47 protein-coding genes and 1 riboswitch (1 of these 48 only partly in view) are annotated in these 56,349 nt (G+C 69.0%); of the genes, 17 read left to right on the plus strand and 30 right to left on the minus strand.

Annotated features, from left to right (window positions below):
• The 15 genes from PHN62_RS11520 to PHN62_RS11590 form a co-directional block, all read right to left on the minus strand.
• Window positions 1-173 (minus strand): FGGY family carbohydrate kinase (locus PHN62_RS11520; RefSeq protein WP_300150885.1); only part of this gene is annotated, 173 nt, incomplete at its 3' end.
• A 100-nt stretch (window positions 174-273) separates the two neighbouring features.
• Entirely contained in the window at window positions 274-1,029 is a 756-nt protein-coding gene (locus tag PHN62_RS11525; RefSeq protein WP_300150660.1) for an HAD family hydrolase, read from the minus strand.
• Window positions 1,026-2,111, minus strand: a complete 1,086-nt coding sequence (locus tag PHN62_RS11530; RefSeq protein ID WP_300150663.1) for an aminotransferase class V-fold PLP-dependent enzyme — start codon at window positions 2,109-2,111, stop codon at window positions 1,026-1,028. Before PHN62_RS11530 ends, PHN62_RS11525 begins: the two co-directional genes overlap by 4 nt.
• Window positions 2,108-2,896: an ABC transporter ATP-binding protein gene (locus PHN62_RS11535; RefSeq protein WP_300150667.1), complete on the minus strand. Its 789-nt coding sequence runs from the start codon at window positions 2,894-2,896 to the stop codon at window positions 2,108-2,110. Before PHN62_RS11535 ends, PHN62_RS11530 begins: the two co-directional genes overlap by 4 nt.
• Complete coding sequence (locus tag PHN62_RS11540) at window positions 2,893-3,672, minus strand: ABC transporter ATP-binding protein (protein ID WP_300150670.1); 780 nt, start codon at window positions 3,670-3,672, stop codon at window positions 2,893-2,895. Before PHN62_RS11540 ends, PHN62_RS11535 begins: the two co-directional genes overlap by 4 nt.
• Window positions 3,669-4,490 carry an ABC transporter permease gene (locus PHN62_RS11545; protein WP_300150673.1) on the minus strand — a complete coding sequence of 274 codons (822 nt, stop codon included), beginning with the start codon at window positions 4,488-4,490 and terminating at the stop codon, window positions 3,669-3,671. The genes PHN62_RS11540 and PHN62_RS11545 overlap by 4 nt, the downstream gene beginning before the upstream one ends.
• Window positions 4,480-5,472, minus strand: coding sequence for an ABC transporter permease (locus PHN62_RS11550; RefSeq protein WP_300150675.1), 993 nt, complete (start codon window positions 5,470-5,472; stop codon window positions 4,480-4,482). Before PHN62_RS11550 ends, PHN62_RS11545 begins: the two co-directional genes overlap by 11 nt.
• Window positions 5,469-7,061 carry an ABC transporter substrate-binding protein gene (locus PHN62_RS11555; protein WP_300150677.1) on the minus strand — a complete coding sequence of 531 codons (1,593 nt, stop codon included), beginning with the start codon at window positions 7,059-7,061 and terminating at the stop codon, window positions 5,469-5,471. The genes PHN62_RS11550 and PHN62_RS11555 overlap by 4 nt, the downstream gene beginning before the upstream one ends.
• 211 nt (window positions 7,062-7,272) lie before the next feature.
• Window positions 7,273-8,451 (minus strand): ParB/RepB/Spo0J family partition protein, encoded by a 1,179-nt coding sequence (locus tag PHN62_RS11560; RefSeq protein WP_300150680.1) that lies wholly within the window; start codon window positions 8,449-8,451, stop codon window positions 7,273-7,275.
• Window positions 8,448-9,746 carry an AAA family ATPase gene (locus PHN62_RS11565; protein ID WP_300150682.1) on the minus strand — a complete coding sequence of 433 codons (1,299 nt, stop codon included), beginning with the start codon at window positions 9,744-9,746 and terminating at the stop codon, window positions 8,448-8,450. The genes PHN62_RS11560 and PHN62_RS11565 overlap by 4 nt, the downstream gene beginning before the upstream one ends.
• Window positions 9,747-9,870: 124 nt before the next feature.
• Window positions 9,871-11,505, minus strand: coding sequence for a CopD family protein (locus PHN62_RS11570; protein ID WP_300150684.1), 1,635 nt, complete (start codon window positions 11,503-11,505; stop codon window positions 9,871-9,873).
• Between the two features lie 118 nt (window positions 11,506-11,623).
• The gene (locus PHN62_RS11575) at window positions 11,624-11,863 is read right to left on the minus strand and encodes a hypothetical protein (protein ID WP_300150687.1); all 240 of its coding nucleotides are present in this window, start codon (window positions 11,861-11,863) and stop codon (window positions 11,624-11,626) included.
• Between the two features lie 223 nt (window positions 11,864-12,086).
• Window positions 12,087-15,227 (minus strand): efflux RND transporter permease subunit, encoded by a 3,141-nt coding sequence (locus PHN62_RS11580; RefSeq protein ID WP_300150689.1) that lies wholly within the window; start codon window positions 15,225-15,227, stop codon window positions 12,087-12,089.
• A complete protein-coding gene (locus tag PHN62_RS11585; RefSeq protein WP_300150692.1) occupies window positions 15,224-16,315 on the minus strand; it encodes an efflux RND transporter periplasmic adaptor subunit in 1,092 nt (363 codons plus the stop codon). Before PHN62_RS11585 ends, PHN62_RS11580 begins: the two co-directional genes overlap by 4 nt.
• Window positions 16,312-17,400: an efflux RND transporter periplasmic adaptor subunit gene (locus tag PHN62_RS11590; RefSeq protein ID WP_300150695.1), complete on the minus strand. Its 1,089-nt coding sequence runs from the start codon at window positions 17,398-17,400 to the stop codon at window positions 16,312-16,314. Before PHN62_RS11590 ends, PHN62_RS11585 begins: the two co-directional genes overlap by 4 nt.
• Window positions 17,401-17,527: 127 nt before the next feature.
• On the opposite strand from PHN62_RS11590, the gene PHN62_RS11595 reads away from it, so the two are divergent.
• Window positions 17,528-18,136: a TetR/AcrR family transcriptional regulator gene (locus tag PHN62_RS11595; protein WP_300150698.1), complete on the plus strand. Its 609-nt coding sequence runs from the start codon at window positions 17,528-17,530 to the stop codon at window positions 18,134-18,136.
• A 7-nt stretch (window positions 18,137-18,143) separates the two neighbouring features.
• Here the strand turns inward: PHN62_RS11595 and PHN62_RS17440 are convergent, their stop codons facing one another.
• Window positions 18,144-18,710 (minus strand): methylated-DNA--[protein]-cysteine S-methyltransferase, encoded by a 567-nt coding sequence (locus tag PHN62_RS17440; RefSeq protein WP_367187029.1) that lies wholly within the window; start codon window positions 18,708-18,710, stop codon window positions 18,144-18,146.
• Window positions 18,711-18,857: 147 nt separating this feature from the next.
• Between PHN62_RS17440 and PHN62_RS11605 the strand changes: the two genes are divergently transcribed.
• The 6 genes from PHN62_RS11605 (at window position 18,858) to PHN62_RS11630 (ending at window position 23,067) form a co-directional block, all read left to right on the plus strand.
• Window positions 18,858-19,850: a cation diffusion facilitator family transporter gene (locus tag PHN62_RS11605; protein WP_300150701.1), complete on the plus strand. Its 993-nt coding sequence runs from the start codon at window positions 18,858-18,860 to the stop codon at window positions 19,848-19,850.
• Complete coding sequence (locus PHN62_RS11610; protein ID WP_300150704.1) at window positions 19,847-20,209, plus strand: metalloregulator ArsR/SmtB family transcription factor; 363 nt, start codon at window positions 19,847-19,849, stop codon at window positions 20,207-20,209. The genes PHN62_RS11605 and PHN62_RS11610 overlap by 4 nt, the downstream gene beginning before the upstream one ends.
• A 176-nt stretch (window positions 20,210-20,385) precedes the next feature.
• Window positions 20,386-20,694 (plus strand): hypothetical protein, encoded by a 309-nt coding sequence (locus PHN62_RS11615; protein ID WP_300150707.1) that lies wholly within the window; start codon window positions 20,386-20,388, stop codon window positions 20,692-20,694.
• A gap of 11 nt (window positions 20,695-20,705) precedes the next feature.
• The gene (locus tag PHN62_RS11620; protein WP_300150710.1) at window positions 20,706-21,107 is read left to right on the plus strand and encodes a hypothetical protein; all 402 of its coding nucleotides are present in this window, start codon (window positions 20,706-20,708) and stop codon (window positions 21,105-21,107) included.
• Window positions 21,108-21,143: 36 nt separating this feature from the next.
• Window positions 21,144-22,430 (plus strand): sulfite dehydrogenase, encoded by a 1,287-nt coding sequence (gene soxC, locus PHN62_RS11625; protein WP_300150712.1) that lies wholly within the window; start codon window positions 21,144-21,146, stop codon window positions 22,428-22,430.
• Entirely contained in the window at window positions 22,420-23,067 is a 648-nt protein-coding gene (locus PHN62_RS11630) for a cytochrome c (protein ID WP_300150715.1), read from the plus strand. The genes soxC and PHN62_RS11630 overlap by 11 nt, the downstream gene beginning before the upstream one ends.
• 93 nt (window positions 23,068-23,160) lie before the next feature.
• Here the strand turns inward: PHN62_RS11630 and cysN are convergent, their stop codons facing one another.
• The 7 genes from cysN to gcvT all read right to left on the minus strand — a co-directional run bounded on the left by cysN (window position 23,161) and on the right by gcvT (window position 33,219).
• Entirely contained in the window at window positions 23,161-24,948 is a 1,788-nt protein-coding gene (gene cysN, locus PHN62_RS11635; protein ID WP_300150718.1) for a sulfate adenylyltransferase subunit CysN, read from the minus strand.
• Entirely contained in the window at window positions 24,948-25,850 is a 903-nt protein-coding gene (gene cysD, locus PHN62_RS11640; RefSeq protein WP_300150721.1) for a sulfate adenylyltransferase subunit CysD, read from the minus strand. The genes cysN and cysD overlap by 1 nt, the downstream gene beginning before the upstream one ends.
• Window positions 25,851-25,857: 7 nt before the next feature.
• Complete coding sequence (cysQ, locus tag PHN62_RS11645; RefSeq protein ID WP_300150724.1) at window positions 25,858-26,673, minus strand: 3'(2'),5'-bisphosphate nucleotidase CysQ; 816 nt, start codon at window positions 26,671-26,673, stop codon at window positions 25,858-25,860.
• Between the two features lie 938 nt (window positions 26,674-27,611).
• Entirely contained in the window at window positions 27,612-28,709 is a 1,098-nt protein-coding gene (locus PHN62_RS11650) for a replication initiator protein A (protein WP_300150727.1), read from the minus strand.
• 167 nt (window positions 28,710-28,876) lie between these two features.
• Complete coding sequence (gene gcvP / locus PHN62_RS11655; RefSeq protein ID WP_300150730.1) at window positions 28,877-31,705, minus strand: aminomethyl-transferring glycine dehydrogenase; 2,829 nt, start codon at window positions 31,703-31,705, stop codon at window positions 28,877-28,879.
• A gap of 4 nt (window positions 31,706-31,709) precedes the next feature.
• The gene (gcvH, locus tag PHN62_RS11660; RefSeq protein ID WP_300150733.1) at window positions 31,710-32,072 is read right to left on the minus strand and encodes a glycine cleavage system protein GcvH; all 363 of its coding nucleotides are present in this window, start codon (window positions 32,070-32,072) and stop codon (window positions 31,710-31,712) included.
• Between the two features lie 31 nt (window positions 32,073-32,103).
• The gene (gene gcvT / locus PHN62_RS11665; RefSeq protein WP_300150735.1) at window positions 32,104-33,219 is read right to left on the minus strand and encodes a glycine cleavage system aminomethyltransferase GcvT; all 1,116 of its coding nucleotides are present in this window, start codon (window positions 33,217-33,219) and stop codon (window positions 32,104-32,106) included.
• 162 nt (window positions 33,220-33,381) lie between these two features.
• Window positions 33,382-33,476: riboswitch (glycine riboswitch) on the minus strand.
• A gap of 423 nt (window positions 33,477-33,899) precedes the next feature.
• On the opposite strand from gcvT, the gene PHN62_RS11670 reads away from it, so the two are divergent.
• Entirely contained in the window at window positions 33,900-36,689 is a 2,790-nt protein-coding gene (locus PHN62_RS11670) for a bifunctional aconitate hydratase 2/2-methylisocitrate dehydratase (RefSeq protein ID WP_300150737.1), read from the plus strand.
• A gap of 43 nt (window positions 36,690-36,732) precedes the next feature.
• On the opposite strand, the gene PHN62_RS11675 is transcribed toward PHN62_RS11670, so the two are convergent.
• Window positions 36,733-37,440, minus strand: a complete 708-nt coding sequence (locus PHN62_RS11675) for a response regulator transcription factor (protein WP_300150740.1) — start codon at window positions 37,438-37,440, stop codon at window positions 36,733-36,735.
• Window positions 37,437-38,885: a HAMP domain-containing sensor histidine kinase gene (locus tag PHN62_RS11680; protein ID WP_300150743.1), complete on the minus strand. Its 1,449-nt coding sequence runs from the start codon at window positions 38,883-38,885 to the stop codon at window positions 37,437-37,439. Before PHN62_RS11680 ends, PHN62_RS11675 begins: the two co-directional genes overlap by 4 nt.
• Window positions 38,886-39,045: 160 nt before the next feature.
• On the opposite strand from PHN62_RS11680, the gene PHN62_RS11685 reads away from it, so the two are divergent.
• The 6 genes from PHN62_RS11685 (at window position 39,046) to PHN62_RS11710 (ending at window position 45,661) form a co-directional block, all read left to right on the plus strand.
• On the plus strand, window positions 39,046-40,230 hold the full coding sequence (locus PHN62_RS11685) for a DUF3047 domain-containing protein (protein WP_300150746.1): 1,185 nt from the start codon (window positions 39,046-39,048) through the stop codon (window positions 40,228-40,230).
• A 332-nt stretch (window positions 40,231-40,562) separates the two neighbouring features.
• Window positions 40,563-41,543 carry an iron ABC transporter substrate-binding protein gene (locus tag PHN62_RS11690; protein ID WP_300150749.1) on the plus strand — a complete coding sequence of 327 codons (981 nt, stop codon included), beginning with the start codon at window positions 40,563-40,565 and terminating at the stop codon, window positions 41,541-41,543.
• A gap of 92 nt (window positions 41,544-41,635) precedes the next feature.
• Window positions 41,636-43,159, plus strand: coding sequence for an iron ABC transporter permease (locus PHN62_RS11695; RefSeq protein ID WP_300150752.1), 1,524 nt, complete (start codon window positions 41,636-41,638; stop codon window positions 43,157-43,159).
• On the plus strand, window positions 43,156-44,175 hold the full coding sequence (locus PHN62_RS11700) for an ABC transporter ATP-binding protein (RefSeq protein ID WP_300150754.1): 1,020 nt from the start codon (window positions 43,156-43,158) through the stop codon (window positions 44,173-44,175). The genes PHN62_RS11695 and PHN62_RS11700 overlap by 4 nt, the downstream gene beginning before the upstream one ends.
• A gap of 143 nt (window positions 44,176-44,318) precedes the next feature.
• A complete protein-coding gene (locus PHN62_RS11705; RefSeq protein WP_300150757.1) occupies window positions 44,319-45,017 on the plus strand; it encodes a CoA transferase subunit A in 699 nt (232 codons plus the stop codon).
• Window positions 45,018-45,031: 14 nt separating this feature from the next.
• Complete coding sequence (locus PHN62_RS11710) at window positions 45,032-45,661, plus strand: CoA transferase subunit B (RefSeq protein ID WP_300150760.1); 630 nt, start codon at window positions 45,032-45,034, stop codon at window positions 45,659-45,661.
• A gap of 120 nt (window positions 45,662-45,781) precedes the next feature.
• On the opposite strand, the gene metH is transcribed toward PHN62_RS11710, so the two are convergent.
• Window positions 45,782-49,564: a methionine synthase gene (gene metH / locus PHN62_RS11715; RefSeq protein ID WP_300150762.1), complete on the minus strand. Its 3,783-nt coding sequence runs from the start codon at window positions 49,562-49,564 to the stop codon at window positions 45,782-45,784.
• 227 nt (window positions 49,565-49,791) lie between these two features.
• Between metH and PHN62_RS11720 the strand changes: the two genes are divergently transcribed.
• The 3 genes from PHN62_RS11720 to PHN62_RS11730 all read left to right on the plus strand — a co-directional run bounded on the left by PHN62_RS11720 (window position 49,792) and on the right by PHN62_RS11730 (window position 52,471).
• Window positions 49,792-50,928, plus strand: a complete 1,137-nt coding sequence (locus tag PHN62_RS11720) for an AGE family epimerase/isomerase (RefSeq protein WP_300150765.1) — start codon at window positions 49,792-49,794, stop codon at window positions 50,926-50,928.
• Window positions 50,929-51,113: 185 nt separating this feature from the next.
• Window positions 51,114-51,989 carry an oxygen-dependent coproporphyrinogen oxidase gene (gene hemF, locus PHN62_RS11725; RefSeq protein WP_300150888.1) on the plus strand — a complete coding sequence of 292 codons (876 nt, stop codon included), beginning with the start codon at window positions 51,114-51,116 and terminating at the stop codon, window positions 51,987-51,989.
• A complete protein-coding gene (locus PHN62_RS11730) occupies window positions 51,986-52,471 on the plus strand; it encodes a DNA polymerase III subunit chi (RefSeq protein WP_300150768.1) in 486 nt (161 codons plus the stop codon). Before hemF ends, PHN62_RS11730 begins: the two co-directional genes overlap by 4 nt.
• A 3-nt stretch (window positions 52,472-52,474) precedes the next feature.
• On the opposite strand, the gene PHN62_RS11735 is transcribed toward PHN62_RS11730, so the two are convergent.
• The 4 genes in view from PHN62_RS11735 to cysT are tightly spaced (at most 3 nt apart) and all read right to left on the minus strand, a layout consistent with a single transcriptional unit that may run on beyond the window.
• On the minus strand, window positions 52,475-53,416 hold the full coding sequence (locus tag PHN62_RS11735) for a LysR substrate-binding domain-containing protein (protein WP_300150771.1): 942 nt from the start codon (window positions 53,414-53,416) through the stop codon (window positions 52,475-52,477).
• Complete coding sequence (locus PHN62_RS11740) at window positions 53,413-54,486, minus strand: sulfate ABC transporter ATP-binding protein (RefSeq protein ID WP_300150774.1); 1,074 nt, start codon at window positions 54,484-54,486, stop codon at window positions 53,413-53,415. Before PHN62_RS11740 ends, PHN62_RS11735 begins: the two co-directional genes overlap by 4 nt.
• Before the next feature lie 2 nt (window positions 54,487-54,488).
• Window positions 54,489-55,367 carry a sulfate ABC transporter permease subunit CysW gene (cysW, locus tag PHN62_RS11745; RefSeq protein WP_300150777.1) on the minus strand — a complete coding sequence of 293 codons (879 nt, stop codon included), beginning with the start codon at window positions 55,365-55,367 and terminating at the stop codon, window positions 54,489-54,491.
• A gap of 3 nt (window positions 55,368-55,370) precedes the next feature.
• Window positions 55,371-56,349 carry the 3' portion of a sulfate ABC transporter permease subunit CysT gene (gene cysT / locus PHN62_RS11750; RefSeq protein ID WP_300150779.1) on the minus strand. Its footprint extends 32 nt past the window's final position, so 979 of the gene's 1,011 nt are visible here — the last part of the coding sequence; its start codon lies off the right edge, out of view; the stop codon is at window positions 55,371-55,373.

The raw sequence follows: 56,349 nt of genomic DNA on the forward strand, positions 1-56,349 counted from the left end.
TCGAGGACGGCCTCCGTCGCGGAGATCCAGTCGGCGGGATCCTGCTCGGACCAGCCCGGATGAAGCCGCGAGACCGTCAGCGGCGCATGGGCGGAGCCGAGGATCCTCTGATCTTCTCCGATCTGCAGCGCCTTCACGCCCGAAGTGCCCAGATCCAACCCCAGATAGGCCATGCGTCTCGTCTCCCCTGTCGCGGTCTCCGCCGCCCTCTGCGCGTCGGCGCGCCATGTTGCGGCGGCCCGGCGCGGCTGTCCACAGGCTTTCGGGCGGCGCTCAGAGCGGCGGAAGCAGCGCCGGAATCTCCCCGAGCGCCGAAACCCGCGCCGCCGCGCCGGAGGGAGTCGGCGCCTCGGGGGCCTCGCAATAGAAGATGGCCGTCAGCCCGAGCCGCGCAGGGGCGGCCACGTCCCAGACCGGATCGTCGCCGATCATCCAGGCGGCTTCCGGCGGGGCGTCGAGCAGCGCCAGAAGCGAGAGATAGGCGGCGGGCTCGGGTTTGCCGAAGCCCGCCTCCTCCTCGATGCGGATCGCCTCGAAGCGGCGCGCCAGATCGAAGCGCGCGAGCTTGCCGCGTTGCCGCGCGCCGGAGCCGTTGGTCAGCAGCCCGAGCCGGATTCCCCGCGCCGCCAGTCCGTCGAGCAGGGCCAGAGCCCCCGGCTTGAGGGCGATGGTCTCCTCAAGATAGGTCTCGAAGCGGTCGGCGATGCGGTCGGCGTCCACGCCATGCAGGGGCTCGGAGCCCCCGGGCCGCGCCAGATTCAGCCGGTGGAAGGCCGAACGCACCACCTTGCGCCGCGTGACGTCGCCTTCCAGCCGCCAGAGCTTGCGGCCTTCCTCATGGGCGAGGAAATCCAGCACGCGCGCCAGCACCTCGGCCGTGACCCATCGGCCGTCATGCTCGCCCAGAGCTTCGGCGTGTTCGGAGATGATCGCCGACCAGGTGCGCTCCGGATGGCGATAGGCGGTCAGCAAGGTGTCGTCGAGGTCGAAGAGGATGGCCTCGGGACACGGCGGACGGCCCCCGCTCACGACGAGGCCTCCCGGGCCGCCGCCAGGGCCGCGCCCGCATCCGCCGGAAGCCCGAGCGCCCGCAACCCATGGGCCAGGGCCGCGAGATCCTCCAGAACCGTCTCCAGCCGCGCGCGCGGCCCGGTGTGGTTCAGCCGGATCAGACGCTCGGCGCCGGGCCCGACTCCCGCCGTCAGGGCGTGCTCCGGAGGCGCGACGGCCAGAAGCGCGGCGACGGAGATCCCCTCCGGAAGCGCCGCCGCCGTCACGAGGTTGGAGGCCTGCGCAGGCGGAACCCAGGCCCGCCCGGTCAGCGCGAGGACTCCGGCGCGGGCGGCGGAGGCCGCGCGGCGATGGCGGTCGCGCAGGGCCGCCAGCCCCTCCGCCTCGACCCGCGCGAGGCTCCCGGCGAGGGCGTGGAACTCCAGCGCCGAGGGCGTTCCGGGCAGGGCTCCCCTGCCCTGCTCCAGCCAGAGCGCGCGCTGATCGGCCAGAGAGAGGATCGACGGCGCCTCTCCGGAAGGGGCGATCTTCGCCCAGGCGGCGGGCGAGACCGCGAGCGCCGAGACTCCCGCCTGTCCGCCGAGCGCCTTCTGCGGCCCGACCGCCACGAGATCCGCGCCGAGCGCGGTCAGATCCAGCTCATGCCCGCCGACCGAGGCCACGGCGTCCACCACGAGGAGGGCCCCATGCGCCTTCGCCAGAGCCGCGACCGCCTCCAGAGGATTCAGGATCCCGGAGGCGCTTTCGGCGTGGACCACCACGAGGATGTCGAAGCGCCCGCGTTTCAGCGCCTCCTCGACCAGCTCCGCCGCGAGGGGCTTTCCCGGCTCGGCGAGGAGATCGACCACCTCGACGCCCGCGCGCCTCAGCCAGGCGCCGAACCAGCGCCCGTAAAGCGAGGTCACGAGATTCAGCGCCCGCCGCCCCGGCGCTCCCAGCGAGGCTGCGGCGGCCTCCAGCGCCACCATGGCCTCGCCCTGGATCAGCAGGAGGTCGTTCGTCGTGTTCAGGATCCGGGCGAAGGATTCCGCCAGATCCGCATATCCCGAGGCCGGGAAAGGCGGCGGATCCGGCGGAGTCGACCAGACGACAGGTCTCATGGCGTATCCTCCCAGGGACGCAGCCGGGGCGAAGCCGCGATCAGGCGACGCAGGAGCGCGCCTTTCGGCGCCTTGGCGATGTCTTCGGCGGGGCCGGTCTCGACGATCCGTCCCGCCTCCATGACCGCGATCCGGTGCGAGATCGCCCGCACCACCGCCAGATCATGGCCGATGAAGAGATAACTCAGTCCCATCTCCCGTTGAAGACGCGCCAGAAGCTCCAGCACCTTCCCCCGCACCGAAGCGTCGAGGGCGGAGACGGCTTCGTCCAGCACGATCAGCCGGGGCTTCGGCGCGATGGCCCGGGCGATGGCCACGCGCTGGCGCTGCCCTCCGGAGAGCGCCGCCAGAGGCCGCGCCGCGAGATCCGGATCCAGCCCGACCTGAGCCAGCCGGACGGCGATCTGTTCGGGCCAGGCGCGGCGCGGGGCGATCTCGTGGAGGCGCAGGGCCTCGGCCAGAGCGCCGGAGACCGTCGCGCGCGGATGAAAGGCCGTCGAGGGGTCTTGAAACACCATCTGCATCGCGCCGCGCGCGCGCCGGAGTCCGCCGCCCTTCAGCGCCAGCCAGTCGCGCCCCTCGAAACGGATCGCGCCCGCCTCAGGCTCGGTCAGCCGCAGCAGAACCCGCGCCAGAGTGGATTTCCCGCAGCCCGAAGGCCCCACCAAGCCGAGAGTCTCCCCCGCCGCGATGGAGAGCGAAACCCCGTCCAGAGCCTTCGCGCCGCCCCGAGCGTCAGAATGCGCGTAACGCTTGGTCAGCCCCTCGACCTCCAGCAGGCTCATGGGGCCTCCCCGACGAGACGCGGGCTGTCGAGATCCAGATGGGCCGCCAGCAGACGGCGCGTATGGGGATCCTGCGGATCCTCGATCACCCGCCGCGCCGGACCGATCTCCACGAGGCGCCCCTCGTGCAGCACCGCGATGCGGTCGGCCAGACCGGCGGCCAGGCCCATGTCGTGAGTCACGAAGAGCAACCCGAGCCCCTCCCCTTCGCCGAGCCCCCGCAGCAAGGCGACGATCTCCGCCTGAACCAGCGCGTCCAGCGCCGACGTCGCCTCATCCGCCACGAGCAGGCGCGGCCCCGGCGCCATGGCCAGAGCTATGGCGATGCGCTGGCGTTGTCCGCCCGAAAAGCGATGGGGCCAGGAGCGCAGGGCGGCTTCGGGATCGGGGATCCGGACCTTCGCCAGAAGTCCGGCGGCGCGAGCGAGCGCCTCCCGTCTGCTCAGAGGCAGGTGGCTGCGCAGGGTCTCGATGAAATGCCCGCCGATGGAGAGCAGCGGGTCGAGGCTGCCGCCCGGATCCTGAAAGACATAGCCCACGTCGCGCCCGAGCCGCATCTCCCCGCCCGGCCGCAGGATCTCGCCTTCGACCCGCAGGCCTTCAGGCGGCAGGCCCGCCAGGATCCGCGCCAGAGTGGATTTCCCCGAGCCCGATTCCCCGATCAGCGCCAGACGCTCGCCCGGCGCCATCTCCAGCGCGACGCCCTTCAGAGCCGGACGCGCGGCGTTCGGGTAGGTCGCGGTCAGCCCCCGGCAGAGGAAGAGCGGCGCGGTCATGCGCGCCTCTTCCTGGCGAGCACCTCCGTCACGGCCTCGCCGAGCAGATAGACCGCCACCACCGTCAGAGCCAGCGCCGCCCCCGGAATCATCGAGAGATAGGCCGCCGAACGCAGCTGATTGCGGCCTTCGGCGATCATGCGGCCCCAGGTGACGGCGTTGGGATCTCCGAGCCCGAGGAAGGAGAGGGCCGCCTCGGTCAGCACCGCCCCCGCGACGATGGTCGCCGAAATGGCCAGCACCGGCGGCAGGGCCAGAGGCATGACCAGCCGCAAGGCGATCTCTCCCGACCGCATGCCCATCACCCGCGCCGCCGCGACGAAATCCGCCTCGCGCAGACTGAGCACCCGGGAGCGGACCAGACGCGCCGGACCCGTCCAGGCCCCGAGCGCGATGGCGAGGACCACCGTCCAGAGCGAAGGCCCCAGCGCCGAGACGAAGGCCAGAGCGAGCAGGAATCCCGGCACGATCTGAAAGGCCTCCACCACGCGCATCATGGCCTCGTCGATCCAGCCTCCGGCGAATCCCGCCGCCGAGCCGACCGTCGCGCCCAGCAGCATCGCGACCGCCGCCGCCGCCAGCCCCACCGCCGCCGAGGCCCGCGCGCCATGGATCAGCCCGGCGAGCAGGTCGCGCCCGAGCCGGTCGGTGCCCAGAGGGAAGTCGGCGTTCGCGAAGGGCCGGATCAGAGGCCGCCCGACGATGGCCAGCGGATCGCCCGGCGCGAGCAGCGGCGCGCAGGCCGCCACGAGGAGCAGGATCAGCAGGAGCCCCCCGCCGATCCAGGCTTCCGGACGACGCAGGATCTCACGCAGCATCGCGCCCCCCCGATCCGACGCGAGGGTCCAGCGCCCCGTAGGCGAGATCCGTCAGGATGTTGGCGAGCGTCACCATGAGCGCCGAAACCAGCACCACCGCCAGCAGCAAGGGGGCGTCGCGCCCGGCGACGGCCTCCTGCGCCAGACGCCCGAAGCCCGGAATCCCGAAGACGCTTTCGATCACCACCGATCCCCCGAGCATCGCCCCCGCCTGAAGTCCGAGCATGGTGACCAGCGGAACCAGCGCGTTGCGGGCGGCGTGGTTCAGCGCGACGCGCCTGTCCGGCACGCCTCTGGCGCGGGCGGCGAGCGCGTAATCCTGTCCCCAGGCCTCGACCATGCCCGAGCGCATGACCCGCAGGAAGAGCGCCAGATAGATCATCCCCAGAGCCGCGACGGGCAGGACCAGATGCCAGGCGACGTCGGCGGCGCGGTCGAGCCCCGTCTTGCCCGAGGCGATGGTCTCGATTCCCGAAACCGGGAACCAGCGCAGCCGCACCGCGAAGATCACCGACAGCGCCAGCCCCAGCCAGAAGCTCGGGACGGAGTAGAGCAGCAGCGAACCGCCCGAGAGCAGCCGGTCCGTCCAGGAGCCCGGCCTCCGCCCGGCGATCAGCCCCAGCGCCGAGCCGATCAGGAAGGAGATCCCCGTCGCCGCGCCCATGAGCTGGAGCGTGTTCGGCAGACGCTCCATGATCGCCGGGCCGATGGGCCGGTTCAACGCGAAGGACCAGCCGAAATCTCCCTGGACCAGCCGCCCGAGCATGAAGGTCAGCCGCGAGAAGACGGATTGATCCAGCCCGTATTCCGCCCGCAGAGCGGCGGCCATGCGGGCGTCTCCGCCGCCGATGGAGACGAGCCAGGCGTCCACCGCGTCGCCGCCCGCGCGGTCGAGCAGCAGGAACACGCCCACGGCGACGATCAGCAGCGCCGGAACGCCGCCGATCAGCCGCCGCAGCAGGAAGCCCGCCAGAGGCCTCACGCCTCCTGCTCGAGATCGGCCCAGTTGGAGACCGCCCAGCGCGGATTGCTCGCCAGACCGCGCAGCCGGTCGGAGGCGACCGAGGTGAAGGACCAGTCCGCCACATTGATCAACGGCAGATCCTCGGTCACAAGCTTCTGGAAACGCTTGTAAAGATCCACGCGCTTCCCGGAATCGAGCGTGATCAGGGCCTCGTCGATCAGGGCGTCCAGCTCCGGATTCTCGTAGCCGCCCTGATTGGAGAAGGGCGTCCCGGCCGGAACCCCCGAGCGCACGAGAATGGTGGTCGAGATCGCCGGATCGGCCCGGAAGACGGTCGGCGCCACGGCGAGATCGAATTCGTGATCCGTATAGACCGCCTTCTGATGCCCCGCGCTGTCGTTCGCGACGATGACCGCGTCGATCCCCACCGCCGCCAGAGCCTGACGCAGATAATCGCCGAATTGCCGCGTCTCGTTGAAATAGGGCGCAGGCAGAAGCCGCAGCTTGAAGCGCGTCCCGTCGGCGCCCGCCGGATAACCCGCCTCGTCGAGCAGGGCCCTGGCCTTCTCGACGTCATGGGGATAGAGCTCGACCTCCGGCGTGTAGAAGGTCGGGTCGTTGGCGGGCACCGGCCCGGTGGCCTCGGCGGCGTAGCCGAGGAAGATGGCGTCGAGGACGAACTTCCTGTCGATGGCGTGGGCGATCGCCTGCCGGACCTTCAGATGCTTCAGATGCGCGTTGCGATGGTTGATCTCGACGGTCAGCTGATAGGTCAGGGCCTCATAGCCCTTGGTCACGACCTCCAGCCCCGGAACCTCCGAAACGCGCTCCAGATCGGTCAGCGGCACCGCCGAGAAGGCCGCGAGCTGGATCTCTCCGGCTTCAAGGGAATTGGCCGCCGCCGCCCGGTCGGGCAGCACGCGATAGACCAGTTCGTCGATCTTCGGCTGATCGGGCGCCCAGTAGGCGGCGTTGCGCCTGAGGAGGTAATATTCGCCCGGCTTGTGCTCGCCCCAGACGAAAGGCCCCGTGCCGATCAGGGCGGCGTTGGCCGGATTGGCGGCGATCTCCGTCCCCTCGTAGACATGCTTGGGCAGCACCGCCGAGACCACCGGCAGGGCGTTGGCGACGAGCTGCAGGGGCGTCGGCTTGGAGAAGCGGAAGACGGCCGTCTGGTCGTCCGGCGTCTCGACGTCCTCGAGATTGGCGAAGAGGCTGCGTCCGATGTTCTGGAGCGGCTTCCAGACCTCCAGCGCCGAGAAGGCCACATCCGCCGAGGTGAAGGGCTTCCCGTCATGCCAGAGCACGCCCTCGCGGAGCCTGAAGGTCACGGCGAGGCCGTCCTCCGAGCCCTCCCAGGAGGTCGCGAGCAGCGGCCTGAGCCCGCCCGCCTCGAAGGAGGCCTCCGCCAGAGGTTCGACGATCTTGGAGGCGATGAAGAAGACGCCGTTGGAGGCCACGATGGCCGGATTCAGCTGACGCGGCTCGCTGTCCGCGGCCACGACGAGCCGTCCGCCCGCCGCCAGAGCCAGACGCGGAAGGGCGGTCGAGGCGAGCAGCCCCGCCGCGACGCCGATCAGGCCGCGACGAGAGATCAGGAACGACATGGGAAAGCCTCCATCTGCGCTTCGGCCCTGGCGCGGCGAAGTCCGTCTCCGCGAGGCGCCGGGCCCGCTCCTGCGGAATATCCGCCAAAGACCCGGCGGAGGGAACGGCTTTCTTGCGGCGGACCGGCGTCCGGACCCGGATTTTTCGACATGAGGATTTCCGCTTTCCGGATCCGGCTTCGCTCCGGAGACCCTCTGAGGAAGCGCCGGATCATCCTTCGGCGTCGAGGATCTTGAAGAAGGCGCGCGCAGCGCGCTCCAGCTTCTCGGGCGAGAGGGCGGTGAAATCGCGATCCGTCCGCAGCTCCAGCCTGCCCCGCGCGGCGGCGCACCGCACCCCCCTGCCCTTCCAGAGGAAGTTCACCTCGCGCTTGTCGAGCGCCGCCGCCGGAGTCCGCCCGGCCTCCGCCTCGACCGCCAGCCCCAGAGCCGCCGCGCCGCCCTCGGCGAAGAGCCGCAGAAGCCCCATCTCCTCCTCTTCGCCGCGATCCGCCGGAGCGGCGCGCAGAGTCCTCAGCAGCGCCTTCGCGCCGCCTTCCTCGGCCTCCAGCCGCTTGAGCGTGGCGAGCCCGAGCGCGCGCGGCATGGCTTCGGGATGACGCAGCCCCTCCCCCACCCTCTCCAGCAGATGCGCGAAATTGCGGATGTAGACCCGCTTCTGACGCCCCGCCGAGCCGAAGAGCGTGGCGATGGCCTCGTCGAGGCTGCGGGCGTTGGTCTGGGGGTCCTCATGATAGGCCCGCGCCAGAGCCGCCATCTCGGCGAAGGAGATGTCCCGCCGCACGAGGTTCTCGTCCACCATCCGCCGATAGAGCCCCTCCAGGGTCTCGCCCTGCGGGGTCAGGGCGGCGGGGATGCGGCCATAGGCCTCGACGTCTCCGGTCTCCGCCAGCAGCTCGCGGAAGGCGGTGAGGCGCCGCAGGCCCTGCACGAGCTCATGGCCTTCCCCCGAGGCCTCCACGCGGATGGGGTTGGAGAGGCCCAGCGCGCGGATGCTGTCCTTGAGCTCGTCGATCTCGGGATCCCGCTTCGGGGCGCGGTCGCGGGTGAGCTTGCCCGTCTTCACCTGGTCCAGAGGAACGAGCTCGATCACCAGCCCCAGCCGGCGCAGCCCGACGAATTCATGCGCCAGACGGTCGTTTTCGGCGCGGATCTGGGCCTCGGCGCTCTGGCGCTGACGCAGGGCCTCGGAATTCTCCTGGATGGCGGCGGCCATGGGCCCGCGCCGCCCGTCGCGCGCGCCCGCGCCGAGCCTGGCGGCGGGCGGGACAGGCGCCTTCGCGGAGGCCTTCGGCGGCCTTGTCCCCGCGGGGACAGGAGCGGACGCCTCCGGCGCGGCTTCCGGCTGCGCCTCGGGGAAATCGATGTCGAAGACGCGGCGGCGGCTCATGGCGTTTCCTCCATCTTCTCCCATGCGGCGAGCGCGTAGCCGCGGAACTCCTCGTAGGCCCGGTCGAAGGAGGCGCGCGCGCGCCGCCAGGTCTCGCGCGTCATGCTGCGGTAGTCGATTTCATAGATCGAGGAGAGGAACCGCCCCGATTGCTCGACGGCGCGGGTCATCTCGATCTGGTGCTCGGCCACGCGCTCGCCGAAGACCTTGCGGAAGGCGGCGTCCATGGCGCGGTGCAGGTCGTTGTTCGCCTCGAAGCGGGTCAGCAGGAAGCGGACGTCGAGGAACTCCTTCACGGGCGGCGTCCCCGCGGGGACGACGGGCGCGGCGGCCAGATCGCCCAGCGCCTCCGCGAGCTGCCCGATGAAGGAGGTGGTCGAATCATATTCCCAGTAGCCCGGCCCCGAGGGGATGTAGAGCATGTCGGCGGCGAAGACCGCGTTCATCGACTGATAGCCGATGGCGGGCGGGCAATCGAAGATCACGAGGTCGTAGGCGTCCGGCGCGAGGCTGTCGAGATAGCGCGAGACGGCGGCGTAGAAGGACCATTCCGGATTCAGATGCCGGTATTGCGCCGAAGCGAACTCCACGAAGGCGGAGTTGGCGCAGGAAGGGATCATGTCGATGGTCGGCCAGCAGGTCGGGCGGATGAAGTCCTGAGTCCGCAATTCGCCGAGGCCCAGATCCATCAGGGAGGCGGGCAGACGGCGGCGGGGCAGGGCGGCGCCGCTCTCGGCGCCCGTGGGGACGGCGTTGAGCCGCTCCGTCTCGCGGATGAGGTCGCGCGCCATGACGCCCCAGACCGTATGCTCTTCGGAGACCTCGGTGAGGCCCATGGCGTGGGAGAGCGTCGCCTGAGGATCGAAATCCACCGCCAGAACCCGATAGCCGTCGAGCGCGGCGGCGTGGGCGAAATGCAGCGCCACCGTGGATTTCCCGGCGCCGCCCTTGAAGTTCGCCACCGCCGCCCGCAGGGCGCGTTTGCCGGCGGGCCGGGGGGGCATCAGCGTTTTGCGGCCGATCTTCAGGCGGCGGCGCAGTTCGTTGATCTCTTCGAGGCTGTACCAGCGCTGGCGGCCGTCCTCCTCGACCAGCCCGGCGGGCAGGCTCGGATCGGCCATCATGCGTCCCCGCAGGGTCGAGGGATTCGCCTTGAGGATCAACTCCCCGAGCTCCCAGCTCGAGAAGCGGCGCAGGGTCTTGACCATCTGCGGAGAGAAGGTCTGCTGACGGATCCAGCCCTGAAGCTTGAGCGATTGAGTCTGAAGTCGGCTCAGATCTTCATGGGTGAACATCGGGGGAGGGCCTCAGGCTATGGGAACGCAAATCGCTGATTCGCGATTATTTGCGTTTCGAGCAAAAAGGCAACGCTCTTTTCCGGGGCGCGGCCTGTCCCCGCGGGGACAGGCTGACGCAGCCTCAGGGGGCGATCTCGATCTCGCCTTCGAGGCGGGCGATCTCGAAGCGCGAGAGCCGCGCCTCCGCCTCGACGCGCCAGAGGCCCGAAAGCGGCAGCAAGGCCCGCTCGACGCGCCAGAGCCCGTCCGGCTCGCGCTTCGCCACATAGAAGAAGGGTTCGATTCCGCTCTGAGGCCGCGAAAACCCGATCCGCAGCGCCTGAGCCTCCAGAGGCCCGGACTCCGGCGAGGCCAGGCGCAGGTCGATCCGCAGAGGCCCCGCATGGCCCGGCTCGGCGCGGATCTCGGCCCGGGCCTCGGGGCCTTCGAGCCGTCCCAGAACGCCCTCCGCGGCGGGGGCGGCGGCGGGCGCGTTCAGGGCCGGGAGCGTCCCGGCCTGCTGCGTCAGGACGCGCGGCGGAGCGGCGGCGCGCAAGCCCGCCGTGAGGCCCAGCATCCCGAGGGTCAGCGCCGCCGCCAGCCCGACGGCGTCCCGCAGACGGCGCCGCGCCGGAGCGGAGCCCTCCAGAGCGGGCTCCATCAGGCGCCGACGGCTCCAGAGCGCCAAAGCCAGAAGCAGGAGCAGCAGGAGAATCTTGCAGAGCAGAAGGAGTCCGTAAGCCGTCAGCCAGCCGGGCCCCGGCCTCCCCAGCCGGACCGCCGCCAGCGCGATCCCCGAAACCACGACGGGAGCCAGCGCCCAGGGCAGCCATCGGGAGAAGCGCCCCAGCGCGGCGGAGGCCTGCGGCGTGGAGCGCGCCAGCAGAAAGCCGAGCGGCGCCAGGGCGCCGATCCAGACCACCAGCCCCGCCGCATGCAGGAAGACCGCCGGACGCGTCAGCCATTGCGGCGCGGCGGCGGCGGCCTGGCCGCCCAGCGCGAGCGCCGAGGCCCCTGCGGCCAGTCCCGCCAGAGCCAGAGGCGGACGCCATTTCGGCAGGGCCAGAGCCAGAAGCCCCAGCGCCAGAGCCGCCGCCGCCATCAGCGCCATGGAGCCGGAGGAGGTCGCGAGTCCAGCCCGCCAGACTTCGGGATGGATCGCGTCGTTCAGCGGGCGGCCGAGGGCGTCGAGGCCCTGGAGGCTCACCGAGAGGGGCAGGGCGATCAGCCCCGCCACCCCGAGATCCTGCGCGATCTGCCGGGCGCGGGCGGGCAGGGGAGGCACCAGAGCCCCGAAGACCGCTCCGCCGAGGCCGAAGAACAATCCGGCGTAGGTCAGGGCGCGGGTCAGCCAGACGAGCGGCTTCAGACGGGAATCGGCCTGGCTCGGCGCGAGCGCAGGCGGCGCGGCCTCGCCTCCGGAGGCGGCGATGGAATAGGCCACGGAGCCGTCGAGGGGATGGCCGTCCGCGGAGGCCACGCGCCAGGCGAAGACCTGCGGACCTTCCGCCGCCCCGGCGGGCAGGGGCGCGCGGATCTCCCGTCCGCCGGTCGTCGCGGCCGTCAGGTCGAGGGCGACGCCGTCCGGGCCGGTCCGAGAGGCGGCGGCGAACCGCAGGATCGCGGCCTCGGGCGCCTGATCCAGAACCGCGTCGGGCTCGGGGAAGGAGGAGAGGAAGGCCGCATGGGCGCGCGCCTCCTGCGAGGCCAGGACCAGGGCCAGGCTCAACAGAAGAAAGGCCAGCGCCGCGCGCAGGAAGGAGGAGGGACGGAACATGACGACGGCTCCCGAAGCAAGAAGATGGAGGCACGCAGGCGCCTGCCGATGCGGGTCCGGAGAAGGATCCGGCCGCCTGCGGAAGGCCGCCTCCGGGAAGGAGGGGGCCTGCGCCGCTTCAGGTCTCCGGCGTGACGGGCGCGCCTTCGCGGGCGTCGCCGCAGGCCCGCAGCGACGGCGGAGGATCCGGGCCGCCGGGAGGCCGGTCCGGCGCAAGGCCCCGCAACGCCGGAAGCTTCAGCGCTCCGGCGAGTCGGGTCGGGGCGTCGGAGGCTCCCGCTTCTCGTGTGGCCGCCTTCTCGCGACGCGCAGCCGAAGCGGCTGCGCCGGAGAAGGCTCCAGGCTTGCGCCGAGGCATTTCATACCGTTCGAAGAAAAATCCTGCGGATTCTGTCTATCACGCGCCTGTTTTTGTTCCAAAATAAAACATTCCTGAAAATTCATGCTGAATTCAGGCCGGATTCAACGCCGGATTCCCCGCAGGGACCGCCTCCCGGAGACGACGAAAAACCCCCGACCTGTGGAAGGTCGGGGGTCTGGCCGCATCTTCGCTCCGGAGCCTTCTCCGATCCGCCGTCGCCTCAGGAGAGGGCGAAGAGGGGCTGCTCTCCCGAAGGCGGCGGCGCAGCAGGAGGCGGAGGAGGAGGCTCTTCGGAGGGCGGCTCCGCAGGCGCGGGCGCAGCCGGCCTGATCCGGAACCAGGTCACGTAGAGCGCGGGCAGGAACAGCAGCGTCAGGATGGTGCCCGCCATGATGCCCCCCATCATCGAATAGGCCATGGGACCCCAGAAGCCCTGATGCGCGATCGGGTAGAGCGCCAGAGTCGCCGCCACGGCGGTCAGCATGATCGGGCGCATGCGGTGCTCGGTGGCCTCGATCACCGCCGTCCATGGATCGTCGCCATGAGAACGCAGCTCCTCGATCTGCATGATCAGGATCACCGAATTGCGGATGAGGATGCCCGCCAGCGCCAGAATGCCCAGAATCGCCACGAAGCCCATCGGCGAATTGGTGATCAGCAGCGCAGGCGCCACCCCGATCACCGCCAGAGGCGCCACCGAAAACACCAGGAACAGACGGCTGAAGCTCTGGAGCTGGATCATCAGCACCGTGGCCATGGTCAGCAGCATCAGCGGCACCACCGCCGCGATGGGGCCTTGCGCCTTGGCGCTCTCCTCGACGGGGCCCGCCACCGAAAGCCGGTAGCCGGTCGGCAGCGTGGCGGCGAAGGCCTCGATCTGCGGCGCGAGATCCTGGACGATGGTGGTCGGCTGGGTCGAATCGAGCACCCCGCCCTGAACCGTGATCGTCGGGACGCGGGCCCGCCGCCAGACCACGGGCTGCTCCAGGCCGTAGGAGAAGCTCGCCACCGCCGAGAGCGGAATCGAGCCGCCGTCGCCCGTGGCGATCTGGAGGTTCCGGAGCGTCTCCAGAGACCCGCGCTCCTCGGCCTCGGCCCGGGAGATCACGTCGATCAGATAGACGTCGTCGCGCAATTGCGTCACGGGGACGCCCCCGACCACGCCCTGCAGGATCCCCGCCACCGTCTGGGAGGAGATCCCCAGCTGACGGGCCCTCTCCTGATCCACCTGGACGGTCAGGCGGAGGGCCGCCTCCATCCAGTCGAAGCCGACGTCGTAGACGCGCGGATGGCTCTCGACGACGTTGGCCAGATCCCGCGCCAGACCGCGCAGGGTCTGGATGTCGGGGCCGCTCAGGCGATATTGCACCGGGCGTCCGGCGGGCGGGCCGAGGGGCAGCAGCTTGACCTGCATGTCCACCCCGACGAACTCCTTGCGCGCCAGAGCCTGCAGCCGCGCCCGCAGGCGGTCGCGCGACTCCATGTCCTTCGCGATGATCACCGATTGCCCGAAGGCGGGCGTGGCGGGCAGGACGTCGAAGGAGAGCACGAAGCGCATGGCCGTCTGGCCGACGTAGCTGCTCCAGGAGGCCACGTCCGGATCCTCCTTCAGATGGGCCTCCAGCTGGTCCATCCGCGCCCGGGTCGCCGCGAAGGAGGAGCCGTGCGGCAAGGCCATGTCCACGATCAGCTCCGGCCGGTCGGAGGCCGGGAAGAAGGCCTGCTCCACGAAGCGCATCAGGAAGATCGCGCCGCAGAAGGCCAGGATCGTCGCCAGGATGGTCAGCCAGCGGAAGCGCATCGCCAGACGCAGCAGGCCGCCGAAAACGCGCGCGACGAGGCCCTTGCGTTCGGCGTGCTTCTTCATCCTGTCCGGCAGGATGGTCACGCCGAGCAGCGGCACGAAGAGCACCGCCACCACCCAGGAGACGACCAGCGCCACCGCGATCACCACGAAGAGCGAATGGGTGTATTCGCCCGACATGCTGTCGTTGAGGCCGATGGGCATGAAGCCCGCCACCGTCGCCAGAGTGCCGGTCAGCATGGGGAAGGCGGTGTGGGCGTAGACATGGGTCGCCGCGACGGGCAGGGGATCGCCCGCCTCCAGCCGGGCCACCATCATCTCGACGGCGATCATGGCGTCGTCCACCAGAAGCCCCAGCGCGATGATCAGCGCGCCCAGGGAAATGCGCTGCAACGAGATGTCGAGATATTGCATCGTCAGGAAGGTGACGCCCAGCACCAGCGGAATCGAGATCGCCACCACCAGGCCCGCCCTCAGCCCGAGGCTGACCAGACTGACCAGCAGCACGAAGGCCACCGCCTCGAAGAGCGCCTTGAGGAAGCCGCCCACCGCCTCCTCGACCACCACCGGCTGATCGGCCACCAGATGGACCTCCACCCCGAGGGGCAGGCTCTGGCCGATGCGCGCCATCTCGGCGTGGAGGGCGTCGCCGAACTCCAGCAGGTTGGCGCCCGCCTTCATGCCCACGCCCAGCCCGATGGCCGGTTCGCCGTTGAAGCGGAAGATCGAGGAAGGCGGATCCACGGGCCCGCGCGTGACGGTCGCCACGTCGCCGAGCCGCAGGAAGCGACCCCCGACCCGCAGATTCACCTCGCGCAAGGAGTCCTCGGAGGCGAAGCCCCCCGAGACGCGGATGCTCACGCGCTGCGGCCCCGCCTCGACCACGCCCGAGGGCGTCACGGCGTTCTGGGCCTGGAGGCTCTGGATGATCTGGTTCTGATCGAGCCCCAGCGCCGCCATGCGCCGGGTGGAGAACTCGAGATAGACCGCTTCGTTCTGGGCGCCGATCAGCTCGATCTTGCCGACGTCGGGCACCCCGAGCAGATGGACGCGCACGTCGTCCACATGGTCGCGCAGCTGGCGCCAGTCGAGCCCGTCGGCGGTGAAGGCGTAGATGTTGCCGTAGACGTCGCCGAAGTCGTCGTTGAAGAAGGGGCCGACCACGCCGTCCGGCAATTGCCCGCGGATGTCGCCGATGGAGTTGCGGATCTTCGCGAAGGCCTGGGGAACCTGAGGGCCCTTCACGGAATCGTTCAGATTGACGAAGATCACCGTCTGACCGGGGGTGGTCATGCTGCGGCTGAAATCCAGCTCGGGCAGGGCTTCGAGGCGGCGCTCGATGCGTTCGGTCACCTGTTCGAGGGTCTGCTCGACCGTGGCGCCGGGCCAGTTGGCCTGGATCAGCATGGTCTTGATGGTGAAGCTCGGGTCCTCTTCGCGCCCGAGGCTCATGTAGGACAGGACCCCCGCGAGGCTCGCCACGATCATGAAGTACCAGACCAGCGCGCGATGATGCAGCGCCCAGTCCGAGAGGTTGAATTTCCCTTGCGCGCTCATCGCGGCGCTCCCTCTTCGACGCGGACCTTGCGGCCCGGCTCCAGACTATGGACGCCGGAGACCACCACCCGCTCGCCCGCCGTCAACCCCTCCAGCACCCGCAGGCGCTTGTCGTCCAGCGGCGCGACCCGCACCGTCCGGGGCGAGACGGTGGACTCCGCCGGATCCACCACCCAGACCCGAGCCCCGGAGCCCTCGCCCTGAACCGCCGAGACCGGCAGGACGAAGCCCTGAGGCCCCGCTCCGGCGGCCTCCTTCGGGAAGGCGTCGATCAGGACCCCCGACCAGAAGGCCCCCTTGGGCGCGTTCTCCAGAGCCAGACGCGCGCGGCGGGTCCGGCTGGCGGCCTCGGCCAGAGGCGCGATCTCGCGGATTCTGGCCTGCGCCGTCGCCGAGGGATCGGCGCGCAACCGGATCTCGAAGGCCGCCCCCACCGCCAGACGCCGCGCGGCCTCCTCGGGCAGATCCACCACCGCCTCCAGGCGGCTGAGGTCCGAGAGGGTCACGACGGGCTGTCCGGCCTGGACCGTCTGGCCGGGATCGGCCTGAACGGCGGTCACGACGCCGTCGAACTGCGCGAAGAGCACGCTCTGATCGAGCTGCTCCTGAGCCTTGGCGAGGGTCGCCTCGGCCTGGGAGACCGAGGATTCGGCGGCCTCGCGCCCGAGCCGCGCGGCGTCGAGGGAGGCCTGGGCCGCCACCTGTCCCCGCACCAGAGCCGCGGCGCGGGATTCCACGCCCCGCGCCTGATCGAGATGCGCCCGGGCGCCCTCCAGAGAGGAGCGCGCGCCCTCGACCGCCAGCCGGTAGGGCAGGGGGTCCAGCGCCGCGAGCCTCTGGCCGCGCCGCACGGAATCGCCCACCTCCACGCGACGCTCGATCATCCGCCCGATGAGCGGAAAGGCGAGGTCCGCTTGCGAACGCGCCTGGATCGAGCCGGGAAACTTCTCCTGGGCGGCCTCTCCGGGCCGGACCACCAGCGTCAGCGCCGGACGCGGCGGCGGCTCGGGCGGAGGCGCCTTGCCCTCGCCCTCCCCGCAGGCCGCCAGCAGGACCAGCGCGCAGAGCGCCGCAAGAATTCGCTTCATGATCCGCCCCCAGACATGATCTCGACCTTCTGCCCCGACCGCAGGAACTGCCCTCCCGCCGTCACGACCCTTTCTCCGGGCGCGATCCCGCCCCGGATGGCGAAGCGGCCGGTCTCGTAGCGCTCGACCTCCACGCGCCGCAGACTCACCGTGGAATCGCCCGCCGCGATCCAGACCGCCGGAGATCCGCCGTCCGAATAGAGCGCCGTGGAGGGCAGGATGATGAAGGGATGCGGCTCCAGCTTCATTTCGCCCACCACCGGCGCGCCGGGCTTCATGGCGGGGAGGGGCTTCTCCACCCCGACCTTGACCTGGACGGCGCCTTTGGCGTCCACGCCGGGGGCGACCTGACGGATGCGCCCGTCCGCCGTCGCGGAGGGATCGTCCAGAAGCGAGATCTTCACCGAAGCCCCCATGAGCGCCATGCGCAGGGCCTCTTCGGGCGCGTCGAAGACGGCGTCCATCGGCCCCTCCGAGACGAGGGTGAAGGCGGTCTGGGCCGCCGCGAGGACCTGGCCGACCTCGATCTGGCGATCCGAGATCACGCCGTCGGCGGGCGCGACGAGGATCGTCTGGGCCGCCTGGTCGCGCGCCATGGAGAGCTGCGCCCGCAGCGCCTCGCGCGAGGCCTGGGCGCGGCGCAGGGCCTCCAGGGCGGCTTCGTGGTCGCGGCGGGTGGTGAAGCCCCGCGCGAGCAGGGTCTCCTGACGTTCGAAATCGGCGGAGGCCTGGCGGATCTGCGCCTCGGCGGCGGCGAGCCCCGCCTGAGCCGAAGCCGCGTCCGCGTCGAGGATCTGCGGATCGAGCCGCGCCAGCTCCTGACCGGCGCGCACCCGATCGCCGACGTCCACGGCCCGCGCGACCACCCGGCCGCCCACCCGGAAGCCGAGCGACGTCGAGCTGCGCGCCTCCATGGCCCCGGCGATGCGCACGGTCTGGGCCACGTCGTCGGAGCGGGTGGTCTGGACCGTCACGGCGGTGCTGACCCTGGGCGGAGGAGGGGGCTGCTCGAAGCAGCCGGTCAGAAGCGTCGCGGGAATCACGAGGAACGCGAGGCGCGAGAGCGAAGACGGACGCTGCGTCACGACGGGACCTTTCGGCGGGACTCTTCGGAAGAGGCGCGCAGCCTATTATTGACTTTCCAGTCAGTCAATAATAATTCTGGCGGGAGCCCCCGACCTTCGATGGAGCCCGACCTCCCATGGAGACTGCATGACGGCCCGTCCGCGCGCCCGCCGCAAGGCCGAACGCCCCAGCGAGATTCTGGAGGCGGCCTTCGAGGAATTCGCCGAGAAAGGCTTCGTCGCCGCGCGTCTTGAAGACGTGGCGCGCCGCGCAGGCGTGACCAAGGGCACGATCTACGTCTATTTCCCCACCAAGGAGGCGGTCTTCCTCGCCATGAGCGAAGCCTTCTCCCAGGAGATGGGGGCGCGGCTCGCCGTCTTTCTGGCGGAGGCGCCCAGGGAGGAGGCGGCGCTCGCGGAGGCGGCTCTGGATTACTTCTACGGCCTGACCGCCGATCCGCGCGTCGGGCGGATGCTGCTGCTGCTGATCGCCGAGGGCGGGCGCTTCCCCGAAGCCGCCGACGCCAATTTCCAGCGCTGCCTCGGGCCCCTGCTGACGCGGCTGCAGGAGGCCTCCGACGCGAGCGGATCCGCCGCGCCTCTGCGCGCCTTTCCGGAGCTGCTCTGCGCGCCGGCCCTGCTGCTGCTGGTCTGGCGGCGGGCCTTCGGCGGACGCCGCGAGGCGGAGCCCCAACCGCATCTCGAAGCGGCGAAACGGCTGATCCTCGACGGAATCCGCCCCCGCCCCGAGGCCTGATCCGCGCTCAGCCGAAGAGCGCGCCCTGAGGCTCCGGCCTCTGCGGCGCGGGCTTCAGCGCGCCTTCATGCTCCAGCATCCAGATCTTGCGCGGCAGCCCGCCGCCATAGCCCGTCATGGAGCCGTCCGCCCCGATCACCCGATGGCAGGGCACCACGAGGCTGACCGGATTGCGCCCGTTGGCCGCGCCGACGGCCCGCACCGCCCTGGGCGAACCGATCCGCTCGGCGATCTGGAGATAGCTGCGGGTTTCGCCGGGCGGGATCTCGCGCAGGGCCGCCCAGACGCGCTTCTGGAAGGGCGTGCCGCCGAGATCGACCTCCAGAGCCTGAGCCGGAGCGAAATCCCCTTCCAGCCAGGCCGCCAGGGCCTCGGCCACCGGCGCAGGCGGCGGCTCCTCCCGGACGTCCGGCCTGGAGCCGAAGCGCGCCGCGAGGGCCGAGGCGTTCGGCCCGCCGAAATCCAGCCGCACGAGACGGCCCTCCACGGTCGCGATCTCGAAGGAATCGAGCGGCGCAGGGGCGGACAGGCGCGAGAGGATCAGCGTCGGAAAGACCACGAGGGGCGGGGACATGAGACGACTCCGGCTTGGATCCTCCCAGATGACGCGAAAACCGGGCTCCGTTCAAGCCTTGTTCCGGGCGCCTACGGGAATCCGGATTGACGATCCTGAAAACATATGAACAGATGTGCATATATTCATGGATTCGGGAGCCCCCTCATGCCGCCTCACGCCCATCCTCCCCATGCGCCCCATACCCATGCGGAGGGCCACGACCATGGCGGCCATGGCCATGCGCCCGCCGTCTCCAGCCGCAACGAAAGCCGCGTGCTGATCGCCTTCGGCCTGACCTTCGGCTACATGCTGGTGGAGGCGGTCGGCGGCTGGCTTTCGGGCTCTCTGGCGCTCATCGCCGACGCCGGGCACATGCTGACCGACGCCAGCGCCCTGGCTCTGGCCTGGGGCGCCTTCCGCCTGGCGCGCCGTCCGCCCGACGCCCTGCGCACCTACGGCTTCGCCCGCTTCGAGGTGCTGACCGGCTTCGTCAACGCCCTGGCGCTCTTCGGTCTGACGGGCTGGATCCTCTGGGAGGCGGTCCAGCGGCTGCGTCAGCCGGCCGAGATCCTCGCAGGGCCGATGCTGGTCGTGGCGCTGATCGGGCTGGCGGTGAATCTGGTGGTGCTGCGCATCCTGCGGGGCGCCGACCGGAGCCACGTCAACATCCGCGGCGCGACGCTGCATGTGATGGGCGATCTGCTCGGCTCGGTGGCGGCCATCGTGGCGGCGGTCGTCGTCTGGGCCACGGGCTGGACGCCCATCGATCCGATCCTCTCCGCCCTGCTGTCGGCGCTGATCCTCGTGGCGGCCTGGCGGCTGCTGCGCGACACTCTGGAGATCCTGCTCGAAGCCGCGCCCAGAGAAGCCCAGCCCGTCGCGGTGCGCGCCTGGCTGCTCAGCCACGTCGAGGGCCTGGCCGCGGCGGAGCATCTGCACGTCTGGTCGCTGAGCTCGGGCAAGACGGCCGCCACCCTGGAGGCCCTGCCCGCCGCCGGGACCGATCCTCAGGAGCTCGTGCGCGCGATCAAGCGCGAGCTCGCGGAGCGCTTCGCCATCGGCCACGCCACGGTCGAGATCCTCTGGAGCGCGGAGGGGGAGGCCTGCGCCCTGGAGGCCGAGGTCGCGGAGACCGAAGCCCTCGCGGCGAAGCCATGAGCGGCCCGCATCAGGAGGAGGCCCTCGCGCGGGCGGCGGAGATGTTCCGCCTGCTCGGCGATCCGACGCGGCTGAGGGTGATGCTCGCCTGTCTCGAAGGGCCCGCGCCGGTCGGGGCCATCGCGGAGGCGGCGGGCGCCTCGCCCTCGCTGACGAGCCATCACCTGAGGCTCCTGCGGGCGGCGGGTCTGGCGCGGGGGCGCCGACGCGCGCGGCAGGTGCTCTACGAAGCCGCCGACGCCCATGTGCGGCGGATGCTCGGCGAGCTGCTCGCGCATGCGGCCCATCCCCATGAAGAGGAGGGAGAGGGCGGAGATCCGGCCCGGGCCCCCCGCCCTGAACGGAGCGCCCCGCCCTGAACGGAGCCTGCGCGTCAGGTTTTTTTCGCCCTCCCGGCCTTGGCGCCGCGCGCGAAAGGCTTATCTCTGTAGGGCGGCCTTCCGCCCCTCCCGTTCCGGAGACGCGAAGGCCCTGAGGTTCACGGGCCCCCTTTCGCGGCGGCCCTCCTTCGCAGAAAACATGGAGAAGATTCATCATGGCGACGGATCCGAAAGCCGTTCAGGAAGACCTCGAGAAGCAGCTCGCCGATCTGAAGGCGGAGCTCAAGGACGCCAGGGCCAAGCTCAAGGAGCAGGCCGAGGACTATCTGGAGGAAGGCTCCGCCCGGGCTCGTCAGCTCTATCGCCGGGCCCGCGCCGGCGCTCATGACATCCGCGAGCGCGGCGCCCACGCCTTCGACGACGCCAGCAGCGAGCTGGAGCGCCGCGTCGAGGAGCGTCCGCTTCAGGCGGTGGCCGTCGCCCTGGGCGTCGGGCTGCTCATCGGCCTGGTCTCGCGCCGCTGATGCTGGGCCTGATGCGTTCCGCCGCCGGCTCTCTGGGCGCGGCGGCGGGCGCCTCGCTCAAGGGGCGCGCGCAGGACATCGGACTGAAGGTCTTCGCGGGGGTGTTCTTCGCCATCGCGGGGATCTTTCTCCTGTTGTCGCTGTTCTTCGCGCTGCTCACGATCTGGGAGCCCTGGCTCGCGGCTCTGGCCGTGGCGGGGTTCTCGGCCGTTCTGGGCGGCGCGCTGATGCTGCTGGCCTCCTCGGCGAAGGCGCGGGCCCGCAGAGAGCACCGGATCCTCATGCGCGAGGCCGAACGCGACGCCCTCACCCAGGTCAGCCTTCTCGGCGCGGACCTCGGGCGGAACGCCGCGAGCGTCAGGGGACTTGGCCTCGCCGCTCTGGCGGGCTACATCCTGACCCGGCGGCGCTGAGGCGTTCAGGGCCGCCAGCTCCGGACCGCAGCGTCGATGATCCTTCCGCGAAAATCCTTTCGTCTCTCCCGCCGCAGGCTCCTGAAGGGCCTTGCGGCGGGCGGCGTTCTGGGGGCCTCCTCCGCGCGGGCCGCAGAGGCTCCGGCAGAGGCTCCGGCGGGCGATCCCGCCATCCTGGAGCCTCGCCCCTGGTCGACCAGCCTCGGGCCGGGCGTCGAGGACGGATCCTACGGCGTCCCGGCGCCGCAGGAGGCCCATGTGGTCCGGCGCACGGTGCCCTGGCTCACCGCCGACCCCGCCGCCTCCGTGAGCTTCACGCCGCTGCATGAGCTGGACGGGATCATCACGCCCAACGGCCTCTGTTTCGAGCGCCATCACTCCGGAATCGCCGAGGTGGAGCCCGACGGCCATCGCCTGATGATCCATGGCCTGGTCGGGCGGCCCCTGATCTTCACGATGCGCGACCTCCTGCGCTTTCCGCGGGAAAGCCATGTCTGCTTTCTCGAATGCGCCGCCAACACCGGCATGGAGTGGCGCGGCGCCCAGCTCGACGGCGTGCAGTTCACCCACGGGATGCTCCATTGCGTGGAATATGTGGGCGTCCCGCTGCGGCATGTTCTGGCCGAGGCGGGCTTGCGCGCAGGCGCCTCCTGGCTGCTCGTCGAGGGCGCGGATGGAGCGGGGATGTCGCGGTCGCTGCCTCTGGCCAAGGCGCTGGAGGATTGCCTGATCGCCTTCAGGATGAACGGCGAGGCCCTGCGCCCCGAACAGGGCTATCCCCTGCGTCTGGTGGTTCCGGGCTGGGAGGGCAATCTCTGGATCAAGTGGCTGCGGCGGATCGAGGTCGGCGACGCCCCCTGGGGCCAGCGCGAGGAGACCTCCCGCTACACCGAGCTTCTGCCCGACGGCCGCGCCCGCCGCCACAGCTTCGAGATGGAGGTGAAGTCGGTCGTCACCAGCCCGAGCCCTCAGGCGCCTGTGCGTCACGGGAAGGGCCCGCTCGTGATCTCCGGCCTCGCCTGGTCGGGAGCGGGGCGCGCGACGCGCGTCGACGTCTCGCTGGACGGGGGGCGCGACTGGCGTCCGGCGCGGTTTTCGGGCCCGGATCTGCGCTTCGCCCTGCGGCGCTTCTATCTCGACGCGGAATGGGACGGCTCCGAATGGCTCATCCAGTCGCGGGCCATGGACGAGGCGGGCCGCATCCAGCCGACCCGCAGACAGCTTCAGGCGGCGCGCGGCGTGAACTCCATCTACCACAACAACGCGATCCAGACCTGGCGGCTCGCGCCCGACGGATCTCTGGAGAACGTCGATGTGGAGTAGGGGCGTCCTTCTCGCGCTGCTGCTGACGGCGGGCGGGGCCCGGGCGGAGGAATCGCCTCTCGGCCTCGGGCGCGAGGCCACAGAGGCCGAGGTCGCCGCCTGGGACATCGACGTGCGCCCCGACGGACAAGGCCTCCCCGAGGGCCGCGGAACGGTCGAGGAAGGCGGTCTGCTCTATGACGACCTCTGCGCGGCCTGCCACGGCGATTTCGGCGAGGGCGCGGGCCGCTGGGCGGCTCTGGCGGGCGGACGCGGCACGCTGACCCATCGCGATCCGCTGAAGACCATCGGCTCCTACTGGCCGCATCTCTCGACGGTCTTCGACTATACGCGCCGGGCCATGCCCTTCCACGCGCCGCGCAGCCTGACCGACGACGAGGCCTATGCGATCACCGCCTATGTCCTCTACCTGAACGATCTCGTGGAGGACGAAGGCTTCGAACTCAGCCGCGCGAACTTCATGGATTTCGCCTTGCCCAACGCGGGCGGCTTCATCGAGGACGACCGCTGGTCCGAACCCCATTACGCGCCGGGCCTCGAACCCTGCATGAGCGATTGCCTGCCGGGAGAGGCGAAGGTCATAGGCCGGGCGCGCGCCGTGGGCGTGACCCCGGATGGGGGAGGGGGCTTCGAATAGGCCTCGAAGCCCCCGTCTTTCGTCATCCTTCGGCATTTCGGGAACGCGGCGCCCGGCGCCTTTTCCGGCGTCGGGGCCAGTTCAGGGGCCAGTTCAGGGAATGATGCGCCGGGCCTCCAGGAAGGCGAGCACCCGCGCGGCGGCCTGATCCGGAGAGGTCTCGGCGGCCTCCAGCCGGATCTCCGGCGCTTCGGGCGCCTCGTATCCCGCGCCCGTCTCCAGGCCTTCGAGGAAGATCTCGACGAATTCGCCTTCCGCCATGCGGTCGCGGGCCAGCAGCCTTTCCGCCTTGCGCGGAGAAGGCAGAGCCGCCACCACGATCAACCCCGCGTCGGCCATCAGCTTCAGAGCCTCCACGGCGGCGCGGAAGCCCTCTTCGCCCGATCCGCGCAGATCCTCCTCGGCCAGAGACATGCTGTGGCGTCCGCGCGCGAGAAGGCCGCGCTCCAGAGCCTGCGCCAGCTCCGAGCCGCGCTCCGCCGAGGGCCCGGTGATCCAGAGCGCCGCCGGACGCTGCCCCTTCAGCCCGGCCCGCGCCGCGCGGTCCACGCGCTGTCCGGGCTGGACGCCGGGACGGTTCAGCGGCTCGTCGATCAGCCCCATGGCGATGGTGGCGTTGGTGAGCCGGTCGATGAGGATGAAGCCGCCCATCTCGCGGCTGCCGTCATAGCGCTCGAAGGCGATGGCGCGGTCCAGCAGCGCCTCGCAGACGCCGATCTCGTTGAGCTCCAGCTTCTCCGCCGCGAGACGGGCCTGGGTGTTCACGTCGATCTTGTAGCGCGGCGCGCCGATGGTCGCCGTGACGGTGCGCGTCCCGATCTTCAGCAGATAGTCGCGCCCCGGCTGGAGCGGCTCGGGCGCCATCCAGAGCAGACGCGTCAGGAAACGGTCGGCGGCCTCGGCGGGCCGCTCGACGGCGCAGAGCACGTCCCCGCGCGAGACGTCGATCTCGTCCTCTAGGGTCAGCGTGACGGATTCGCCCGCCACCGCGTCGGGGCGCGAGTCGCGATAGACCACGATCTCCCTGACGCGGCTCTCCACGCCCGAAGGCATGGCCCGCACCCGGTCGCCCGGACGCACCACGCCCGAAGCGATGCGGCCGCAGAAGCCGCGGAAGTCCAGATTGGGCCGCGCCACGCGCTGCACCGCCATGCGGAAGGGCAGGGCCTGAAGGCCGGAATCCACCGGAACCGATTCGAGATAGCCCAGCAGCGTGGGGCCGTCGTGCCAGGGGGTCGCGAGGCTCGGGATCATGATGTTGTCGCCGCGCAGCGCCGAAACCGGAATGGCCTGGATCTCGGTGAAGCCCAGATCGGCGGCGAAGGCCTCGTATTCCCTGCGGATCTCCTCGAAGCGGGCCTGGGACCAGTCCACGAGGTCCATCTTGTTCACCGCCAGAGCCACCCGCTTCACGCCGAGCATCGAGACGATGAGGCTGTGGCGGCGCGTCTGGGGCAGCACGCCGCGCCGGGCGTCGATCAGCAGGATCGCCAGATCCGCCGTCGAGGCGCCGGTGGCCATGTTGCGGGTGTATTGCTCGTGGCCGGGGGTGTCGGCGACGATGAACTTGCGCCGGTCGGTCGAGAAGAAGCGATAGGCCACGTCGATGGTGATGCCCTGCTCGCGCTCGGCGGAGAGGCCGTCCACCAGCAGGGCGAAGTCGAGGTTCTCGCCCTGGGTGCCGAACTTCTTCGATTCCGTCTCCAGGGCGCTGAGCTGGTCCTCGAAGAGCGCCTTGCTCTCGTAGAGCAGCCGCCCGATCAGGGTCGACTTGCCGTCGTCCACCGAGCCGCAGGCGATGAAGCGCAGGAGATCCTTCTCCTCGTGGAGCTTCAGATAGGCGCCGAGATCGGCCGAGATGAGATCCGCATTGGGGGCCATCAGAAATATCCCTCCTGCTTCTTGCGCTCCATGGAGCCGATGGAGTCGCGGTCGATCACGCGGCCCTGACGCTCGGAGGAGGTCGAGAGCAGCATCTCCTGAAGAATTTCGGGCAGCGTGGTCGCCGTGGACTCGACGGCGCCCGTCAGCGGATAGCAGCCGAGGGTCCGGAAGCGCACCGACCGCAATTCCGGCTCTTCGCCGGGCCGCAGCGGCATGCGCTCGTCGTCGACCATGATCAGCGCGCCGTCGCGCTCCACCACGGGGCGCTTCGCCGCGAAATAGAGCGGCACGATGGGGATCTCCTCGAGATGGATGTATTGCCAGATGTCCAGCTCGGTCCAGTTGGAGAGCGGGAAGACCCGGATCGACTCGCCCCTGGCCTTTCGCGCGTTGTAGAGGCTCCAGAGCTCGGGGCGCTGGTTCTTGGGATCCCATTGATGGCGGGCGCTGCGGAAGGAGAAGACGCGCTCCTTGGCGCGGGACTTCTCCTCGTCGCGACGGGCGCCGCCGAAGGCCGCGTCGAAGCCCCCGGCGTCGAGCGCCTGCTTGAGGGCCTGGGTCTTCATCACGTCGGTGTGGACCGCCGAGCCATGGGTGAAGGGGCCTACGCCCTGAGCCAGCCCCTCGGGATTCATGTGCACGAGGAGATTCAGATTCAGCTCGCGCGCCATGCGGTCGCGGAAGGCGATCATCTCCCTGAACTTCCAGCCCGTGTCCACATGCAGCAGCGGAAAGGGCGGCGGCCCAGGCCAGAAGGCCTTGAGCGCCAGATGCAGCAGCACCGCGCTGTCCTTGCCGATGGAGTAGAGCATCACCGGGTTTTCGCATTCCGCGACCACCTCGCGGAAGATGTGGATGCTCTCGGCCTCCAGACGCTGAAGATGGGTGAGCTTGCGCATGACGACCTTATGAACCTGATGGGCGTGAAGCTGGATAGGAGGGCGCGAAGGCGACGAACTCGGGGGCGACGAAGCCCGGCGCCCCATAGCGCAGCGGCGCGCCCGCGAGATCCTGCGTGACGCCGCCGGCGGCGCGCAGCACGGCGTCGCCCGCCGCGATGTCCCATTCGCGGATGCGGCTGAGCCGCGGATAGACGTCGGCCTCTCCCGAGGCCAGGAGGCAGAACTTCAGCGAGGAGCCGATCCGCTCCACCTTCAGATCCGGACGCGCGGCGAGCCAGGCGCGGGTCTGCGGCTCGTCATGGGACTTGCTCGCCACGGCGACGAGGGGGCTGCGCGGCGCGCGGCGGGCCTGGAGCGGCAGGCGGCGGCCCGTGGAGGGCGTCTCCGCCTCGGCGCCGCCTCCGGGCAGGCTGCGGTAGAGGCGGTCATGCGCGGGCGCGTAGACCACGCCCGCCACGGGCTCGCCCCGGACGATCAGCGCGACGTTGACCGTGAAGTCCTCGCCGCCGCGCGCGTAGTCCTTCGTGCCGTCCAGAGGGTCGAGCAGGAAGAAGGCCTCGGCGGGCGCGCCGGAGGCGTGGTCGGCTTCGCGCTCCTCGGTGACGACGGGGATCTGCGGCCAGGCCGCCTTCAGACCTTCCTCCAGAACGGCGTTGGCCGCGAGGTCGGCCTCGGTGACGGGCGAGCCGTCCGCCTTGTCTCTGGCGAGGCAGCCGCGCAGCCTCAGGATCGCCCGACCCCCTTCGAGAGCCAGAGTCCGGAAGAGCTCCGCCAGGGCGAAGGGATCGGGGAGCGTGGAGGTGGACGGGATGGCGGACATGTCTTGGCTTTCAGCTGGGCCGTCGTTATTCGGCTATAGAATGAAGGGGCGGATTTTCCTAGGAAATCCGTATATGGAAATCTCATATGGTTATTCGGAGAGAGAGATTGGACCTTTCCGTCGGCTCTTTCCCCTTTCTTCGTCTTTCTCCGCCCCCCCGGCTTGCGTCCTCTCTCCCGCCTGTCGTCTCCGGCGGGTTTCGCCCGTTTCGGCGCGAAGCCTCGGGCCGGAGAAGGGCTGTGGATAACCTTGCGGGCGGGGGGTTAGAGATTTAAGGATTCTGTTAAAGAGTTAAGGGATTTTCGAGGGTGTTTTCTCTCAATGATTCCAGAGGCTTGCGAAAAGCGTGCGTTCCTGATGTGCCGAGGATTCGTTCCTGATGTGCCGAAGGATTCGTTCCTGATGTGCCGAGACTTCGTTCCTGATGTGCCGAAGCCGATTTTCAAGCCTGTGGATAACTGCCGAATCCGGGGGAATCCTGTGAATCATGGGGATAACTTCCTGAGCCCTGTGGATAAGCGTTCCCGAAATGCCGAAGCCCGCGGGAATCGGGAGGGGGTTTCGGGGTCTCCCGGAGCGCCTCCGGCCCGGGTCCGGAGCGTTCCCGATGTGCCGAAGACAGGCGTAGGCCTGACCCTCCGGAGAGGGGGAGCGGAGCGAAGACGCCTTCCGGAGGGGCCGGACGTCCTGCGTGGGCGGGAAGCGTTCCCGATGTGCCGAAGGATTCCTCGCCTTTCGACGAGGAGGCGCCCTTCCGGCGTTCCCGATGTGCCGAAGCCGGGGCGTCGAAAGGGGTGTCCCCGTGGGGACGGAGGCGAAAGACCGCCGCTCCGGCCCTGCGTGAGGACCGGATTCATCGAAGCGTCACATGATCTTGAGGAAAAGGCCGGGCGGGAGGACGGCGTCTCTCCCGGATCTCGGCACATTGGGAACGCCCGTCAGGCGTCGCGTCGACCGCTCTGCCTGCGGGCGAAGCCGTAGAGCGCCTTGTTGTAATCCTGCGGGGCGCGCTTGGGATCCTGCTCGATCCAGAAATCGAAGCGCTTCTGGACGCTGGGCAGATCCATTTCAGGAAAATCCTTCTGGATCAAGGAGATGGTTTTTTCATCCAGAGCCTGCGGCTCCTCCTCCGCACGCGCCTTGCGGGCAGAGGGAGCGGCGGCTCCGGAAGCGGTCTTGCGCTTGCCGGCCTGAGCTGCGCCCTTGCCGTCCGCGCGGGTCATGCGGATCAGGAGGTTGGCCTCCGGACCTTCCAGGGCCAGGTCCACCTGAGGGATGGCGTTCTCGCGGACGATCTTCAGCATCTCGAACTTGAAGCGCCGGAAGCCGCCCTCGGATCCGGATTTCTCGTGGAGGGTGTTCAGCGAGATGGCGAAGCCTTCCTCTCCGGCGCCGCCCGCATGTTTGCGCGCCACGCGGTAGAGCCAGCGCTCGCGCCCGCCGGTGATCGAGAAGTAGATCGGGTCGATGGAGAGCACGCCGCCTTCCATGAGCACGCCCTCGTAGAACCATTCCGCCAGGGTGACGCTCATGCCCTTGCTCTGGCCGCTGGCCTCGTCCACGAGGTCGGTCCAGCTCTCGATCCAGCTGAACTGGCGGTGCTTCTTGCCCTTGGAGGCGCGGATGTTGGTCACGACGGTCGTCGCCTGAAGCCGCGCCAGGGCCTCGCGGAGCAGCATGTATTGACGCCCTCCCGTCGGGCGGCAGATGGTCTGCAAAAGATCATAGGGCTGGAAATGGATCGTGCGGGGCACGTCGTTGAGGCCCTTGCGCTTCATCTCGCAGAGGGTCGAGGCCGCCCAGATGAGGATGTCGGCGTCCCAGATGGTCGCCATGCCGAATTCCTGGTTCGGGAAGACGTTCACGAAGACCGAGCCGTCCGGGCTGACGTATTCGATGGGCTTCTGACGGCGGCGCTTGGCCAGAGAGAAGAAGGGACGCTCCATCATCTCCATCTGGTCCCGCAGCGGCATGTCCGCGATGTAAGGGACGAAGAGATCGAACTGGGTGTCCGCGAAGCGTTTGGGTCCGGCCATGGCGCGCCTGTCTGGAGAGGGCGGGAGGTCCGGATGATAGCCGCGCCCCCGCCGAGGGTCACGCGCAAAGCTTCCGGCCCGCCTTGCAGGAAAGCGGGCCGGGAGATTCTCGAGCGGTCGCGCAATTCATCCGAAAACCGGTTCCCGCTTTTCGGATTGCGCTCCGGTTATTCCGCGGCCTGGGCGTAGGTCTCCAGAGGAGGACAGGCGCAGATCAGATTGCGGTCGCCATGGGCGTTGTCCACCCGGTTGACGGGGGGCCAGTATTTGTCCTGCGGCGAGACCCCCGCCGGGAAGAAGCCCTGAGCGATGGAATAGGCGCGGGTCCAGGCCTCCTGAAGATCGGCGGCGGAATGGGGCGCGTGGCTCAGGGGGTTGTCGCCTTTCGGCAGACGGCCTTCCTCCACCGCGCGAATCTCCTCGCGGATGGCGATCATGGCCGCGCAGAAACGATCCAGCTCGGATTTGGCCTCGGATTCCGTCGGCTCCACCATCAGCGCCCCCGCGACGGGAAAGCTCATGGTCGGGGCGTGGAAGCCGAAATCCATCAGGCGCTTGGCGATGTCGTCCACCGTGACGCCCGTGGTCTCCTTCAACCCGCGCGGATCGAGGATGCATTCATGCGCCACGCGGCCCTTGGCGCCCGAATAGAGCACCGGGAAATGCGGAGCCAGACGCGCCGCGATGTAATTGGCGTTGAGGATCGCCAGCTTCGTCGCTTCGGTCAGGCCGTCGGGGCCCATCATCCGGCAATACATCCAGGAGATCGGCAGGATCGAGGGCGAGCCGCAGGCCGCCGCCGAAACCGCGCCGCCTTCGCCCGTCGCCGGATCGCCCGGCAGGAAGGGCTTCAGATGCGCCTTGACGCCGATGGGGCCCATGCCGGGGCCTCCGCCGCCATGGGGAATGCAGAAGGTCTTGTGCAGGTTGAGATGCGAGACGTCCGAGCCGTAGTCGCCGGGCCGGGAGAGCCCGACCTGAGCGTTCATGTTCGCGCCGTCGAGATAGACCTGTCCGCCATGCTCATGCACGATGTCGCAGATCTGGCGGATGTTCTCCTCGAAGACGCCATGGGTCGAGGGATAGGTGATCATGATCGCCGCGAGGTGGGCGGCGTGCTTCCCGGCCTTGGCGGCGAGATCGGCCATGTCCACCTCGCCCTCCGGCGTGGAGGAGACCACCACCACCTCATAGCCCACCATCTGCGCCGTGGCCGGATTGGTGCCATGGGCCGAAGCCGGGATGAGGCAGATCTTGCGGTGGCTCTCGCCGCGGCTGGCGTGATAGCCGCGAATGGAGAGCAGGCCCGCATATTCGCCCTGAGCGCCGGAATTGGGCTGCATCGAGACGGCGTCATAGCCGGTGATCTCGCAGAGCGCCGCCGCAAGCTGATCCACCAGTTCACGATAGCCTTCCGCCTGATCGGCGGGGGCGTAGGGGTGCATGTTCGCGAAGGCGGGCCATGAGACCGGAGTCATCTCGGCGGCGGCGTTGAGCTTCATCGTGCAGGAGCCGAGCGGAATCATCGTCCGGTCCAGCGCGAGGTCGCGATCCGCCAGCTTGCGCAGATAACGCATCATCTCGGTTTCGCTGCGGTAGCGCGAAAACACCGGATGTTTCAGCGGGGCGTCCTGACGGCGCAGGGCCTCGGGGATGGCCGAAGCCCTGGGCGCTGCGCCGAAAGCCTCCGAGCCGCCGAAGGCCCGCCAGACGGCTTCGACCACGGCGGGAGTCGTCGTCTCGTCGAGATTGATCCCGATGCGGCCGCCGCCGGAATCGCGGAGATTGATCCCCTCGGCCCGCGCGGCTGCGAGGATCTGCGCGGCCTGATCGCCCGCCCGCACGGTGAGCGTATCGAAGAAGGCGTCCGCCTCCGGCGCGAAGCCCAGAGCCTTCAGGCCCTCCGCCAGACGCAAGGTCAGGGCGTGGGTCCGGCGCGCGATGGCGGTCAGGCCCTCGGGGCCGTGCCAAGCGGCGTAAAGCCCGGCCATGATCGCCAGAAGCGCCTGAGCCGTGCAGACGTTGGAGGTCGCCTTTTCGCGGCGGATATGCTGCTCGCGGGTCTGAAGCGCCAGACGAAGCGCCGGAGCGCCGCGCGAATCCACCGACAAGCCGACGATGCGGCCCGGAAGGATGCGTTTATGGGCGTCGCGGGTGGCCATATAGGCGGCGTGAGGTCCGCCCCAGCCCATAGGCACGCCGAAACGCTGGGTCGAGCCCACGGCCACATCCGCGCCGAGGTCGCCCGGCGAGGTCAGCAGGACCAGCGCCAGAGGATCCGCCGCGAAGATCGCCAGAGCTCCCGCCTTGTGCAGAGCCTCCACCGCCGGGCGCGGATCGCGGAGCGCCCCGCTGGAGCCCGGATACTGGATCAGCGCGCCGAAGACCTTGGAGGCGTCGAGATCCTTCAGCGGATCCCCCACGATCACCTCCCAGCCGAGGGGCTCGGCGCGGGTGCGGATCACCGCGAGGGTCTGGGGATGGGCGTCGGAATCCACGAAGAAGGCGTTCGCCTTCGACCTGGCGCCGCGCTTCGCCAGAGCCATGGCCTCGGCGGCGGCGGTGGCCTCGTCGAGGAGGGAGGCGTTGGCGATCTCCAGACCGGTCAATTCGCCGATCATGGTCTGGAAGTTCAGCAGAGCCTCAAGGCGGCCCTGGGAGATCTCCGGCTGATATGGAGTATACGACGTATACCAGGCCGGATTCTCGAAGACGTTGCGCAGCAGCACGGGCGGCGTCAGCGTGCCGTGATAGCCTTGGCCGATCAGCGAGATCATCGGCGTGTTGCGCGCCGCCAGAGCGCGGATCTCGTCCAGGGCCTCATGTTCGGTGAGGGCGGCGGGTAGACTCAAGGGCGCCCTGGCGCGGATGGAGGCCGGAACCGTCTCGGCCATCAGGGCGTCGAGGCTCGAGGCGCCGACCACCTTCAGCATGGCGGCGATCTCGGCGGCGTCCGGGCCGTTATGGCGACGGGCGAAAGCGTTCTGTTCGGTCATGAGATCACCCGACGCTCGCCAGATAGGCGGCTTCGTCCAGAAGGGCTTCGAGCTGGGCGGGCTCGCTGAGGCGGATCCTGAAGAACCAGCCCTCGCCCTGAGGATCGGCGCTGACCTGCTCCGGCGCGCCGTTCAGGGCCTCGTTGACCTCGACTATCTCGCCGGAGAGCGGCGCATAGACGTCGGAGGCCGCCTTGACCGACTCCACCACGGAGATGGCGTCGCCCTGAGCGACCGTCGCGCCTACTTCAGGCAGCCCGACATAGACCACGTCGCCCAGCTGGTCGCGGGCGTGGACGGTGATCCCGACCGTGGCGACGTCGCCCTCGATGCGGATCCATTCGTGATCGGCGGTGAATTTCAGCATGGGGAGTCTCCTGGGAACCGAAGGCGCCGGATCAGCGCGCATAGCCTTGGCGGACGAAAGGAAGCTCGGCGAGCGCCACAGGCTGACGCTGGCCGCGCAGATCGGCGAAGAGAGGGCGCTCCAGCGCCTCGGGCCTGAGATAGGCCATGGCCATGGGCCCGCCGAGACTCGGGCCGAAGCCGCCGGAGGTCACGATTCCCGCCTCGCCCTCTTCGGTGAAGATCTTGACGCCCGCCCGGATGGGCGCGCGGCCCTCGGGCTTGAGGCCCACGCGGCGACGGCTCGGGCCTTTGGCCATCTGCTCCGCGACGCGCCCGGCGCCCGGATAGCCGCCTTCGCGTGCTCCGCCGGGGCGGCGGGCCTTGCCGAGAGCCCATTCCAGAGCCGCCTCGACGGGGGTGGTGGTCGCATCGAGGTCGGCGCCGTAGAGGCAGAGTCCGGCTTCGAGCCTCAGGCTGTCGCGCGCGCCGAGGCCCGCCAGATGCGCGCCCTTGTCGAGCAAAGCCTCGGCGAAGGGCTCGGCGAGGGCCGCGGGCAGCGAGATCTCATAGCCGTCCTCGCCGGTGTAGCCCGAACGCGAAACCCAGACCTCAGCGCCCATGAGCGGAAGAACCCGGTAATCCATGAACTTCATGTCGGCGGCCTCGGGCGAGAATCCCGCGAGGATCCCGGCGGCCCTGGGGCCTTGCAGGGCGATCAGGGCGCGATCCGGGATCGCCTCCACCAGGCAGAGATCCGCCAGGCCCGCCTTGAGGATGGCCTCGTCATTGGCCTTGCGGGCGGCGTTGGCCACCAGAAGCACATGATCGCCCATGTTGGCGAACATGAAGTCGTCTTCTATTCCGGCGTCGCGGTTGGTGAAGAGCCCGTAACGCTGGCGCCCCGGCTTGAGGCTGAGCGCGTCGGCGGGAGTGACCCGCTCCAGCGCCGCGAGGACCGTCTCGACGCCGCCCGAACGCGGGCGGATCGCGATCTGGCCCATATGCGAGACGTCGAAGATCCCGGCGCCCTCGCGGGTGGCGAGGTGCTCCTTGAGCACCCCCGCCGGATATTGGATCGGCATGTCGTAGCCCGCGAATCCGGCCATGCGCGCGCCCTGGGCGCGGTGGAACTCGGTCAGCGGGGTGGTCAGCAGGGGGGCGCTCATGAGCGGTCTCCGGCGGGCGGCTTCAGGGGCGGCGACGCCTTCCGGCCGAGGCGCAAGCCTCTCCGGGATCGACGGTTCCGCGCCCCCTCTGTTTCCTGCGCCTGAGAGCGTTACTCCTTCGGCGGGCGGCTCGCGGATGCGTCCGCCTCTTTCCAGAGTCCTGGTCCGGCGACGGTTTCGGGGCCTGAGAGATTCCGGGGCGGTTGCTCCTTCGGCGCCGGCTCCCCGCAGGGTCCGGACTCTCCCGTCGCTGGAGAGGCAGATTAGGCCTTCGCGCGCGCCTTGGGAAGCCCTTGTTGTGAGCGGAGGATGAGGGCGGAGGGCGGATGATTCCATCTTGTCCGCTTGGCTCATCCGCTCCAGACCGACGCCGGAATCCGGAGGTGGAAATGGCGGATGCTTCGCCAGTCTGTCGGAGCCGCAAGACAAGCGGGGCGAAATCAACGGGTTCCATGATTCCCGTCAGACGGGTCCGCGCGGCGCTCCTCCCGGACCGCCTCCCGCAGGGGCGCCCGCAGAGGAGAACGTATTTTTTTTGCTGAAATGCAGGAATGAAATGCGATAACTTGTCGGTCGGTCTTGGCAGAATGCGCCCGGGCTCCCAGATTCTGGGCGGATGAACGATGCTGGTCGGTGGCGCTGCGTTTCAGCTCCGTACGCCTCATGACGTGGGGATTGCGATGAACCTTTATTCCGATTACCTGGCCGAGATCAAAAGCCGCGAGGCTCAAGGACTCGCTCCCAAACCGATCGACGACGGCGGACTCGTCGGTGAAATCATCGCATTGATCGAGACTCCCGGCGACGAGCGCCGGGCCGACGCCCTCAGGTTCTTCATCTACAACACGCTCCCCGGCACCACGAGCGCCGCGGGAGTCAAGGCGGCCTTCCTCAAGCGAATCATCCTCGGCGAGACGGTCGTCCCGGAGATCGCGCCCGCCTTCGCCCTCGAACTCCTGTCGCACATGAAGGGCGGGCCCTCGGTCGAGGCGCTGCTCGACATCGCCCTCGGGAACGACGCCGCGCTCGCCGTTCAGGCGGGCGAGGTGCTGAAGACCCAGGTCTTCCTCTACGACGCCGACATGTTCCGCCTGCGCGACGCCTGCAAGGCGGGGAACGCCGTGGCGAAGGGCGTCCTCGAAAGCTACGCCAGGGCCGAATTCTTCACCAAGCTCCCCGAGGTCGAGGACGAGATCAAGGTCGTGACCTTCATCGCCGCCGAAGGCGACATCTCGACCGATCTGCTCTCGCCCGGCAATCAGGCGCATTCGCGCTCCGACCGCGAGCTGCACGGCCAGTGCATGATCACCCCCGAGGCGCAACAGGAGATCGTGGCGCTGAAGGCCAGGCACCCCGACAAGCGGGTGATGATGATCGCCGAGAAGGGCACGATGGGCGTGGGTTCCTCGCGCATGTCCGGCGTGAACAACGTGGCGCTCTGGACCGGCAAGCAGGCGAGCCCCTATGTGCCCTTCGTCAACTTCGCTCCGGTCGTGGCGGGCACCAACGGCATCTCGCCGATCTTCGCCACCACCGTCGACGTGACCGGCGGAATCGGCGTCAATCTGAAGAACTGGGTCCGCAAGACCGGCGCCGACGGCAAGCCGGTCCTCGACGGCGAAGGCAATCCGATCCTCGAACAGAAATTCTCGGTCGAGACCGGAACCGTCTTCGTCATCGACGTGAAGACCAAGAAGCTCCGCGACGAGAACGGCAAGGAGCTGGTGGACGTCGCCGCCGCCTTCACGCCCCAGAAGATGGAGTTCATGAAGGCCGGAAGCTCCTACGCCATCGTCTTCGGCAAGAAGCTCCAGACCTTCGCCGCCCAGACCCTCGGGGTCGAGGCGCCCCTCGTCTTCGCGCCGAACAAGGAGATCAGCGTCGAGGGCCAGGGCCTGACCGCCGTCGAGAAGATCTTCAACCGCAACGCCGTCGGCGTGACGCCGGGCAAGGTGCTGCACGCCGGATCCGACGTGCGCGTCAAGGTGAACATCGTCGGCTCTCAGGACACCACCGGCCTGATGACCGCCCAGGAGCTCGAGGCGATGGCGGCCACCGTCATCTCGCCGCTCGTGGACGGCGCCTATCAGTCGGGCTGCCATACGGCCTCCGTCTGGGACAAGAAGGCTCAGGCCAATATTCCGAAGCTCATGTCCTTCATGAACAACTTCGGCCTGATCACCGCCCGCGATCCGAAGGGCGTCTACCATTCGATGACCGACGTGATCCACAAGGTGCTCAACGACATCACCGTGGACGATTGGGCGATCATCATCGGCGGCGACAGCCATACCCGCATGTCCAAGGGCGTGGCCTTCGGCGCCGACTCCGGCACCGTGGCGCTGGCGCTGGCGACCGGCGAAGCGACCATGCCGATTCCGCAATCGGTCAAGGTGACCTTCAAGGGCTCCATGCAGCCGCATATGGACTTCCGCGACGTGGTGCACGCCACGCAGGCCCAGATGCTCAAGCAATGCGGCGACAACGTCTTCCAGGGGCGCATCATCGAGGTCCACCTCGGGACGCTGCTGGCGGATCAGGCCTTCACCTTCACCGACTGGACGGCCGAGATGAAGGCCAAGGCGTCGATCTGCATCTCGCAGGACGACACGCTGATCGAGTCTCTGGAGATCGCCAAGTCGCGCATCCAGATCATGATCGACAAGGGCATGGAGAACGCCGCGGGCACGCTCAGGGGCCTGATCGCGAAGGCGGACGCGCGCATCGCCGAAATCCGCTCGGGCGAGAAGCCCGCTCTGACGCCTGACGCCAATGCGAAATATTTCGCGGAGGTCGTGGTGGATCTGGACGTGATCGACGAGCCGATGATCGCCGATCCCGACGTCAACAACGCCGACGTCTCCAAGCGCTACACCCATGACATGATCCGCCCGGTGTCTTACTACGGCGGCTCCAAGAAGGTGGATCTGGGCTTCGTGGGCTCCTGCATGGTGCACAAGGGCGACATGAAGATCGTCGCCCAGATGCTGAAGAATCTGGAGAAGGCTCAGGGCAAGGTGGAGTTCAAGGCTCCGCTGGTGGTGGCCGCCCCGACCTACAACATCATCGACGAGCTGAAGGCCGAAGGGGATTGGGAGATCCTCCAGCGCTATTCCGGCTTCGAGTTCGACGATCTGGCGCCCAAGGGCAAGGCCCGGACCGAATACGAGAACATCCTCTATCTGGAGCGCCCGGGCTGCAACCTCTGCATGGGCAACCAGGAGAAGGCGGAGAAGGGCGACACCGTTCTGGCGACCTCGACGCGCCTGTTCCAGGGCCGCGTCGTGGAGGACACCGCGGACAAGAAGGGCGAGTCTCTTCTGGCTTCGACTCCGGTCGTGGTGCTCTCTGCGATCCTCGGCCGCACGCCGAGCGCCGAGGAATACAAGGCCGCCGTCGAGGGGATCGATCTGACCAAGTTCGCTCCGCCGAAGGCTCCCCGGATCGACGCCCTCTCCGTCCATTACTGACGGGACCGGACGCATTCGACCCCGCGGCGGTGGTGAAGGCCCTTCACTCGCCGTCGCGGGGGCGGAGATAGAGATAGCCCAGGCCTCGCGCCGTGCGGATGATCCGCGGAGCTTGCGGCTCCCGCTCGACCTTCGCCCGCAAGGCCGAGATATATTGATCCAGCGCGCGGCTGTTGGGCAGATGGTCGCGTCCCCAACCTTCGTCGAGCAGAGCGTCCCGGTCCACGGGGCGCCCCTCATGGCGATGCAGAAGCCGCAGCAAGGCCAGTTCGCGACGGGTCAGCTCGATCCTCCGGCCCTCCCGGATCGCGACGAAGGCCGCAGGATCTATGCGCAGATCATCCATCAGGAAAGCCGCCTCCTCCGGAGCAGGCGCGCAGGCCGCCCGCCGCGCCATGGCTCCGACGCGCGCCCGCAGCTCCGCCGGATCGAAGGGCTTGGCCATGTAGTCGTCGGCGCCGAACTCCAGCCCCAGCGCCTTGTCGAAGGATTCCCCCCGCGCGCTCAGCATCAGGATCTGCGTGAGCGGCGCCGCCCGGCGGATCTCGCGGCAGAGGCTCAGGCCGTCGCGGCCGGGCATCACCACATCCAGCACGACCAGCGGAAAGGCCTCTTCGGCGAAGGCCGCCCAAGCCTCCGCGCCGTCGGCGGCGAGGCGGCAGGAAAAGCCCTCCATCTCCAGAAGATCCCGCAGCCCCTCGCGCAAGGCGGGATCGTCCTCGGCGACGAGGATCCGCGGCCCGGCGTTCATGAGGGGCCTCCCGGAAATGCGGGCAGGCTCAGGGCGAAGCGCGCGCCCTCGGGCGCGATCTCGGCGGCGAACTCGCCGCCCGCCTGACGCGCCAGAGCCGCGCAGGCCTTCAGCCCGAGTCCGAAGCCGCCCGCCCCCTCCGGCGAGGGGCTGCGGGATCCCGCGCCGGGGCCCGCGTCGGAGACGATCAGACGGATTTCTCCCGGCGCGCGGCGCGTGGCGATCTCCACCACGGCGCCGGGGGCGTATTTGCGGGCGTTGTCGAGCAGGTTCAACAGGACGCGCTCGAAGGCCCTGGCGTCGAAGCGGGCGAGCTCCGGGCTGCGCAGATCGAGGACCGGCGCGCCGCCGAAGCTCGGGCCGTAACGCTCCAGCAGGGCGCGCACCAGAGCGTCCGGGCTGTGGGTCTCCGGAGCGGGCGGCGGCGGCGCCTCCGCGACGAAGGCCGTCAAGGCGCCCTCGACGAGGCGGGACAGGCGGATGGTCTCCTCTTCGATCACCGTCGCGCAGCGGGCGATCTTCTCGGGACGCCCCTCGGCGCGGCGCAGCAGATCGGCGTAGAGGCGCAGATTGGCCAGCGGCGTCCGCAGATCATGCGAGACCTCGGCCAGGGCGTCGAGCCGGACCCGCGCGGCCTTCAGCTTCAGCCGATGCGCCCGCAGCGCGAAGAGCCCCGCCGCCGCCGAGCCGAGCAGCGTCGGCGCCAGCAGCAGCGCCAGAGCGAAGGGGCTGCGGCTCGGGGCGGGCGGCGCCTCCCGAGCCAGGGCGAAGCCCGCGAAAGGCGCAGGCAGGAGTCCGAAGGCCCGTTCTTCGGCGCCGGACTCCTGCGGGGCCTCCAGATCGACCAGCCGGGCGGGCGCCGCGAGCCGGGCCGCGAGCTCCGCCAGAGCCTCGGGGCGCAGCAGCAGGCAGACCACGCCGGGAGGAGCCTTGCGGCAATGCAGCGCCGGAGCGGCGGCCTCGCGCGGCGTGCCGGACCATGCCGAACCCATGCGCAGGGCCTCCGCGCGCAGGGAGTCGAGACGCGGCGCCGCCTGGCGCATGAGGCGGTCCTCTCCGAAGAGCAGGGCCTCCTGTCCGGCGGGAAAGAGGCGTTCCAGAGCAGGGCCGAAAAGCGCGACGGCGGCGATGACGGGCTCGGTGAGATAGGCGCGCCTCAACCCGTCCGAGCCCTCGGCGCGGAAGGCCGCGCCGACGGATTCCGCCAGACGCCGCGTCTCCGCCTCCAGCCCCTCCATGACCGCGCCCGCCTGCGCCTGAGCCTCGGCCTGCGCCGTCTGGCGCCGCGTCTGGAGCGAGACGGCGCGTTCGGCCTCGGCGAACCAGAGCCCGAGCAGCGTCAGGGCCCCCGCCGGCAGAGCCACGAGCGCCGCCACGAGGGCCGAAATCCCCCAATCCCGCCTCCGGTCCCGGTTGCGGCCGGATTCTCCTGCGTTCAGCCTCATGGCGCGAGGCTAGCATGCGCCCGCGTCCATGCGGAGCCGCCCGGCCTTCAGACCTTGGTCGCAGATCCCCCCTTTCTGACCGGAATCTGACAGGGGCCTGACCCGCCGATCCGCCGGAAGCCCTAGAGGGGAGGACAGCTTCATCCTGGGAGGATCGGCCATGCCCTGCGCTCTTCACGGAATTCACCTTTCGCGCCGTTCGGCGCTGCTCGGCCTCGGCGCCGCCGGACTGGCTTCCGGTCTGGGGGGGCTGGCGAATCCCGCCGCCGCGCGGCTCTTCGCGGACGGCGACTTCACGGCGGCGATCCGCTCCGCCTACGACCGCGCCGGAGGGGCGGCGCTCGGACGGATCGCGCCCTTCACGATCACCGGCTCGACGCGCCCCTGGGAGACGAAGCTCCCCGAGGTGAAGGCGGGTCAGCAGGTCACCTTCCTGCTCAGCGGGCGCTGGCATCTGCTGCGCGAGCTGGATCTCTGGTTCGAGCCGGGGGTGGTGTTCCATGCGCGGGTGTCGGGCGGAGCGATGTATAATCCCTCGCTGAATTTCGGCACCATGACCGCCGACGGCGACGGTCCCATCGAGATCGCGCGCTCGGCGAGCGAATGGGCGAACGAACAGGGCGATCTCTGGGGCCCGCTGGACGCCTATCTGGCCGCCGACGGGCGCATCGAGGGCGTGGCGATCCTCTGGGACGTCGATCCGCGCGAGGGTCTGGCGCTGATGAAGGCTCAGGGCGACGCGGCGGGGATTCTGGCTCAGGCGCATGAGCGGGCGGTCTTTCCGCATGTCACGCCGGAAGGCTGGTTCAATCATTTCAACTTCGGCGAGGGCGGCGTCTTCCGCTCCGGCGAGGGCGAGATGAATTGCCGGACCCACAAGCAGGTCGCGATTCTGCGCCGCGACGTGAATCTGGATCTGACCGAGGATCTGCGCCTCGACTGGGACTGGATCGTGGAGGAGCTGCCGTCTCTGGTGGCGGAGGACCAGATCCCGTCGCATGATTATCTCTCCATCGCGGTGGAGTACGACGACGGCCAGGATCTGACCTACATGTGGAGCGCCGCCATTCCGCAGGGAACCGTCTTCCGCTGCCCTCTGCCGGGCTGGAACATGATCGAGACCCATCTCGTGCAGCGCAGCGGCCGCGCAGACCTCGGGAAATGGCTCTCCGAGAGCCGCAACCTCGCGCAGGATTACCGCGAGATCATCGGCGGCCCCGCGACGAAGGCCTTGCGGGTCTGGCTGCTGGGCGTCTCGACCTTCCAGCGGCGGACGGGCGCCTGCCGCTATCGCGGCGTGAGCATCGGCGGCGCCGCGGAGGAAACGCGGCTCCGGCTGGTGTGACGCCGGTCCGCCTCAAGCGGACCTCGCCCTGAGGATTTCCCGGGACGCCGAAAAGCAACGCTTCCGACGCCAGGATGAATCGCCCGGCTTCTCCGGGAGAATGAGAGGCCCGGATCACGGCGCAGGGGGAAGCGCCTGACGCCGGGCCGATCCTCCCCGTCGCTTCCGTCGCGGGTCCGCCTCGGGGGGCGCGGGAATAGTTGACGCATTTGGTCCGATTTCATATACCCTTTCCACGCCTTTCGATTGGAACGCCGCGCGTCTTCCGCTCCTGCGCGTTCCGCGAACGCTTGAATTCGATCAGATTTCCACTCCCCACATGGAGAGCGACGATGAAACGACTGACGGCCTTCGGTCTCGCCGTGACCCTGAGCCTGCCCGCCGCCGCCGCCGATCTGACCGTTTATTCCGGACGCGGAGAAGCCTTGATCGGGCCGGTGATCTCCCTCTTCGAGGCCCAGACCGGACTCGACGCCGAAGTGCGCTACGGCGGCACCGCCGAACTGGCGAATCTCCTCATCGAGGAAGGCGCCAACAGCCCCGCCGACGTGTTCTGGGCTCAGGACGGCGGCTCGCTGGGCGCGGTCGCGCCCCATTTCGCCGATCTCCCCGCCGAGGTGAACGAAGGGCTGCTGCCCGTCTATCGCAATCCGGCGAACAAATGGGCCGCCACCTCGGGCCGCTCGCGCGTGCTGGTCTACTCCACCGAGCGCGTCGAGGAGGGCGACCTCCCGGCCTCGATCAAGGATCTGACCGATCCGAAATACAAGGGCCGCGTGGCCTGGGCCCCGACCAACGGCAGCTTCCAGGCCTTCGTCACGGCCTTCCGCGTCGCCGAGGGCGACGAAGCCGCCAAGGCCTGGCTCGAAGGCATGATCGCCAACGAAGCCAAGGTCTATCGCAACAACGGCACCCAGATCGAAGCCATCGCCGACGGCGAAGTCGATTTCGGCCTCGTGAACAATTACTACCTCGGCCGCTACACCGGGCCGGATCCGGAATATCCCGTGGCCCAGACTCCCTTCGGCGTCGGCGACATCGGCAATCTGGTGAACGTGGCCGGAGCCGGAATCGTCGCGGCGAGCGACAATCAGGAGAACGCCCGCGTCTTCCTCGACTTCCTGCTCTCGCCGGCCGCCCAGCAATACATCACGCTGGAAGGCAACGAATATCCCGTGACGGCGGGCGTCATCCCCGATCCCACGCTGATGCCGCTCGACAAGCTGATCGAAGTCAGCCCCCATGTGGACATCGACAAGATCTCCGACCTCGAGGGCACGCTCGCGCTGCTGCGCGACGTCGGGCTGCTCTGACCGCCGCGCCTGCGGCTTCCGGCGCTCTTCGTCCTGCGGGACGGAGGGCGCCCTCAGGTCTGCTCCTCCCGGCTCTGGGAGTCGGGGCGGCCATGCTGATTCCCTTCGGCTATCTGCTCGCCCGCGCCTTCGACGCCGACGCCGCCACGCTGCACAGCCTCGTCTGGCGGCCGCGCAATCTGCTTCTGCTGACCAACACCCTGAAGCTGACGGCCCTCGTGCTGGCCTTCAACGCGCTGATCGCGCTGCCTCTGGCCTGGCTGACCCTGCGCAGCGACCTGAAGGGCAAAGGGCTTCTGACCTTTCTCTGCGTCATGCCTCTGGCGATTCCGGGCTACGTCATGGCCTATGCGATCCTCGGCATGTCGGGCTATTACGGATTCGCCAACCAGTTCTTCGGGGTGAGGCTGCCCCGGCTCGAAGGGCTCTGGGGCGCCGCGACGGCGCTGTCGCTCTACACCTTCCCCTACATGTTCCTGAATCTGCGTTCGGCTCTGGCGGGGGTGGATCCCGGCCTGATCGAGAGCGCGCGCAGCCTCGGGCGGTCGCGCTGGGGCGCCTTCTGGGCGGTGGAGGCTCCGCATCTGCGGCCCGCCCTGCTGACGGGATCTCTGGTGGTGGGGCTCTACGTCCTCGGCGATTTCGGCGTGGTGGCGCTCATGCGCTACGAGGCCTTCAGCTGGGCCATCTACACGCAATACAGCTCCGCCTTCGACCGCACCTACGCCGCCTGGCTCTCGCTGATGCTCATGGCGCTGACTCTGGTCTTCGTCTGGGCCGAATCCGCCTTCGCCCGCAACCGGCGCTTCGCGCGGGTGGGGACGGGCGTGGCGCGCCCCGCGACGCCGGTCGCGCTCGGAGCCTGGCGGGTCGCGGCCTGGATCTTCCTCGGGCTGGTGTTTCTGGCCTCGCTCGGACTGCCGCTGCTGGCGCTGGTCCACTGGATGCTCCGGGGCCTGCCCGACATGGATTGGGCGCAGCTCGGGGGGAGCTTCCTGCGGACCATCGCGACGGCGGCGCCTGCGGCCCTGCTGGCGGTGCTCTGCGGATTGCCGGTGGCTCTGCTGGCGGCGCGCTGGCCTTCGCGGCTCTCGGCGATCACGGAGCGTCTGGCCTATCTGGGCTATGCGCTGCCGCCTCTGGCCTTCGCGCTGGCCATGGTCTTCTTCACCCTGAGGGCCGCGCCCGCGCTCTACCAGAGCTTCGCCGTGCTGATCTTCGCCTATGTGCTGAGCTTCCTCGCGCTGACGCTCGGGCCCTTGCGTCTGGCGCTCTGGGGGATCGGGACGCGGCGCGAGGAGGCGGCGCGGGCGCTGGGCTCTTCGGGTCTCGGGGCCTTCCTGCGCGTGACCCTGCCGCAGTTGCGCCGACCCATGGCGGCGGGCGGGCTGCTGGTCTTCATCATGATCTGCAAGGAATTGCCGATCACCTATCTGCTCGCGCCGACGGGCTACACGACGCTGTCGATGAACGTCTTCAGCCGCACCTCCGAGGGCATGATGGCCGAAGCGGCGCCTTTCGCCCTGGCTCTGGTGCTGTTCTCGAGTCTGTTCGTCGGGCTGATCCTGCGTTACGAAGGTTCGGGACGCGGCCGACTTCCCGAGGATCGATCATGAGCCAACCCCTTCTCAGCGCGCGCGGATTGACGAAGCGCTTTCCCGGCGCGGCGCGTCCGGTGGTGGAGGAGGCGGGCTTCGATCTGGCGCCCGGCGAGATCCTCGCGCTGATCGGGCCCTCGGGCTGCGGCAAGACCACCACCCTGCGCATGATCGGCGGATTCGAGACGCCGGATTCCGGCGAGATCCGCATCGAGGGCCGCGACGCCCTCCCTCTCGCGCCCGAGAAACGCGGCGTGGGGGTGGTGTTTCAGGATTACGCGCTCTTTCCGCATCTGACCGTGACGCAGAACGTCGCCTTCGGCGTGAAGGGCCCCCGGCTCGACCGCGAAGCCGAGGCGGATCGTTTCCTCGACATGGTGGGTCTGGGAGGCTACGGACCGCGCTATCCGGACCAGCTCTCCGGCGGACAGCAACAGCGCGTGGCTCTGGCGCGCAGCTTCGCGGCCCGCCCGAAGCTGATCCTGCTCGACGAACCCTTCTCCAACCTCGACGCCGCCCTGCGGGCGAAGACCCGCCGCGAGATCCGCCGCATCCTCAAGGCGACGGGTCTGGGCGTGCTCTTCGTGACCCATGATCAGGAAGAGGCCCTGAGCTTCGCGGATCGTCTGGCGGTGATGCGCGAAGGCCGGATCCTCCAGATCGGCCGCCCCGAAGAGGTCTACGCCCGCCCTGCTTCGGCCTTCGTGGCGCAGTTCCTCGGGCGGACGAATCTGCTCGCGGGGGCGGCGCGGGGAGCTCAGGCCGAGACGCCGCTCGGGCTCCTGCCTCTGGCGGCGCCCGCCGAAGGCGAGGTGCTGCTCTCGCTGCGTCCCGAAGACCTCGGGCTGGAGCCCGACGCCGCCGGGGCGGGCGAGATCGTCGGCCGCGAGTTCAAGGGCCATGACGCCACCTACTGGGTGCGCGCGGCGGGCGCCGAATGGCAGGCCGACGCCATGGGGCCGCCGCTCATGGAGATCGGCACGCGGGTGATCCTGCGGGCCAAGGCGCCGGCGGTTCCGCTCGGCGCGGAGTGACGGGAGTCCGGAAACCGGACGCCCGCGCGCGGCGTTTTTGTGCGAAGCGACATGAAGATTGACCCGAATCCCACGGGCGAATACCTCTTGGACGGCGCGCAAGGGCGCGCATGCAGTTTTGCGGGGAGGCGCGGAGCGACGTTATGGCGAATAAAGTCTATTCCACCGCGGCGGAGGCCCTCGACGGCCTTCTGTTCGACGGCATGACCATCGCGGCGGGAGGCTTCGGGCTTTCCGGCATCCCCGAGCTTCTGATCTTCGCGCTGCGGGAGTCGGGGGTGAAGGATCTGACCGTCTACTCCAACAACGCCGGCGTGGATGATTTCGGCCTCGGAATCCTGCTCCAGACGCGCCAGGTCAGGAAGATGTGCGCCTCCTACGTCGGCGAGAACGCCGAATTCATGAGGCAATATCTCTCCGGCGAGCTCGAGCTCGAATTCAATCCGCAAGGCACCCTCGCCGAGCGCATGCGGGCGGGCGGCGCGGGCATACCCGGCTTCTACACCCGCACGGGCGTGGGCACGGTCGTCGCCGAGGGCAAGGAGCACAAGGAGTTCGACGGCGAGACCTTCATCCTCGAACGCGGCATCCGCGCGGATCTCTCCATCGTCAAGGCCTGGAAGGGCGACGCCCAGGGCAATCTGATCTATCGCAAGACGGCGCGGAACTTCAATCCGATGGTCGCCACCTGCGGCAAGGTCACGGTGGCCGAGGTCGAGGAGATCGTGCCCGTCGGCGCGCTGGGGCCGGACGCGATCCATACGCCCGGAATCTTCGTCCAGAGGATCATCCAGGGCCCTCACGAGAAGCGCATCGAACAGCGCACCACCCGTCCGGCTTGAGGGAGAAAACGGCCATGGCCTGGGACCGCAACCAGATGGCGGCGCGCGCCGCCAGAGAGCTTCGCGACGGCTTCTACGTCAATCTCGGCATCGGCATTCCGACGCTGGTCGCCAACTACATCCCCGAAGGGGTGGACGTGACCTTGCAGTCGGAGAACGGCATGCTCGGCATGGGGCCCTTCCCCACCGAGGACAAGGTCGACGCCGACCTGATCAACGCGGGCAAGCAGACCATCACCGAGCTTGACCGCACCTCCTATTTCTCCTCGGCGGACAGCTTCGCCATGATCCGCGGCGGACATATCAACCTCGCGATCCTGGGGGCCATGGAGGTCTCGCAGGAGGGCGATCTCGCCAACTGGATGGTGCCGGGCAAGCTCGTGAAGGGCATGGGCGGCGCCATGGATCTGGTGGCGGGCGTCGAGCGCGTGGTGGTCATCATGCAGCACGCCGACAAGACCGGCGCCTCCAAGCTGCTCAAGGAATGCACCCTGCCGCTCACCGGCAAGAAGGTCGTGGACCGGATCATCACCGATCTCGCGGTCTTCGACGTGGTGCCGGGCGGGCTGAAGCTGCTCGAGGTCGCCGAGGGCGTGACCGAAGAGGAAGTCCGCGCCAAGACCGAGGCCACGCTCGTCAACTGAGCTTCTGCCCGGGCTGAAGGATGAGACAAGGCGGCGGAGCTTCGGCTCCGCCGCCTTCCTGATGTTTTTTGTGGTCGCGCAATTTATCCGGAAACCGGTTCCCAGTTTTCGGATTGCGCTCTATTCCGCCGCCTGAGCCGCCGGGCGCATGTAGTTGAGGATCGGGCCGAGCCAGCGCTCCACCTCCTCGACGGCCATGCCCTTGCGGGCGGCGTAATCCTCGACCTGATCGCGCTCGACCTTGGCGACGCCGAAATAATAGGCCTCCGGCGCGCCGACATAGAGCCCCGAAACCGAAGAGCCCGGCCACATGGCGTAACTCTCGGTGAGCTTCACGCCCGTGGCGGCCTCGGCGTCGAGCAGGCGGAAGAGCGTCGCCTTTTCGGTATGGTCGGGCTGGGCCGGATAGCCCGGCGCCGGACGGATCCCGCGATAGGGTTCGAGGATCAGCTCCTCGGGCGCATAGGCCTCGTCGGCGGCGTAGGGCCAGAACTCCTTGCGGACGCGCTCGTGCATGCGCTCGGCGAAGGCCTCGGCGAAGCGATCCGCCAGAGCCTTGACCAGAATGGCGGAGTAATCGTCGTTGGCGCGCTCGAAGCGTTCGGCGAGGGCCACTTCCTCGATGCCCGCCGTGACCACGAAGCCGCCCACCCAATCGCGCTTGCCGGACTCCGCAGGCGCGACGAAATCCGACAAGGCCACGTTGGGCTTGCCGTCGCGCCTGGTCGCCTGCTGGCGGAGGGTGAAGAAGGTCGCCAGCTCCTGCGCGCGGCTCTCGTCGGTGAAGAGGCGGATGTCGTCGCCGACGGAATGCGCGGGCCAGAAGCCCACCACCGCCCGGGGACGGAACCATTTTTCATCCAGAATCTTCTTGAGCATGGCCTGAGCGTCGGCCCAGAGCGCCCGCGCCGCCGCGCCCTGGCGCTCATCCTGCAAGATGGCGGGGAAGCGGCCTTTCAGCTCCCAGGTCTGGAAGAAGGGCGTCCAGTCGATGTAGCGCGCCAGATCCGCGAGATCCCAATCCTCGAAGACCTTCGTCCCGAGGAATTGCGGCGCCGGAGGATCATAGCTCGCCCAATCGGCCTTGAAGGGGTTGGCCCGCGCCGCCGCCAGAGGCAGACGCCGCTTTTCGGCTTCGGCGCGTTCATGGGCCTCGGCGACCTTGCGGTATTCCTCGCGGATTCCCGCGACGTAATCGGGCTTCTGCTCCGGCGAGAGCAAAGCCGAGACCACGCCCACCGCGCGGCTGGCGTCGGGGACGTAGACCGTCTGGCCGCGGGCGTAGCGCGGATGGATCTTCACCGCCGTATGGACGCGGCTGGTGGTCGCTCCGCCGATGAGCAAAGGCAGATCGAATCCTTCGCGCTCGATTTCGGCGGCGACATGGGCCATCTCGTCCAGCGACGGCGTGATGAGGCCCGACAGCCCGATGACGTCCACGTTCTCGGCGCGGGCGGTCTCGATGATCTTCGCGGCGGGGACCATCACGCCCAGATCGACGATCTCGTAATTGTTGCAGGCGAGGACCACGCCCACGATGTTCTTGCCGATGTCATGGACGTCGCCCTTGACGGTGGCCATGAGGATGCGTCCGGCGCTGCGGCGGCCTTCGCCGCCGTTGAGGCGCTTCTCCTCCTCCATGAAGGGGGTCAGCACGGCGACGGCCTGCTTCATCACGCGGGCCGACTTCACCACCTGCGGCAGGAACATCTTGCCCGCCCCGAAGAGGTCGCCGACGACGTTCATGCCCGACATCAGCGGGCCCTCGATCACATGCAGAGGCCGCGCCGCCTGAAGGCGGGCTTCTTCGGTGTCGGCCTCGATATATTCGGTCACGCCGTTGACCAGCGCATGTTCGATGCGTTTCTCGACGGACCAGGTCCGCCAGGTGAGGTCTTTCTCCGCCTTCTCCTTGCCGCCCGCGCCCTTGAAGCGTTCGGCGATCTCCAGCAGGCGTTCGGTGCCGTCGGGGCGGCGGTTGAGGATCACGTCCTCGCAGGCCTCGCGCAGATCCGGCTCGATGGAATCGTAGACCGCCAATTGCCCGGCGTTGACGATGCCCATGTCCATCCCCGCCTTGATGGCGTGATAGAGGAACACCGCATGCATCGCCTCGCGCACGGGCTCGTTGCCCCGGAAGGAGAAGGAGAGATTCGAGACGCCGCCTGAAACATGGGTCAGGGGCATGGCCTGACGGATCCGGCGCGTCGCCTCGATGAAGTCCACGCCGTAATTGTTGTGCTCCTCGATTCCGGTCGCCACGGCGAAGACGTTCGGATCGAAGATGATGTCTTCCGGCGCGATCTCGGCTTCTTCGGTCAGCAGCTTGTAGGCGCGCGAACAGATCTCGAACTTGCGGTCTTCGGTGTCGGCCTGTCCGGTTTCGTCGAAGGCCATGACCACCATCGCCGCGCCATAGGCCCGGCAGAGCCGCGCATGATGGAGGAAAGCCTCTTCGCCCTCCTTCAGCGAGATCGAATTGACGATGGGCTTGCCCTGGACGCATTGGAGTCCGGCCTCGATCACCTCCCATTTGGAGCTGTCGATCATGACCGGAACCCGGGCGATGTCGGGTTCGGAGGCGACGAGGTTCAGGTAATCGACCATGGCCTTGCGGCTGTCGAGCAGGCCCTCGTCCATGTTGACGTCGATGATCTGGGCGCCGTTCTCGACCTGATCGCGGGCCACGTCGAGCGCCGCCGCCAGATCTCCGTTGACGATCAGCTTCCTGAACCGCGCCGAGCCCGTGACGTTGGTCCGCTCGCCGACGTTGACGAAGGGAATCTCGGGCGTGAGGATGAAGGGCTCCAGCCCCGAAAGCCGCATCTGCGGCGGGGGAGAGGCGATCTCGCGCGGCTGATGTTTGGCCACCGCCGCCGCGATGGCGCGGATATGCTCCGGCGTCGAGCCGCAGCAGCCGCCCACGATGTTGATCAGCCCCTCGCGGGCGAAGATCTCGACCTGAGCGGCCATGTATTCCGGCGATTCGTCATATTGGCCGAAGGCGTTGGGCAGGCCCGCATTCGGATAGGCGCAGACGAGCGTCTCCGCCACGGCGGAAACCTCGGCGAGATGGGGCCGCATGGCCTCGGCGCCGAGGGCGCAGTTGAATCCGACGCTCAGAGGCCGGGCGTGGCGCACCGAATGCCAGAATCCGGTCGGCGTCTGGCCGGAGAGGGTGCGGCCGGAGAGATCGGTGATGGTGCCCGAGATCATCACCGGCAGGCGCAATCCATTCTCCGCGAAGACCTCCTCGCAGGCGAAGATCGCCGCCTTGGCGTTGAGCGTGTCGAAGATGGTCTCGATGAGGATGAGGTCCGCGCCGCCCGCGATCAGGCCCCGGATCTGCTCGGCGTAGGCGAGGCGGAGATCCTCGAAGGTCACGGCGCGATAGCCGGGGTCGTTCACATCGGGCGAGATGGAGGCCGTGCGGTTGGTCGGCCCGAGCGCCCCCGCCACGAAACGCGGACGCCCGTCCTCGGCGGTCGCGCGGTCCAGAGCCTTGCGGGCGATGCGGGCGGATTCGAAATTCAGCGCATGGACCTTCTCCTCAAGCCCGTAATCGGCCTGAGCTATGCGGGTGGAGGAGAAGGTGTTGGTTTCGACGATGTCCGCCCCCGCCTTGGCGTAGCGGTAGTGGATCTCCTCGATGGCGTCCGGGCGGGTCAGGCTGAGCAGGTCGTTGTTGCCCTGCTGCGGCCTGCCGTCGCCCTGATGCAGCCCGCAGCCGCAGCCTGCGCCATGGCTCGTCGGGCCGGAGAAATCCTCCTCGCTCAGCCCCAGCGCCTGGATCTGGGTGCCCATCGCGCCGTCGAGAATGAGAATCCGCTCGCGCGCCATGGCGTCGAGGCTGGCGAAGGTCTCGGAGAGCGGAAGACGGGAGCCGAAAGCGGAGGCGGTCATGGGGTGCGAAGCCTTGAGGCGCGAAGCGCGAGGAGGAAGGAAGGCGCGGGGATCGGGAACAGGGGAATTTGGCCCCGAAAGCTTCCGGGCTCAACCCCATTCGGGCGCGGATCGGGAAATCGGGCGCGGTTTCTTCTTCGGGCGCCGCCGAGGGGGCCTTTGACAAGCCTTCCGGCGCGTCGCATTTTCCTCGGGACCGGGCGCAGCGCCTGCAGGGAGGCGCCTTCGTGAGCTTCAGCGAGAAGATCAGGCCCTGGATGGCCGAAGCGGCCTGTCCGCTCTGGGGCGGGGCGGGGATCGACCCCGCGACGGGCGGCGTCTGGGAGGCCCTGCGCGTCGCCGACGGAGCCCCCGCCCGCGCGGAGATCAAGCGGGTGCGGGTGCAGCACCGGCAGATCTACGCCTTCGCCGAGGCCTGGCGCATGGGCCTGGATCCGCAGGGGCTGGAGCGCGCGCGCGGAGTCCTGGCCTTCGCGCGAGCCAGGGCGCAGGCGCCTCGGGGGGCGGGCTGGATCCATCGCCTGAATCCGGATGACTCCCCGCAGGATTCCCGCCGCGATTCCTATGACCAGATGTTCGCCCTGCTCGGCTACGGGGCCCTCGCCCGCTTCGGGGTGGAGGAGGCCCGCGAGGATCTCGCCCGGACCTGGGCGGGCCTGAGCGGCGATCTGGCGCATCCTCTGGGCGGCTGGCGGGAGGATGATCTCGACAGGCTGCCCCGTCGCCAGAATCCGCACATGCACGGCTTCGAGGCCTGTCTCGCCCTCCAGGACTGGACGGGCGAAGCGGTCTGGATGGAGCGGGCCGAGGCGGTGCTCGATCTCTTCTTCGCGCGGTTCTTCGACGCGGGGCGCGGCTGGCTTCTGGAGCATTTCGCCGAGGACTGGACGCCGCTGACTCCGGAAGAGGGCCAGCGTCTGGAGCCGGGGCATTTCTGCGAATGGGTCTGGCTGCTGCGCCGCTACGAGCGGCTCGGGGGGCGACGCCCCGTCGGGGCGGCGGCGGACGCGCTTTACGCAGAAGGCCGCAGGCTGGGGCTCGGGCCGGACGGGCTGCTCTGCGACGAAACCTTTCTCGACGGAAGCCCGAGCAAGTCCACGCGTCGGCTCTGGGGCCAGACGGAGCATTTCAAGGCGGCGCTCGCCCAGGAGCGCGTCCATGGGACGGGCCGTCATCTGGCCGAGGCGCGGGAGATCTTCGACCGCCTCTTCGGGGTCTATCTGACGGGCTGTCGTCCCGGCGGCTGGCGCGACAGGCTGAATCCCGACGGAAGCCTTGCGGATCCGCTCATGCCCGCCAGCACCTTCTATCATCTGGTCTGCGCCTTCGGCTACGCGCTGGACTGGGAGACGGCGAAGGGATAGGACCGGGGCGGATTTTCCCCCGAGAGCGTCGTCCGGCCATGTGGGGCCGCCCGGACGCTCCGATTTCTCTTGTGGTCGCGTTTTCACGACGCGAAGTCCTTCGGCTTCGCTGGAAAACGCTCCAGGATCGAGGAGCGCCGCAGATGTCCCTTTCGTCCTTCGCCCGTCCGCTTCCCGCCTCCGCCCTGCCGGAGGCCGAAGCGCGCAAGGCGCGCGCCGAAGTCTGGTTCCGCGAGCTGCACAAGATGTTCCTCGACGCCTTCGAGGGGCTGGAGGACGGACAGGCCTCCGATCTTCCGGCGGGGCGTTTCGCGCTGACTCCCACCGAGCGGCGCGGCGAGGACGGATCTGCGGGCGGCGGCGGACTCATGGCCGTGATGCGCGGAGGGCGCGTCTTCGAGAAGGTGGGCGTCAACGTCTCGGCGGTGCATGGGCGGCTCGCGCCGAAGGCTCAGGCGGCGATGGCGGCGCGTCAGGTGCCGGGGATCGCCGCAGATCCGCGCTTCTGGGCCTGCGGCGTGAGTCTGGTGGCTCACATGCGCAATCCGCGCGCGCCCGCCTTCCACATGAACACCCGCATGTTCTGGACGCCCGGCGCCTGGTGGTTCGGCGGCGGCTCGGATCTCAATCCGGCCCTTCCCTTCGACGAGGACACGGCGGCCTTTCATGCGGGGCTGAAGTCCGCCTGCGACGCCCATGACCCGGAATATTACGCGCGCTTCAAGGCCTGGGCGGACGAATATTTCTTCATTCCGCACCGGAACCGGGCCCGGGGCGTGGGCGGGATCTTCTACGACGACCTCAACGGCGGCGACTGGGAGGCCGATTTCGCCTTCACGCAGGCCGTGGGCCGGGGATGTCTGGCGGCTTTCGTCCCTCTGGCGGCGGCCCGCAGCCGCGAGCCCTTCACGCCCGAAGAGCGCGAGCGGCAACTGATCCATCGCGGACTCTACGCCGAATTCAATCTGCTCTATGATCGCGGCACCCGTTTCGGGCTGGAGAGCGGCCATAATCCCGAGGCGGTGCTGATGAGCCTGCCGCCCGAAGCGAAATGGCCGTGAGCGCTCCCGAGGTCTGGTTCTATCATCTCGTCCGGCAGACGCCCGAGCGTCTGCTGATCGACCTGCTGGAGAAGACCCTCGCGCGGGGCTGGCGGGCGGTCCTGCGGCTCGGCGACGAGGCGCAGGTGGTCCAGGCCAGCGAAAGGCTCTGGACCTGGCGCGAGGATTCCTTCCTGCCGCATGGCTCCGCCGCCGACGGCGAGGCCGCCCTCCAGCCCGTCTGGATCACCGCCGGGCCGGAGATCCCCAACGGCGCGCAGATCCTCTGCCTGACGAGGGGCGGCTCCTGCGACCTCTCGGCGCCGCCTGCGGGTCTGGCGCGGATCTGCCTCCTGTTTCAGGAGGCGGACGAAGAGGCTCTGGCGGCGGCCCGCGCTCAATGGCGGGCGGCCAGGACTGCGGGACTCAAGGCCGTCTACTGGGCCGAGACTCCGGAAGGCGGCTGGATCCGCAAGGCCGAGCACGACCCCGCCGCAGGCTGAATTCTAGACGATCTCCGCCGTCGCGAGGGCGGGGGCCATTTCGGTGCGCACGGCGTCTTCGCGCAGCTCCGGGCGGCAGATCTCGAGGAAGCGATAGGCGAAGCCGCGCATGTAGCGTCCGCGCCGGATGGCGATATGGGCCGTGCTTTCGTCGAAGAGATGGCCGCCGTCCAGAGCCGCCAGCCGTTCGTCGGGCTGCCTGACCGCCATGGAGGCCACGATTCCCACGCCCACCCCGAGCGCCACGTAATCCTTGATCACGTCGGCGTCGAGCGCCTCCATGACGATCTCCGGCCGCTCGCCCGCCTCGGCGAAGACGCGGTCGATCATGCCGCGCCCGGTGAAGCCCTCGTGATAGGTGATGATCGGCCAGCGGGCCAGCTCGGCGAGGGTCAGGCGTTTGGTCCCCTCCAGTTCATGGCCGCGCGGCGCGATCACCGCATGCCGCCAGCGGTAATAGGGGAAGGCGGCCACGTCGGGATGATCGGCGACCTTCTCCGTGGAGACGCCGATGTCGGCGCGGCCTTCGAGCAGCATGTTGAGGATGCCGGTCGGGCTGGTCTGGTGCAGCGTGAGCTTCACGCGCGGGAATTCGCGGCGGAAGGCGGCCACGGCGGGCTGAAGCGCATAGCGGGCCTGGGTGTGGGTGGTGGCCACCACCAGAACGCCCTGATCGGCGCTGCGCAGCTGCGAGGCCACCCGACGGATGTTGTCGGCGTCGGTCAGGATGCGCTCGGCGTGGACGAGGATCTCGCGCCCCGCCTCGGTCAGCCCGAGGAAGCGTTTGCCGTGGCGGACGAAGATCTCGACGCCCAGCTCGTATTCGAGATCCTTGATGTGCCGGCTCAGGCCGGATTGCGAGGTGGCCAGAGCCTGGGCCGCCTCGGTGAGGTTGAAGTTGCGCCGCACGGTCTCGCGCAGGATCCGGATCTGTTGCAGGTTCATTCCGCCGCGACCTCCTGCGCCGGGAAGACGCGCAGCGCGTCGGGCACCAGACGGACGGTCTCGCCGGGAACCAGCGCCAGTTTCGCCAGTTCACGCTTGGGAATCTCGGCCTCGAAGGGGCGGCCGCTGCGGACTCCCACCAGCTCGATGCGCGCCAGAGCCCCGAGCTCCAGAGCCCGCGCCACCTTCGCCTCCACGCCCGGACCGGACGTCTCGCGCGTCACCTGAAACTCGTGCGGCCGCACATAGGCCGAAAGCCGCGCCCCCTCGTCGCCCGAGCCCGCAGGCAAGGCGAGTCCGCCGTCCTCGACCTGGAGCGCCCCGGAGACCACGCGCCCCTCGAAGAAGTTCGAATGGCCGAGGAAGCTCTGCACGAAGGGCGTCGCGGGCTGGGAATAGACCTGGGCGGGTTCGCCCACCTGCTCGATGGCGCCCTTGTTGATCAGCACCACCTGATCCGCCAGTTCGAGGGCCTCCTCCTGATCATGGGTCACGAAGATGGAGGTCAATCCGAGCTGGTGATGCAGATCGCGCAGCCAGCGGCGCAGATCCTTGCGGACCTTGGCGTCGAGGGCGCCGAAGGGCTCGTCCAGCAGCAGGACGCGGGGCTCCACCGCCAGAGCCCGCGCCAGGGCGATGCGCTGACGCTGACCGCCCGACAACTGCGCCGGATAGCGATGGCCGAGCCAGTCGAGATGCACAAGCTCCAGCAGCCGGGTGACCTTGGCCCGGATCTCGGAGTCGGACAGACGCTCGCGGCGGGGCTTGACCCTCAGGCCGAAGGCGACGTTCTCGAAGACCGTCATGTGGCGGAAGAGCGCGTAATGCTGGAACACGAAGCCCACGTTGCGCTCGCGGACATGGGCGTTGGAGGAATCTTCGCCGTTGAAGAGGATGCGTCCGGAATCGGATTGCTCCAGCCCGGCGATGACGCGCAGGAGGGTGGTCTTGCCGCAGCCCGAGGGCCCGAGAAGCGCGGTCAGCTTGCCGTCGGGGACGTCCAGGGTGACGTCGTTGAGGGCGACGAAATCGCCGAAGCGCTTGTTGATGTGTTCGACGCGGATGCTCATGGTCAGGCTCCTTCGCGCTGGGCGCGGGCGACGCGCCATTCCACGACCGTCTTGATCAGCAGCGTGAGCAACGCCAGAAGGGCGAGCAGAGAAGCGACGGCGAAGGCGGCGGAGAATTGATATTCGTTGTAGAGGATCTCGACATGGAGCGGCATGGTGTTGGTCAGGCCGCGGATATGTCCCGAGACGACGGAGACGGCTCCGAATTCGCCCATGGCGCGGGCGTTGCAGAGGATCACGCCGTAGAGCAGGCCCCATTTGACGTTCGGCAGGGTCACCCTCAGGAAGGTGGTGAGCCCTCCGGCGCCGAGCACCACGGCGGCTTCTTCTTCTTCGGTGCCCTGGGATTCCATGAGGGGAATCAGCTCGCGGGCGATGAAGGGGAAGGTCACGAAGACCGTCGCCAGCACGATGCCCGGCACCGCGAAGATGACCTTCATGCCGTTGTCCTGGAGCCAGGGTCCGAACCATCCCTGAGAACTGAACACCAGCACGTAGACGAGGCCCGCGATGACCGGCGAGACCGAGAAGGGCAGGTCGATGAGGGTGGTGAGCAGGGTTCTCCCGCGGAATCGATGCTTGGCGATGAGCCATGAGGCGGCGATGCCGAAGACGAGGTTCACCGGCACCGCGATGGCGGCGGCGAGCAGCGTCAGGCGGATGGCCGATTGCGCATCCCTGTCGACAAGGGCGCCGAAATAGGCGCTCCAGCCCTTGCGGAGGGCCTCGGTGAAGACCAGCGCCAGAGGCGCCAGCAGGAACAGCGCGAAGAAGGTCAGACCCAGACCGATGATGAGGACTTGCGCCCATTTCGGATCGCGCGTGGCGGCGCGTCCGGTCTGTCGGCCCCGGGCGTAGAGGGAAGCGGTTCCTCCGGCCATGGTTCAGCTCCTTTCCGTGCGACGCGAGGACCAGACCTGCAGGGCGTTGATGGCGAGCAGGAGCGCGAAGGAGACGATCAGCATGACCGCCGCGATGGCCGTGGCCCCGGCGTAGTCATATTGCTCGAGCTTGGTGATGATGATGAGGGGCGTGATTTCGGAGACCAGCGGGATGTTTCCGGCGATGAAGATCACCGATCCATATTCCCCGAGGGCGCGGGCGAAGGCCATGGCGAAGCCGGTCAGCAGCGCCGGATAGAGCGCCGGAAGCACGACGCGCCAGACGGTCTGCCAGCGATTGGCCCCGAGCGAGGCGGCGGCCTCTTCGAATTCGGCGTCGAGGTCCTCCAGCACGGGTTGCACCGTGCGCACCACGAAGGGCAGGCCGATGAAGACCAGCGCCACCAGAACGCCGAGCTGCGAGAAGGCGACCTTGATTCCGAGCTGACCTTCGAGGAAGGAGCCGAACCAGCCGTTCTTGGCATAAAGCGCGGTGAGGGCGATGCCCGCGACGGCGGTGGGCAGGGCGAAGGGCAGGTCGATCAGGGCGTCCACGAGCTTGCGGCCGGGGAAGCGGTAGCGCGTGATCGCCCAGGCGAGGATGAGGCCGAAGACCACGTTGACCGCCGCCGCGAGGAGCGAGGCGGTGAAGCTGAGCTTGTAGCTCGCCACGGCGCGCGGGGCGCTGACGGCGGACCAGATCTGCGCCCAGCTCAACTGAGCCGTATTGATGAAGACCGCCGAAAGGGGGATCAGGATGATCAGGAAGAGCATCAGGATCGTGACGGCGAGCGAGAGCCGGAAGCCGGGCAGCACGCGGCTGCGGGCGTTGACCAGCCCGAGCCCCAGCAGCGCGAAGAGCGCATAGACCGACGTCAGCGCGCCGCTCGGCAGGAGGCTGTCCTGCGATCCGAAATACACCGCCGCGCCGCCGAGGGCGAGGCCCCCCCAGACAAGGGGGCCTCGCCAGCCTTGCGGCCCT

It is taken from the genome of Neomegalonema sp. (assembly GCF_028688855.1).
Lineage (GTDB): Bacteria > Pseudomonadota > Alphaproteobacteria > Rhodobacterales > Rhodobacteraceae > Neomegalonema.

What these genes read in the sequence shown, in the direction of transcription:
- PHN62_RS11530 (WP_300150663.1), bottom strand. Translation starts at nt 2,111, where the DNA reads ATGAGACCTGTCGTCTGGTCGACTCCGCCGGATCCGCCGCCTTTCCCG.
- PHN62_RS11535 (WP_300150667.1), bottom strand. Translation starts at nt 2,896, where the DNA reads ATGAGCCTGCTGGAGGTCGAGGGGCTGACCAAGCGTTACGCGCATTCT.
- PHN62_RS11540 (WP_300150670.1), bottom strand. Translation starts at nt 3,672, where the DNA reads ATGACCGCGCCGCTCTTCCTCTGCCGGGGGCTGACCGCGACCTACCCG.
- PHN62_RS11545 (WP_300150673.1), bottom strand. Translation starts at nt 4,490, where the DNA reads ATGCTGCGTGAGATCCTGCGTCGTCCGGAAGCCTGGATCGGCGGGGGG.
- PHN62_RS11555 (WP_300150677.1), bottom strand. Translation starts at nt 7,061, where the DNA reads ATGTCGTTCCTGATCTCTCGTCGCGGCCTGATCGGCGTCGCGGCGGGG.
- PHN62_RS11560 (WP_300150680.1), bottom strand. Translation starts at nt 8,451, where the DNA reads ATGAGCCGCCGCCGCGTCTTCGACATCGATTTCCCCGAGGCGCAGCCG.
- PHN62_RS11565 (WP_300150682.1), bottom strand. Translation starts at nt 9,746, where the DNA reads ATGTTCACCCATGAAGATCTGAGCCGACTTCAGACTCAATCGCTCAAG.
- PHN62_RS11570 (WP_300150684.1), bottom strand. Translation starts at nt 11,505, where the DNA reads ATGTTCCGTCCCTCCTCCTTCCTGCGCGCGGCGCTGGCCTTTCTTCTG.
- PHN62_RS11575 (WP_300150687.1), bottom strand. Translation starts at nt 11,863, where the DNA reads ATGCCTCGGCGCAAGCCTGGAGCCTTCTCCGGCGCAGCCGCTTCGGCT.
- PHN62_RS11580 (WP_300150689.1), bottom strand. Translation starts at nt 15,227, where the DNA reads ATGAGCGCGCAAGGGAAATTCAACCTCTCGGACTGGGCGCTGCATCAT.
- PHN62_RS11585 (WP_300150692.1), bottom strand. Translation starts at nt 16,315, where the DNA reads ATGAAGCGAATTCTTGCGGCGCTCTGCGCGCTGGTCCTGCTGGCGGCC.
- PHN62_RS11595 (WP_300150698.1), top strand. Translation starts at nt 17,528, where the DNA reads ATGACGGCCCGTCCGCGCGCCCGCCGCAAGGCCGAACGCCCCAGCGAG.
- PHN62_RS17440 (WP_367187029.1), bottom strand. Translation starts at nt 18,710, where the DNA reads ATGTCCCCGCCCCTCGTGGTCTTTCCGACGCTGATCCTCTCGCGCCTG.
- PHN62_RS11605 (WP_300150701.1), top strand. Translation starts at nt 18,858, where the DNA reads ATGCCGCCTCACGCCCATCCTCCCCATGCGCCCCATACCCATGCGGAG.
- PHN62_RS11610 (WP_300150704.1), top strand. Translation starts at nt 19,847, where the DNA reads ATGAGCGGCCCGCATCAGGAGGAGGCCCTCGCGCGGGCGGCGGAGATG.
- PHN62_RS11615 (WP_300150707.1), top strand. Translation starts at nt 20,386, where the DNA reads ATGGCGACGGATCCGAAAGCCGTTCAGGAAGACCTCGAGAAGCAGCTC.
- PHN62_RS11620 (WP_300150710.1), top strand. Translation starts at nt 20,706, where the DNA reads ATGCGTTCCGCCGCCGGCTCTCTGGGCGCGGCGGCGGGCGCCTCGCTC.
- soxC (WP_300150712.1), top strand. Translation starts at nt 21,144, where the DNA reads ATGATCCTTCCGCGAAAATCCTTTCGTCTCTCCCGCCGCAGGCTCCTG.
- PHN62_RS11630 (WP_300150715.1), top strand. Translation starts at nt 22,420, where the DNA reads ATGTGGAGTAGGGGCGTCCTTCTCGCGCTGCTGCTGACGGCGGGCGGG.
- cysN (WP_300150718.1), bottom strand. Translation starts at nt 24,948, where the DNA reads ATGGCCCCCAATGCGGATCTCATCTCGGCCGATCTCGGCGCCTATCTG.
- cysD (WP_300150721.1), bottom strand. Translation starts at nt 25,850, where the DNA reads ATGCGCAAGCTCACCCATCTTCAGCGTCTGGAGGCCGAGAGCATCCAC.
- cysQ (WP_300150724.1), bottom strand. Translation starts at nt 26,673, where the DNA reads ATGTCCGCCATCCCGTCCACCTCCACGCTCCCCGATCCCTTCGCCCTG.
- PHN62_RS11650 (WP_300150727.1), bottom strand. Translation starts at nt 28,709, where the DNA reads ATGGCCGGACCCAAACGCTTCGCGGACACCCAGTTCGATCTCTTCGTC.
- gcvP (WP_300150730.1), bottom strand. Translation starts at nt 31,705, where the DNA reads ATGACCGAACAGAACGCTTTCGCCCGTCGCCATAACGGCCCGGACGCC.
- gcvH (WP_300150733.1), bottom strand. Translation starts at nt 32,072, where the DNA reads ATGCTGAAATTCACCGCCGATCACGAATGGATCCGCATCGAGGGCGAC.
- gcvT (WP_300150735.1), bottom strand. Translation starts at nt 33,219, where the DNA reads ATGAGCGCCCCCCTGCTGACCACCCCGCTGACCGAGTTCCACCGCGCC.
- PHN62_RS11670 (WP_300150737.1), top strand. Translation starts at nt 33,900, where the DNA reads ATGAACCTTTATTCCGATTACCTGGCCGAGATCAAAAGCCGCGAGGCT.
- PHN62_RS11675 (WP_300150740.1), bottom strand. Translation starts at nt 37,440, where the DNA reads ATGAACGCCGGGCCGCGGATCCTCGTCGCCGAGGACGATCCCGCCTTG.
- PHN62_RS11680 (WP_300150743.1), bottom strand. Translation starts at nt 38,885, where the DNA reads ATGAGGCTGAACGCAGGAGAATCCGGCCGCAACCGGGACCGGAGGCGG.
- PHN62_RS11685 (WP_300150746.1), top strand. Translation starts at nt 39,046, where the DNA reads ATGCCCTGCGCTCTTCACGGAATTCACCTTTCGCGCCGTTCGGCGCTG.
- PHN62_RS11690 (WP_300150749.1), top strand. Translation starts at nt 40,563, where the DNA reads ATGAAACGACTGACGGCCTTCGGTCTCGCCGTGACCCTGAGCCTGCCC.
- PHN62_RS11695 (WP_300150752.1), top strand. Translation starts at nt 41,636, where the DNA reads ATGCTGATTCCCTTCGGCTATCTGCTCGCCCGCGCCTTCGACGCCGAC.
- PHN62_RS11700 (WP_300150754.1), top strand. Translation starts at nt 43,156, where the DNA reads ATGAGCCAACCCCTTCTCAGCGCGCGCGGATTGACGAAGCGCTTTCCC.
- PHN62_RS11705 (WP_300150757.1), top strand. Translation starts at nt 44,319, where the DNA reads ATGGCGAATAAAGTCTATTCCACCGCGGCGGAGGCCCTCGACGGCCTT.
- PHN62_RS11710 (WP_300150760.1), top strand. Translation starts at nt 45,032, where the DNA reads ATGGCCTGGGACCGCAACCAGATGGCGGCGCGCGCCGCCAGAGAGCTT.
- metH (WP_300150762.1), bottom strand. Translation starts at nt 49,564, where the DNA reads ATGACCGCCTCCGCTTTCGGCTCCCGTCTTCCGCTCTCCGAGACCTTC.
- PHN62_RS11735 (WP_300150771.1), bottom strand. Translation starts at nt 53,416, where the DNA reads ATGAACCTGCAACAGATCCGGATCCTGCGCGAGACCGTGCGGCGCAAC.
- PHN62_RS11740 (WP_300150774.1), bottom strand. Translation starts at nt 54,486, where the DNA reads ATGAGCATCCGCGTCGAACACATCAACAAGCGCTTCGGCGATTTCGTC.
- cysW (WP_300150777.1), bottom strand. Translation starts at nt 55,367, where the DNA reads ATGGCCGGAGGAACCGCTTCCCTCTACGCCCGGGGCCGACAGACCGGA.